The 54,942-nt window shown below is 56.8% G+C and carries 64 protein-coding genes (1 of these 64 running past the window's edge); 38 read left to right on the top strand and 26 right to left on the bottom strand.

Annotation, left to right across the window (positions count from 1 at the left end; genetic code table 11):
* Positions 1-59: 59 nt before the first annotated feature.
* Complete coding sequence (locus Q0802_RS06395; RefSeq protein ID WP_298915210.1) at positions 60-455, top strand: DUF6524 family protein; 396 nt, start codon at positions 60-62, stop codon at positions 453-455.
* 75 nt (positions 456-530) lie between these two features.
* The gene (locus Q0802_RS06390; protein ID WP_298915208.1) at positions 531-749 is read left to right on the top strand and encodes a hypothetical protein; all 219 of its coding nucleotides are present in this window, start codon (positions 531-533) and stop codon (positions 747-749) included.
* Here Q0802_RS06390 and Q0802_RS06385 read toward each other — a convergent pair.
* The 3 genes from Q0802_RS06385 to nthA are packed head-to-tail and all read right to left on the bottom strand — an operon-like array spanning position 746 to position 2,336.
* Positions 746-1,060 carry a nitrile hydratase accessory protein gene (locus tag Q0802_RS06385; RefSeq protein WP_298915293.1) on the bottom strand — a complete coding sequence of 105 codons (315 nt, stop codon included), beginning with the start codon at positions 1,058-1,060 and terminating at the stop codon, positions 746-748. The genes Q0802_RS06390 and Q0802_RS06385 overlap by 4 nt on opposite strands.
* The gene (nthB, locus tag Q0802_RS06380) at positions 1,057-1,728 is read right to left on the bottom strand and encodes a nitrile hydratase subunit beta (protein WP_298915205.1); all 672 of its coding nucleotides are present in this window, start codon (positions 1,726-1,728) and stop codon (positions 1,057-1,059) included. Before nthB ends, Q0802_RS06385 begins: the two co-directional genes overlap by 4 nt.
* On the bottom strand, positions 1,725-2,336 hold the full coding sequence (gene nthA / locus Q0802_RS06375; RefSeq protein WP_298915202.1) for a nitrile hydratase subunit alpha: 612 nt from the start codon (positions 2,334-2,336) through the stop codon (positions 1,725-1,727). The genes nthB and nthA overlap by 4 nt, the downstream gene beginning before the upstream one ends.
* Before the next feature lie 321 nt (positions 2,337-2,657).
* Between nthA and secG the strand changes: the two genes are divergently transcribed.
* The 16 genes from secG to Q0802_RS06295 all read left to right on the top strand — a co-directional run bounded on the left by secG (position 2,658) and on the right by Q0802_RS06295 (position 17,596).
* Positions 2,658-3,023 carry a preprotein translocase subunit SecG gene (gene secG / locus Q0802_RS06370; RefSeq protein ID WP_298915199.1) on the top strand — a complete coding sequence of 122 codons (366 nt, stop codon included), beginning with the start codon at positions 2,658-2,660 and terminating at the stop codon, positions 3,021-3,023.
* 174 nt (positions 3,024-3,197) lie between these two features.
* Positions 3,198-4,844, top strand: coding sequence for a CTP synthase (locus Q0802_RS06365; protein WP_298915196.1), 1,647 nt, complete (start codon positions 3,198-3,200; stop codon positions 4,842-4,844).
* A 110-nt stretch (positions 4,845-4,954) separates the two neighbouring features.
* Positions 4,955-5,737: a 23S rRNA (adenine(2030)-N(6))-methyltransferase RlmJ gene (gene rlmJ / locus Q0802_RS06360; RefSeq protein WP_298915193.1), complete on the top strand. Its 783-nt coding sequence runs from the start codon at positions 4,955-4,957 to the stop codon at positions 5,735-5,737.
* A 72-nt stretch (positions 5,738-5,809) separates the two neighbouring features.
* Positions 5,810-6,448: a hypothetical protein gene (locus Q0802_RS06355; protein ID WP_298915190.1), complete on the top strand. Its 639-nt coding sequence runs from the start codon at positions 5,810-5,812 to the stop codon at positions 6,446-6,448.
* A gap of 6 nt (positions 6,449-6,454) precedes the next feature.
* The gene (locus Q0802_RS06350) at positions 6,455-6,892 is read left to right on the top strand and encodes a TerB family tellurite resistance protein (protein ID WP_298915188.1); all 438 of its coding nucleotides are present in this window, start codon (positions 6,455-6,457) and stop codon (positions 6,890-6,892) included.
* Between the two features lie 37 nt (positions 6,893-6,929).
* Positions 6,930-7,370: a TerB family tellurite resistance protein gene (locus Q0802_RS06345; RefSeq protein WP_298915186.1), complete on the top strand. Its 441-nt coding sequence runs from the start codon at positions 6,930-6,932 to the stop codon at positions 7,368-7,370.
* Positions 7,367-8,107 carry a PhnD/SsuA/transferrin family substrate-binding protein gene (locus Q0802_RS06340; protein ID WP_298915183.1) on the top strand — a complete coding sequence of 247 codons (741 nt, stop codon included), beginning with the start codon at positions 7,367-7,369 and terminating at the stop codon, positions 8,105-8,107. The genes Q0802_RS06345 and Q0802_RS06340 overlap by 4 nt, the downstream gene beginning before the upstream one ends.
* 127 nt (positions 8,108-8,234) lie before the next feature.
* On the top strand, positions 8,235-9,011 hold the full coding sequence (locus Q0802_RS06335; protein WP_298915181.1) for an amino acid ABC transporter ATP-binding protein: 777 nt from the start codon (positions 8,235-8,237) through the stop codon (positions 9,009-9,011).
* A 35-nt stretch (positions 9,012-9,046) separates the two neighbouring features.
* Positions 9,047-9,775, top strand: coding sequence for a transporter substrate-binding domain-containing protein (locus Q0802_RS06330; protein WP_298915178.1), 729 nt, complete (start codon positions 9,047-9,049; stop codon positions 9,773-9,775).
* Between the two features lie 52 nt (positions 9,776-9,827).
* Positions 9,828-10,712 carry an ABC transporter permease subunit gene (locus Q0802_RS06325; RefSeq protein WP_298915291.1) on the top strand — a complete coding sequence of 295 codons (885 nt, stop codon included), beginning with the start codon at positions 9,828-9,830 and terminating at the stop codon, positions 10,710-10,712.
* On the top strand, positions 10,709-11,515 hold the full coding sequence (locus tag Q0802_RS06320; RefSeq protein ID WP_298915175.1) for an ABC transporter permease subunit: 807 nt from the start codon (positions 10,709-10,711) through the stop codon (positions 11,513-11,515). The genes Q0802_RS06325 and Q0802_RS06320 overlap by 4 nt, the downstream gene beginning before the upstream one ends.
* A gap of 86 nt (positions 11,516-11,601) precedes the next feature.
* Positions 11,602-12,936: a glutamine synthetase family protein gene (locus Q0802_RS06315; RefSeq protein WP_298915171.1), complete on the top strand. Its 1,335-nt coding sequence runs from the start codon at positions 11,602-11,604 to the stop codon at positions 12,934-12,936.
* A gap of 2 nt (positions 12,937-12,938) precedes the next feature.
* A complete protein-coding gene (locus Q0802_RS06310; protein WP_298915168.1) occupies positions 12,939-13,616 on the top strand; it encodes a type 1 glutamine amidotransferase in 678 nt (225 codons plus the stop codon).
* The gene (locus Q0802_RS06305) at positions 13,616-14,974 is read left to right on the top strand and encodes a glutamine synthetase family protein (RefSeq protein WP_298915165.1); all 1,359 of its coding nucleotides are present in this window, start codon (positions 13,616-13,618) and stop codon (positions 14,972-14,974) included. The genes Q0802_RS06310 and Q0802_RS06305 overlap by 1 nt, the downstream gene beginning before the upstream one ends.
* Before the next feature lie 42 nt (positions 14,975-15,016).
* Positions 15,017-16,321, top strand: a complete 1,305-nt coding sequence (locus Q0802_RS06300; RefSeq protein ID WP_298915288.1) for an FAD-binding oxidoreductase — start codon at positions 15,017-15,019, stop codon at positions 16,319-16,321.
* Positions 16,322-16,405: 84 nt separating this feature from the next.
* The gene (locus tag Q0802_RS06295) at positions 16,406-17,596 is read left to right on the top strand and encodes an aminotransferase class I/II-fold pyridoxal phosphate-dependent enzyme (RefSeq protein ID WP_298915163.1); all 1,191 of its coding nucleotides are present in this window, start codon (positions 16,406-16,408) and stop codon (positions 17,594-17,596) included.
* Positions 17,597-17,599: 3 nt separating this feature from the next.
* On the opposite strand, the gene phaR is transcribed toward Q0802_RS06295, so the two are convergent.
* From phaR to phaC, 3 genes are all read right to left on the bottom strand, one after another.
* Complete coding sequence (gene phaR, locus Q0802_RS06290; RefSeq protein WP_298915161.1) at positions 17,600-18,163, bottom strand: polyhydroxyalkanoate synthesis repressor PhaR; 564 nt, start codon at positions 18,161-18,163, stop codon at positions 17,600-17,602.
* A gap of 134 nt (positions 18,164-18,297) precedes the next feature.
* Positions 18,298-18,744, bottom strand: coding sequence for a phasin family protein (locus Q0802_RS06285; protein WP_219506643.1), 447 nt, complete (start codon positions 18,742-18,744; stop codon positions 18,298-18,300).
* 139 nt (positions 18,745-18,883) lie between these two features.
* Positions 18,884-20,689, bottom strand: coding sequence for a class I poly(R)-hydroxyalkanoic acid synthase (gene phaC, locus Q0802_RS06280; RefSeq protein ID WP_298915151.1), 1,806 nt, complete (start codon positions 20,687-20,689; stop codon positions 18,884-18,886).
* Positions 20,690-20,796: 107 nt separating this feature from the next.
* Between phaC and phaZ the strand changes: the two genes are divergently transcribed.
* On the top strand, positions 20,797-22,077 hold the full coding sequence (gene phaZ, locus Q0802_RS06275) for a polyhydroxyalkanoate depolymerase (protein ID WP_298915148.1): 1,281 nt from the start codon (positions 20,797-20,799) through the stop codon (positions 22,075-22,077).
* Between the two features lie 5 nt (positions 22,078-22,082).
* On the opposite strand, the gene Q0802_RS06270 is transcribed toward phaZ, so the two are convergent.
* The 7 genes from Q0802_RS06270 to Q0802_RS06240 all read right to left on the bottom strand — a co-directional run bounded on the left by Q0802_RS06270 (position 22,083) and on the right by Q0802_RS06240 (position 26,776).
* Positions 22,083-22,793: an alpha/beta fold hydrolase gene (locus Q0802_RS06270; RefSeq protein ID WP_298915145.1), complete on the bottom strand. Its 711-nt coding sequence runs from the start codon at positions 22,791-22,793 to the stop codon at positions 22,083-22,085.
* Positions 22,794-22,918: 125 nt separating this feature from the next.
* Positions 22,919-23,728: a transporter substrate-binding domain-containing protein gene (locus tag Q0802_RS06265; RefSeq protein WP_298915143.1), complete on the bottom strand. Its 810-nt coding sequence runs from the start codon at positions 23,726-23,728 to the stop codon at positions 22,919-22,921.
* A gap of 2 nt (positions 23,729-23,730) precedes the next feature.
* The gene (locus Q0802_RS06260; protein ID WP_298915285.1) at positions 23,731-24,198 is read right to left on the bottom strand and encodes a transporter substrate-binding domain-containing protein; all 468 of its coding nucleotides are present in this window, start codon (positions 24,196-24,198) and stop codon (positions 23,731-23,733) included.
* A gap of 185 nt (positions 24,199-24,383) precedes the next feature.
* Positions 24,384-24,821 (bottom strand): hypothetical protein, encoded by a 438-nt coding sequence (locus Q0802_RS06255; RefSeq protein ID WP_298915140.1) that lies wholly within the window; start codon positions 24,819-24,821, stop codon positions 24,384-24,386.
* A 120-nt stretch (positions 24,822-24,941) separates the two neighbouring features.
* Positions 24,942-25,580: a hypothetical protein gene (locus Q0802_RS06250; protein ID WP_298915138.1), complete on the bottom strand. Its 639-nt coding sequence runs from the start codon at positions 25,578-25,580 to the stop codon at positions 24,942-24,944.
* Positions 25,580-26,014, bottom strand: a complete 435-nt coding sequence (locus tag Q0802_RS06245; protein WP_298915134.1) for a VOC family protein — start codon at positions 26,012-26,014, stop codon at positions 25,580-25,582. The genes Q0802_RS06250 and Q0802_RS06245 overlap by 1 nt, the downstream gene beginning before the upstream one ends.
* 9 nt (positions 26,015-26,023) lie before the next feature.
* The gene (locus tag Q0802_RS06240; protein ID WP_298915133.1) at positions 26,024-26,776 is read right to left on the bottom strand and encodes an alpha/beta hydrolase; all 753 of its coding nucleotides are present in this window, start codon (positions 26,774-26,776) and stop codon (positions 26,024-26,026) included.
* A 120-nt stretch (positions 26,777-26,896) separates the two neighbouring features.
* Between Q0802_RS06240 and Q0802_RS06235 the strand changes: the two genes are divergently transcribed.
* Positions 26,897-27,655, top strand: a complete 759-nt coding sequence (locus Q0802_RS06235; protein ID WP_298915131.1) for a helix-turn-helix domain-containing protein — start codon at positions 26,897-26,899, stop codon at positions 27,653-27,655.
* Between the two features lie 77 nt (positions 27,656-27,732).
* On the opposite strand, the gene Q0802_RS06230 is transcribed toward Q0802_RS06235, so the two are convergent.
* Entirely contained in the window at positions 27,733-27,978 is a 246-nt protein-coding gene (locus tag Q0802_RS06230; RefSeq protein WP_298915128.1) for a hypothetical protein, read from the bottom strand.
* A 190-nt stretch (positions 27,979-28,168) separates the two neighbouring features.
* On the opposite strand from Q0802_RS06230, the gene thrS reads away from it, so the two are divergent.
* From thrS to Q0802_RS06205, 5 genes are all read left to right on the top strand, one after another.
* Positions 28,169-30,127: a threonine--tRNA ligase gene (gene thrS / locus Q0802_RS06225; protein WP_298915126.1), complete on the top strand. Its 1,959-nt coding sequence runs from the start codon at positions 28,169-28,171 to the stop codon at positions 30,125-30,127.
* Between the two features lie 205 nt (positions 30,128-30,332).
* Entirely contained in the window at positions 30,333-30,635 is a 303-nt protein-coding gene (locus Q0802_RS06220; RefSeq protein ID WP_298915124.1) for a DUF2282 domain-containing protein, read from the top strand.
* Between the two features lie 87 nt (positions 30,636-30,722).
* Entirely contained in the window at positions 30,723-31,577 is an 855-nt protein-coding gene (locus Q0802_RS06215) for a DUF692 domain-containing protein (protein WP_298915122.1), read from the top strand.
* The gene (locus tag Q0802_RS06210; RefSeq protein WP_298915120.1) at positions 31,574-32,329 is read left to right on the top strand and encodes a DNA-binding domain-containing protein; all 756 of its coding nucleotides are present in this window, start codon (positions 31,574-31,576) and stop codon (positions 32,327-32,329) included. The genes Q0802_RS06215 and Q0802_RS06210 overlap by 4 nt, the downstream gene beginning before the upstream one ends.
* Complete coding sequence (locus tag Q0802_RS06205) at positions 32,330-32,893, top strand: DoxX family protein (protein ID WP_298915118.1); 564 nt, start codon at positions 32,330-32,332, stop codon at positions 32,891-32,893.
* Here Q0802_RS06205 and Q0802_RS06200 read toward each other — a convergent pair.
* A complete protein-coding gene (locus Q0802_RS06200) occupies positions 32,879-33,196 on the bottom strand; it encodes an ArsC/Spx/MgsR family protein (RefSeq protein ID WP_298915116.1) in 318 nt (105 codons plus the stop codon). The genes Q0802_RS06205 and Q0802_RS06200 overlap by 15 nt on opposite strands.
* Before the next feature lie 187 nt (positions 33,197-33,383).
* On the opposite strand from Q0802_RS06200, the gene Q0802_RS06195 reads away from it, so the two are divergent.
* Positions 33,384-33,590, top strand: a complete 207-nt coding sequence (locus tag Q0802_RS06195) for a cold-shock protein (RefSeq protein ID WP_195820234.1) — start codon at positions 33,384-33,386, stop codon at positions 33,588-33,590.
* A gap of 300 nt (positions 33,591-33,890) precedes the next feature.
* On the opposite strand, the gene Q0802_RS06190 is transcribed toward Q0802_RS06195, so the two are convergent.
* The 4 genes from Q0802_RS06190 to thyX all read right to left on the bottom strand — a co-directional run bounded on the left by Q0802_RS06190 (position 33,891) and on the right by thyX (position 37,521).
* Positions 33,891-35,075, bottom strand: a complete 1,185-nt coding sequence (locus Q0802_RS06190) for a cytochrome P450 (RefSeq protein ID WP_298915113.1) — start codon at positions 35,073-35,075, stop codon at positions 33,891-33,893.
* 234 nt (positions 35,076-35,309) lie between these two features.
* Entirely contained in the window at positions 35,310-35,636 is a 327-nt protein-coding gene (locus Q0802_RS06185; protein WP_298915111.1) for a TraR/DksA C4-type zinc finger protein, read from the bottom strand.
* Positions 35,637-36,151: 515 nt separating this feature from the next.
* The gene (locus Q0802_RS06180) at positions 36,152-36,484 is read right to left on the bottom strand and encodes a hypothetical protein (protein ID WP_298915109.1); all 333 of its coding nucleotides are present in this window, start codon (positions 36,482-36,484) and stop codon (positions 36,152-36,154) included.
* Positions 36,485-36,606: 122 nt separating this feature from the next.
* Entirely contained in the window at positions 36,607-37,521 is a 915-nt protein-coding gene (gene thyX, locus Q0802_RS06175; RefSeq protein WP_298915107.1) for an FAD-dependent thymidylate synthase, read from the bottom strand.
* A gap of 185 nt (positions 37,522-37,706) precedes the next feature.
* Between thyX and Q0802_RS06170 the strand changes: the two genes are divergently transcribed.
* The 3 genes from Q0802_RS06170 to Q0802_RS06160 are packed head-to-tail and all read left to right on the top strand — an operon-like array spanning position 37,707 to position 39,563.
* The gene (locus tag Q0802_RS06170) at positions 37,707-38,135 is read left to right on the top strand and encodes a VOC family protein (RefSeq protein WP_298915105.1); all 429 of its coding nucleotides are present in this window, start codon (positions 37,707-37,709) and stop codon (positions 38,133-38,135) included.
* Positions 38,132-38,845 (top strand): DUF1194 domain-containing protein, encoded by a 714-nt coding sequence (locus Q0802_RS06165; protein ID WP_298915103.1) that lies wholly within the window; start codon positions 38,132-38,134, stop codon positions 38,843-38,845. The genes Q0802_RS06170 and Q0802_RS06165 overlap by 4 nt, the downstream gene beginning before the upstream one ends.
* A 4-nt stretch (positions 38,846-38,849) precedes the next feature.
* Positions 38,850-39,563 carry a DUF1194 domain-containing protein gene (locus Q0802_RS06160; RefSeq protein WP_298915101.1) on the top strand — a complete coding sequence of 238 codons (714 nt, stop codon included), beginning with the start codon at positions 38,850-38,852 and terminating at the stop codon, positions 39,561-39,563.
* Here the strand turns inward: Q0802_RS06160 and Q0802_RS06155 are convergent.
* The 3 genes from Q0802_RS06155 to Q0802_RS06145 all read right to left on the bottom strand — a co-directional run bounded on the left by Q0802_RS06155 (position 39,557) and on the right by Q0802_RS06145 (position 40,821).
* Positions 39,557-40,069, bottom strand: a complete 513-nt coding sequence (locus tag Q0802_RS06155) for a winged helix DNA-binding protein (RefSeq protein ID WP_298915099.1) — start codon at positions 40,067-40,069, stop codon at positions 39,557-39,559. The genes Q0802_RS06160 and Q0802_RS06155 overlap by 7 nt on opposite strands.
* A 94-nt stretch (positions 40,070-40,163) precedes the next feature.
* Positions 40,164-40,430, bottom strand: coding sequence for a succinate dehydrogenase assembly factor 2 (locus Q0802_RS06150; RefSeq protein WP_298915097.1), 267 nt, complete (start codon positions 40,428-40,430; stop codon positions 40,164-40,166).
* Positions 40,414-40,821: a helix-turn-helix domain-containing protein gene (locus Q0802_RS06145; protein WP_298915095.1), complete on the bottom strand. Its 408-nt coding sequence runs from the start codon at positions 40,819-40,821 to the stop codon at positions 40,414-40,416. The genes Q0802_RS06150 and Q0802_RS06145 overlap by 17 nt, the downstream gene beginning before the upstream one ends.
* 88 nt (positions 40,822-40,909) lie before the next feature.
* Between Q0802_RS06145 and Q0802_RS06140 the strand changes: the two genes are divergently transcribed.
* From Q0802_RS06140 to Q0802_RS06125, 4 genes are all read left to right on the top strand, one after another.
* Positions 40,910-42,112: a pyridoxal phosphate-dependent aminotransferase gene (locus Q0802_RS06140; protein WP_298915093.1), complete on the top strand. Its 1,203-nt coding sequence runs from the start codon at positions 40,910-40,912 to the stop codon at positions 42,110-42,112.
* A 24-nt stretch (positions 42,113-42,136) separates the two neighbouring features.
* On the top strand, positions 42,137-42,544 hold the full coding sequence (locus Q0802_RS06135) for a hypothetical protein (RefSeq protein WP_298915091.1): 408 nt from the start codon (positions 42,137-42,139) through the stop codon (positions 42,542-42,544).
* A 306-nt stretch (positions 42,545-42,850) separates the two neighbouring features.
* A complete protein-coding gene (locus Q0802_RS06130) occupies positions 42,851-44,005 on the top strand; it encodes an ABC transporter substrate-binding protein (protein ID WP_366523303.1) in 1,155 nt (384 codons plus the stop codon).
* A gap of 72 nt (positions 44,006-44,077) precedes the next feature.
* Positions 44,078-46,870, top strand: a complete 2,793-nt coding sequence (locus Q0802_RS06125; protein ID WP_298915089.1) for a HAMP domain-containing methyl-accepting chemotaxis protein — start codon at positions 44,078-44,080, stop codon at positions 46,868-46,870.
* Between the two features lie 591 nt (positions 46,871-47,461).
* Here the strand turns inward: Q0802_RS06125 and ychF are convergent.
* The gene (gene ychF / locus Q0802_RS06120; RefSeq protein WP_298915087.1) at positions 47,462-48,559 is read right to left on the bottom strand and encodes a redox-regulated ATPase YchF; all 1,098 of its coding nucleotides are present in this window, start codon (positions 48,557-48,559) and stop codon (positions 47,462-47,464) included.
* A gap of 46 nt (positions 48,560-48,605) precedes the next feature.
* Positions 48,606-48,809: a hypothetical protein gene (locus Q0802_RS06115; protein ID WP_298915085.1), complete on the bottom strand. Its 204-nt coding sequence runs from the start codon at positions 48,807-48,809 to the stop codon at positions 48,606-48,608.
* A 163-nt stretch (positions 48,810-48,972) separates the two neighbouring features.
* Between Q0802_RS06115 and trpA the strand changes: the two genes are divergently transcribed.
* Positions 48,973-49,764 carry a tryptophan synthase subunit alpha gene (gene trpA, locus Q0802_RS06110; RefSeq protein WP_298915083.1) on the top strand — a complete coding sequence of 264 codons (792 nt, stop codon included), beginning with the start codon at positions 48,973-48,975 and terminating at the stop codon, positions 49,762-49,764.
* Here trpA and Q0802_RS06105 read toward each other — a convergent pair.
* Together Q0802_RS06105 and Q0802_RS06100 are read right to left on the bottom strand one after the other, a co-directional pair.
* On the bottom strand, positions 49,752-50,228 hold the full coding sequence (locus tag Q0802_RS06105) for a MarR family transcriptional regulator (protein ID WP_298915081.1): 477 nt from the start codon (positions 50,226-50,228) through the stop codon (positions 49,752-49,754). The two genes, trpA and Q0802_RS06105, sit on opposite strands and share 13 nt — an antisense overlap.
* Entirely contained in the window at positions 50,221-51,366 is a 1,146-nt protein-coding gene (locus Q0802_RS06100; RefSeq protein ID WP_298915079.1) for a twin-arginine translocation pathway signal protein, read from the bottom strand. Before Q0802_RS06100 ends, Q0802_RS06105 begins: the two co-directional genes overlap by 8 nt.
* Positions 51,367-51,501: 135 nt before the next feature.
* On the opposite strand from Q0802_RS06100, the gene Q0802_RS06095 reads away from it, so the two are divergent.
* From Q0802_RS06095 to pth, 4 genes are all read left to right on the top strand, one after another.
* Positions 51,502-52,668, top strand: a complete 1,167-nt coding sequence (locus tag Q0802_RS06095) for an alpha-hydroxy acid oxidase (protein WP_298915077.1) — start codon at positions 51,502-51,504, stop codon at positions 52,666-52,668.
* A gap of 22 nt (positions 52,669-52,690) precedes the next feature.
* Positions 52,691-53,320 (top strand): hypothetical protein, encoded by a 630-nt coding sequence (locus Q0802_RS06090; RefSeq protein ID WP_298915075.1) that lies wholly within the window; start codon positions 52,691-52,693, stop codon positions 53,318-53,320.
* 179 nt (positions 53,321-53,499) lie between these two features.
* Positions 53,500-54,156 (top strand): 50S ribosomal protein L25/general stress protein Ctc, encoded by a 657-nt coding sequence (locus tag Q0802_RS06085; protein ID WP_298915073.1) that lies wholly within the window; start codon positions 53,500-53,502, stop codon positions 54,154-54,156.
* 104 nt (positions 54,157-54,260) lie between these two features.
* Positions 54,261-54,942, top strand: partial view of an aminoacyl-tRNA hydrolase gene (gene pth, locus Q0802_RS06080; RefSeq protein ID WP_298915071.1) — the 5' portion only. It continues 5 nt past the right edge of the window; 682 of the gene's 687 nt are visible here — the first part of the coding sequence; the start codon lies at positions 54,261-54,263; its stop codon lies beyond the right edge, outside the window.

Below are 54,942 nucleotides of genomic sequence, written 5' to 3'. Positions count from 1 at the left end.
TTCCTTCGCAACTCCGGATATTTTCCTGCGTTGCAGGTGAAAGAGCGGAGAGCGTAGCGATGGGATTTCTGACGAGGTGGTTTTTCGCCTTCACGTTACTGGCTTTGACCTTTAACCCAACCCAGTACAACTACGTAAACTGGGTCCGGGATTACGGGTCGATGAACCTGTCAATCGCCGTGTTGCTCGCGCTGATCCTCTGCGTCGGGTACATCATCTACCTTCGTGCTACTTTGCGCTCCATCGGGGCGGGCGGCATGGTCTTGGTTCTGGCGATTGTTGGCGCGCTGATCTGGGTGCTCTACGATCTTGGCGTATTGCGTCTGGACAACAAAAGCCTGAATGTTTGGCTTGGTCTTATCACCCTCTCTTTTGTGTTGGGTATCGGATTGAGCTGGAGCCACGTGCGGCGCGCAGTTTCCGGTCAATCCGATGTGGATGATATCGACGACTAGTGGCGGCCACCATCCAGCGCCATGTTCTGGTTGACGTCCGCGCATTGTGCTAAACCCTTGGAAATTGGATGTGTTATGTCGCGAAAACCAAAACGCCCGGAAGACTTTCAGAAGTTCTACTATGCCAAGGTGGGTCTTGGCGAAGGTTGCGGTTGCGCTGAGCGCGTCATCGACATGCACGAATTTGACCGGCTGGCCGGAAAACCAAAACGATGGGCCCCGCGTTTGCCACGCAAAGGCGTCTGGCGGCGGTTTATGAACAAAGCCGGCCTGACATCGCGGCCCAAGGTTTAGTCCGGCAGCTGAACGGGCGCGCCATGGGGCGTAGACAGATAAGCCTCTTCCCAGGCGCGCTTTGTCATCAAAACATCTTGGGTCTCGGCCATGCCCATGCTGGCGAGGAAATGTTCGAGGGTTTCCAGCCAGGCCGCGAAGTAATCATCACCGCCATCGAGCTCCCTGGCCAGGCCATGCTGTTTCAGCGTGGCTCCGAACCGGGTTGCCCAGTCGGGCCAGTCGAAATGTCCTGCCTCGTTCAAATGCACCGTTAGGGCGAAAACCTGTGCATGCCAGGGTTCTGAGAATTTGGGCTGCGGCTGCATCATGCCGGAGCCAGATAGCTTTGCCACAAATCCAAAACCACCTCATCGGCAGGATTTTCAGGATGTGCCCAAAGCTCCGATGCCGGAAAAGCCACCGCATAAAGCGGCTCCGGTGCTTCACCCAAACCATGCGCGGAACTATCCGGCAGAATATGAGTGCCATGGTAGCGTAGAATTCGACCGGTCGCACCGGCGGCATATGCAGGCAATCGTGTGTGCCCGCCGTCGACCAGAATATTTGCGGCCAAACGGCGGGTTTTCACCGCATCCCCCGCGTAGAATTTCGGAGCGATGTCACTGGGGCGATCAGCCGGTCCGCCTTTTGCCAGCACCGCCGGGACATTCTCGACCTTCAGCGTCGTGCCCGCCTTTGGACTTGGCACCGGGTCGCTTCCCGCCAGTTCCTCTACGCTGACCAATGCCTTGGCGACCAGCAGATCTGCCAATCCCGCCATCCATTTTTCGTAATAGGAAAAGCGTGCGTAATCTGTCGGCGCAAGCCTCTCGCGGGCGTGGCGGGACACATCGATATTCCAAGCACCATGAGCCCCGGCTGCAAGCGTCACGGCCAGCGCGCGCTTGTGCCATTCCTCGTGAAAGATGTCGCTTTCGGGCTCCGGGACAACTGGCCCGTCGCCATAACGCCCCCCCATGTCATGTGGGCGGCTCATGGGCTCACCGCCAGTCCCGTGCCGATCATACTGTCGCGCGTGATCAAGGCCATGAGGCCGCTTTCATCAAGCCCCTCGCTGCCTGCCGGGCGTTGCGGGATCACAAGATAACGAACTTCGGCGGTCGAGTCCCAGACACGAACGGCTGTGTTTTCAGGCAATGTGACCCCAAAATCCGACAAAACAGCGCGCGGTTCCCGCACGACCCGTGCCCGATAGGCGTCCGATTTGTACCAAGTTGGGGGAATGCCGAGCAGCGGCCAGGGATAGCAACTGCACAAAGTGCAAACGACCAGGTTATGAACCGCATCGGTATTCTCGACAGCAACCATATGTTCGCCTTGCCGACCATAATATCCGAGCTCAGCGACAACGGGCGTCGCATCCTTGAGTAACGCCGCTTTGAAATCCGCGTCCAGCCAGGCCCGCGCCACAACATGCGCCCCATTTCGCGGGCCAATCTTGTTTTCATAGGTATCTATAATCGCGTCGAGCGCTGCGGGGTCAATCAACCCTTTGCGCGACAGTATAGTCTCCAGTGCTTTGACGCGAAGCGCCGGATCAGGGGGGAGCAAACTATGCGGGTGGTCAGAATGGTCATGAGGCATGGGATAGTTTTGGTATGCAGGTTCCCGGTTGTCCAGCAGTTCTCAGCCTGAGTTATCCACAGCCCGGTTTTTTACCGCGATTTTTCCCGCAAAACGTGTTATGAGTCGGAACATGAAGTGAGTCTTCAGCGCCTCAATTCCAGGATAACCCTCTTAGTCTGCGCGCGAGAGAGAGTAGCTTCGACAGACCGTCGCCCGGATGATACGCAGGCGGCGGTCTTGACCTGTGCAAAGCGAGCGAATTCGAGGTAATCCTCCCTTGCGAGCCGGAGCAAACTTGCCTAGATACCCCCAGAGCCAATTCAAACCCGTAGGTCCTTAATGGAAAACGTCATCCTGATCGTCCATCTCATTCTGGCGCTGAGCCTGATCGCTGTCGTCTTGATGCAGCGCTCCGAAGGCGGCGGTCTTGGAATGGGCGGTGGTGGCGGTGGCGCCATGTCCGGGCGCGCAGCCGCAACTGCTCTGGGCAAACTCACATGGCTTCTGGCGATCGCGTTTATTGGCACCTCGATCACTTTGACCATTTTTGCGGCGGAAAATGCCTCCGGGTCTTCAGTTGTTGACCGGCTCGGCGTGACCCCGCCTGCGCTGAATGAGACCGCTACGCCAGCAGCACCTGACGGCGACACGCTCTTGCCGCCTTCCCCTGACAGCGACGTCCCTCTGGTACCACTCGCAGATTAAATCCTGACTACAACCCCTTGCGGATGTAAGAATTTTCGCAACATCATGTTGCGGTAAGCCTTGCCTTTGCACCCCGAATCCTGTTAGCCTTAAGTCCCGTGGACCTGCGTTTTTCGCAGTGATTTTGGACGGCTTTTCCACACTCCGCCTAGATGCACGGGAGCACATCAGACCATGGCACGTTATATCTTCATCACCGGCGGTGTTGTGTCGTCATTGGGGAAGGGCCTGTCCTCTGCGGCTTTGGGCGCCTTGCTGCAAGCCCGTGGCTTTTCCGTCCGCCTGCGCAAGCTCGATCCCTATCTGAACGTCGATCCAGGCACCATGTCGCCTTTCGAGCATGGCGAGGTTTTTGTGACGGACGACGGGGCAGAAACCGATCTTGATCTTGGTCACTATGAACGCTTCACCGGCGTGGCGGCCCGCAATAGCGATTCCGTCTCCTCAGGCCGTGTGTACTCAACTGTCCTCGAAAAAGAACGTCGCGGCGACTACCTGGGCAAAACCATTCAGGTCATCCCGCATGTGACAAATGAGATCAAAGCGTTTCTGGACGTTGGTGGAGATGAGGTGGATTTCATGCTTTGCGAGATCGGAGGCACCGTCGGCGATATCGAAGGCCTACCGTTCTTTGAAGCCATCCGCCAATTTGCGCATGACAAGCCCCGCGGGCAGTGCATCTTCATGCATTTGACACTGCTGCCCTATCTGGCCGCCTCCGGCGAATTGAAAACGAAACCCACGCAGCACTCCGTCAAGGAACTGCAAAGCATCGGGATAGCGCCAGATATTCTGGTGTGTCGGTCCGAACACCCGATCCCGGAGAAGGAACGCGAGAAGATAGCGCTCTTTTGCAACGTGCGCAAAGAGGCGGTTGTCGCGGCCTATGATCTCAAGACCATCTACGATGCGCCACTGGCTTATCATGAACAGGGCCTTGATCAGGCCGTTCTGGACGCTTTCAATATCTCTCCGGCACCAAAACCGGACCTGACCGTGTGGCGCGATGTGTCCGACCGCGTTCACAATCCCGAAGGTGAGGTGAAAATCGCCATCGTCGGCAAATACACGCAACTGGAAGACGCCTATAAATCCATTGCCGAAGCGCTGACACATGGTGGGATGGCCAACCGGGTCAAGGTGCGGGTCGAATGGGTCGATGCGGAGGTTTTCGATCAGGCCGATGACGTGGCGCCGCACCTGGAAGGGTTCCACGCGATCCTTGTACCCGGCGGGTTTGGCGAACGCGGAACCGAAGGCAAGATCAAGGCTGCCGAATTCGCCCGAACGCGTAAGGTACCCTATCTTGGCATTTGTCTGGGCATGCAGATGGCGGTGATCGAGGCGGCACGAAATGTGGCTGATATCAAGACCGCGGGGTCGGAAGAGTTTGACCATGAGGCCGGGAAAAAGCGCTTTGAACCAGTTGTTTACCACCTCAAGGAATGGGTTCAAGGCAATGCAAAAGTGTCACGCAAAGTGGGTGACGACAAAGGCGGCACCATGCGCCTGGGCGCTTACGACGCCGTTTTGAAAGAAGGCACGCGCGTGGCTGAAGTTTACGGGTCGCTGGCCATCGATGAACGCCATCGCCATCGCTACGAGGTCGATATCAAGTACCGGGATCAGCTGGAAAAGGCAGGGCTTTGTTTTTCAGGCATGTCCCCTGACGGCAAGCTGCCCGAAATTGTCGAATGGCCGGATCATCCTTGGTTTATTGGTGTGCAATTCCACCCTGAACTCAAATCAAAACCGTTTGATCCCCATCCGCTGTTCAAGGATTTCGTTCGGGCAGCTAAAGACATAAGCCGGCTGGTCTGAGTTTTTGCCGTCATCGCGAGATACCTCTCAATTTTCAGGATCATTCAGACGGGTCACGCAAAAATACAATATCCGTTGCACCTTTTTGACGTTCCGGTAGACACGGGCGCATGCTGAGCTATCAACACATCTACCACGCCGGAAACCTCGCAGACGTGCACAAACACGGCTTGCTGGCATGGATGCTTAAGTATCTGACACGCAAGGACAAACCACTCACATACATTGAGACACATGCCGGTCGCGCCCTTTACGATCTGGATGACCCGGCGGCGTTGAAAACCGGCGAAGCGCAGCAGGGCATCGCACAGACCGCAGACTGGTTTGCATCGGATCATCCCTTGAGGGAGGTGCTTTTGCGGACACGGCAGGTTCACGGGCCGCAAAGCTACCCCGGGTCTCCGCTGATCGCCGCCCAGTTGCTGCGCCCGGAAGACAAGATACATCTGGCAGAGCTGCATCCTGCTGAAAATGCCGCACTCGACTTCGCTCTCTCCGCCTATTCTGCAAAATGCTATCGCATGGACGGTTTTGAACTGGCGCATTCGCTGTGTCCACCGATGCCGCGGCGGGGGCTTTTGCTGATAGATCCGAGCTATGAAATAAAAGGGGACTACACGGACATCCCGGGCCATATCAAACGTATCACACGCGCCTGGAACGTCGGCGTCATCTGTCTGTGGTACCCCCTCCTGACCTCCGATGCCCACCGAGGAATGATCGACGACCTACAGAAGTCGTATCCAAAAGCCCTTCGACATGAAGTTACATTCGCGCCTGCGCGACCCGGTCACCGAATGATCGGTTCCGGCATGTTCATCATCAACCCTCCCTATGGCATGGAGGCTGAGGCTCGACGCCTGTCGGCTCGCTTTCAATCACTTCCGCAATAGCAAGGATCGAAGGCGCACTCGCGACTAGGCAGAAATCAATTTGCGTGCCAACATGTGCTTATGCGAATTGCCTTGGCGTTTATCCTACTGACCTTTGGCCGCGCCGCATTTGCCTGCGGCGCCGCAGTTTGTCTGGTCGATCCCGAAGAGCTGCAACTGACGCGTATCATCACTTTCGATGACACCCATTCGAGCCGGGGCCCCGGACATCTCGTTTCAGATCTGCTGGTGCTGGAAGGCGCTATTTTTGGCGAACGTTTTGCCGGGCAAAAAATTGAACCCGACGGCGATCACGATCAGATCGAAGGAAGAGCGTTGCCCCCTCTGACCGTGATGCCAGGTGCCGCTGGTCAGAACCTTTCCGTGGTCTTTTTGCAGGGGAACAATGTTTTGAACGGCTATGGCGTCGCTGGTTACCCCAAACGGCATGCACAAGGCGAAGGCGCGATTTCTTTTTTGTTTGATGACGATCAATCCGCGCTCTCGTTCCAGCTACGCGGTGGCGAAGCAGGTCAGGCCCGGGCCGTTTTCCTGCGGCGCGACGGGACAGTGATCATGACCATGGATCTGCCACCTGCCGGGGAACATGCCTTTGGCTTCATCCGGTCCACCGGAGAGGCCGATATCGCCGGTGTCGTGATTACCAATACCGATCCACAGGGGCTTGCCCTCGATAACCTCCGCTTCGGAAAAAACCGGGAACTTAGTTAAGCCCACATGTTTGAACGTCTCTTCCCCCGCAGAAAACCCGATCCAAAACCCCTGCCGCAACCGAATGCGCAACTGGCTCTTGGTGCGCTGCTTGTGCGCGTTGCCCTTGCAGACAAGAACTATCAGGCCTCAGAGGTCGGTCAAATCGACAAGATACTGGCCGCGACTTTTGACCTGAAACCACTGGAAGCCGCCAAGTTGCGCGCGACCTGCGAGGCCCTTGAACGTCATGCGCCGGGTACGCCGGAGTTCGCCCAAATTCTGCGCGATGAGGTCGCCTACAGCGACCGTAGGGCGCTCGCGGATGCCATGTGGTCCGTCGCCTTAGCCGATGGTGAACGCGACGAAGGCGAAGAACTGCAATTGCTGGCCATTGAAACAGCATTGGGGTTGACCGATGCCGACATCGTTGCTGCCCGCCAAAACGCACTAGAGCGAAAGTGATATTGGCAGCGGCACCAAATCCAACTATATCGCCGTCATGTTTGCAGATTTTCTAAGACGCTTGACCCAGCCGGACCCTACCGAGCTTCCCGATGAGGATGCCCGCCTTGCCCTCACTGCATTGTTGGTGCGCATTGCGCGCTCCGATAACGATTACAGCCTGCGTGAAAAGGAGCGTATCGACCTGATCAACGCACATCGCTATGGTCTCGGGCCAGGAGCGACCAGCGCTTTGCGCGCAGAGGCCGAAGCCCTGGAAGCGGAAGCCCCTGACACGGTGCGCTTCACCCGCGCGATCAAGGAAGCGGTGCCCTATGAAGACCGTCGTGCGGTTGTGCAGGCGCTTTGGCAGGTTGTTTTGGCCGATGGCACGCGTGCGCAGGAAGAAGACGCACTGGTGCGTATGGTGACCAACTTTCTTGGCGTCAGTGATCGCGATTCCGCCCTCGCAAGGCAGGCCATCGACGGCACTTCATGACGGCCAGCCTGCCGATGTACGACACGCCCACAACTCGGGCGGCAAACGACAGGTTCTGGGCGTTGATCAGAGAAACGCTTGGTGAAGGCCCCGAGGCACTCGACCGCGTCTCAGATCCGCATGACACTTGGGAAAACCCAAATCTCATCCTGTCACAAACTTGCGGCCTCCCCTTCCGAAGCGTCTTGCATGACAAGGTGTCGCTGGTCGGCACGCCCGACTACGGTGTTCGCGGGTGCCCGCCTGGATATTACAAATCATATGTCGTGATCCGCGCGAACGACCCGCGCCGCACCCTGCAAGATTTCGCTGGCACCACCCTGGCACGCAACGACGTACGCTCCCAGTCAGGATGGGCCGCCATCGAAGGGCATCTTGCAGAACAGGGCATCGGTTTCAGCTTTGCCGATAATGTGCTGGATACCGGCGGCCATTTTCTTTCTGCCCAAGCGGTCGCTGATGGGCGCGCCGATATTGCCGCACTGGATGCTGTAACCTGGTCGCTGATCAAACGCGAACATCCTTTGCCCCGGCGGTTGCGTGTCCTTCTGTCCACCCGCCCGACGCCGGGCCTCCCGTATATCACGTCGCTGCGAAGGGACGCAGATCACCTCTTCCCGATCATCAAAGCAGCGATTGACGCTCTTTCAGCGCGGGACAGAGCCAGGTTGCTTCTCAAAGGGATCGTCCGGATTCCTGCCTCTGAATACCTCGCGGAACCGTTGCCGCCTGCATAAATTCAACCCGAGGGCGTCAGATTCCGCGCTCTTTCCGAAAGGAATTGGTCTTTTGCAGCATTCCGCGTTGCAAAACGTACAAAATTGACCCCTTATACCGCCTTGAATCAACAAAGAGATACGCGCCTTGAGCACTCAACCACCGGTTATCGAGATCAAAAACCTGCACAAGGCTTACGGCCAGTTGGAAGTGCTAAAGGGTGTCAGCGTTACCGCGCCAAAAGGCCACGTGATTTCGCTTATCGGATCTTCAGGCTCCGGTAAATCCACATTGCTGCGGTGTTGCAATCTCCTTGAGGATAGCCAACAGGGCGAAATCCTTTTCAAAGGGGAACCGGTTGCTTGGCACGGCGACGGTCATAACCGGCGGCCAGCCGACGCGGAGCAGGTCCTGCGCATCAGGACCAACCTCTCGATGGTCTTTCAGCAATTCAATCTTTGGGCGCATATGTCCATTCTGCAAAACGTGATGGAAGCCCCCCTCACCGTTCTGAAACGTGACCGCGCGGATGTCGAGAAAGCTGCGCGTGGCTATCTGGATAAAGTTGGTATCGGCGACAAATGTGACGTTTACCCCGCCCAATTGTCCGGCGGACAACAACAACGTGCCGCCATCGCCCGCGGTCTGTGCATGGAACCCGAGGCGCTTTTGTTCGACGAGCCCACCTCGGCGCTGGACCCGGAACTGGAGCAGGAAGTTATCAAGGTCATCAAAGACCTGGCGAGTGAGGGTCGCACCATGATCATCGTGACGCACGATATGAAGCTGGCCGCTGATGTGTCCGACCACGTGGTCTTTCTGCATCAAGGCCTGATCGAAGAACAGGGCTCACCCGAGACGCTTTTCGGCGCGCCCAAATCAGAACGATTGCGGGGGTTCCTCTCGGCAACCCATGCAGCGTAAACCCAAAAATCAAAAACCAAATGGGAGTATCAAAAATGAAATCCATTATCCTGACCACAGCGGCCTTTGCGCTGACGGCTGGTATGGCGATGGCCGACGGTCACGCCAAAACGATCCGCATGGGCACGGAGGGCGCCTACCCTCCCTATAACTTCATCAACGATGCCGGCGAGGTTGACGGCTTTGAGCGTGAATTGGGCGACGAGCTGTGCAAACGCGCGGAACTGACCTGCGAGTGGGTCACCAACGAGTGGGACAGCATCATCCCCAATCTCGTCTCCGGCAACTACGACGTGATCATCGCGGGCATGTCCGTGACCGATGAGCGCGACGAAGTCATTGATTTCTCAGAGCAATACACTCTGCCGGATCCTTCCGGATATTTGGCGACCTCTGCTGACGCCGATGTAGACAACGGTGTCATCGCGGCGCAGGCCAATACAATTCAGGCCAGCCATATTGCAGCGTCTTCGGCAACGCTTGTGGAATTCGCGACACCCGAAGAAACGGTCGCAGCGGTCAAGAACGGCGAAGCGGACGCGGTGCTTGCCGATAAATCCTTCCTTCTGGAAATCGCAAACGCGGACGCCGATCTGATGATGCTTGAGAAAGACGTCATGATTGGCGGCGGCATCGGCTTGGGTATTCGTGAAAGCGACACGGAGCTGAAAGAGAAATTCAACGCCGCAATCATTTCCATGAAAGAAGATGGATCGCTAAACGAATTGATCGGCAAATGGTTGCCGGAACTCGCACAGTTCTGATGTGATCGTAGGGGCGGCGCATTGCCGCCCCCGTTAGCCCAACGAGGCCATTATCTTTAGTTTTTGTACAGACCCAAGCGTCCTGACAGATTGGCGGTGGACAGCGTGTTACCTGACCACGGGCAAGCACATGGCGATCTATACGTCCGTCTTCACAGTGCTGCTGTTGCTTGCCATTACCGCGCCCGTCGCCCTGCTTTTTGGATTTGGTGGTGCCTCCGCTGCCCGATCTCACGTGGCACCGCTGCGCTGGTTTGGCAAAACTTACATTGCCATTGTGCGCGGTGTCCCTGACATCGCCTTCTTTTTGTTTTTTGTCATCGCGCTGGATCAGGCCATTGAATATCTGCGGCACAAAGCGCTTTGCCCGGACTGGTCCGAACCGATCCGGCAGGGCAATGATTTCGTCGTTTGTCAGGCAGCCAAGATGCCGCTGGGCAATGCCCCGCAATGGGTGCATGAGACCTACGGATTTTCGCTGGCCGTCCTGACCTTTGCCATCGTTTTTGGCGCTTTTGCGGCCAACGTGCTGTTCGGGGCGATGCGGGCCGTCCCGCGCGCGCAACTGGAGACGGCGGAAGCCTATGGGATGACACAGCGCCAGGCTTTCTGGCGTGTACTGGTGCCCCAGATGTGGGTCTATGCCCAGCCCGGGCTGTCCAATCTCTGGATGGTTTTGATCAAAGCCACACCTTTGCTATTTCTTTTGGGTGTCGAAGACATCGTCTACTGGGCGCGTGAGCTTGGCGGCACCAAAACACCCCGCTTCACCGACTATCCGCATGGCGACTGGCGCATGTGGTATTTTCTGGCGCTCCTCGTCTTTTATCTGATCTTCACCCGCATCTCGGAAGTGGCTCTGGAAAAACTGATGGCACGGCTCACGCGAGGACAAGCGACCGCCGGTGGTGAAGCCCAGCGAAAGGCCGCTGCATGAGTTGCTGGCAAACCATTCAGGATTATGGACTGCGCTCCATCGGATATGGTGAGCGCCTACTCCCGCGCGAAGATTTCACCCTGTGTCAGCAATTCACCCTGATCGGATCAGGGATGATCTGGAACATCTACTTCGGTGTTCTGGCGCTGTGTCTGGGCTTTTTCTTCGCAACCGCACTTGCGATGGGCAAGGCATCAAAACGCGCACTTTTCCGAAAACCCGCGCAATGGTTCATCTTTATCTTCCGCGGCTCGCCGCTCTTTATCCAGTTTTTCTTTGGTTACTTCCTGTTTTTGAACCTGAAATCGGTCTATCCGATTTTTGACCCTTTCACCGCCGCCTGGCTGGGCGCGCTGATCGTTCTGTTTTTGAACACCGCAGCCTATTCCGCTGAAATCTTCTACGGTGCGCTCTTGTCGATCCCCAAAGGTGACACCGAAGCCGCAGATGCTTACGGCATGTCCGGCTGGTCGCGTTTCAAACGGGTGATCTGGCCAACCATGCTGCGGCTCGCCTGGCCTGCCTACACCAACGAGGCCATTTTCCTGTTTCACGCCACGGCACTGGTCTTTTTCTCCGGGTTTCCCGCCTGGCAACAACGCGGTGACGCGCTCTATTACGCGAATTATTTTGCCGACAAGACGTTCAACCCCTTCGTGCCCTATCCGATCCTTGCGGGCTATTTCATCTTGCTGACCCTCGTGGTGGTGGGCCTCTTCGGCCTGATCAACACACGGCTCAACCGCCATCTGCCGCAAAACATGCGGCGCAAATTGAGGTTGCGCCCGAACCTGATCCGGTAGTATCCATAATTTGATCAAATTATCCGTGGCGCTGGCCATGGGTCAGGCACACGCGCCTTTTTGCCAGCCCACCTGCTTGGTGAACTATGAAGAACTGGCTCCGCAAGAACCCTCAGGTCCGCACCATTCGTGTGGCCGCATCCGATCTGAATGGACAGGCACGCGGCAAGCGTATCCCGTCGCGATTTGCGGATAAGGCCGTCGAAGACGGGACGCGCTTTCCCATGTCGGTGCTCAATCTGGACATCTGGGGCGAAGACATCGACGACAGCCCACTGGTGTTTGAAAGCGGCGACAGGGACGGCGTGCTCAAACCCACGGAACGCGGCTTTATGCCGATGCCCTGGCTTGATGCACCCACAGCGTTGTTGCCGATCTGGATGTTTCACGAAGACGGTCGCCCCTATGAGGGTGATCCGCGCCATGCCCTGCGCGCTGTATTGGAGCGGTACAAGGCGCGCGGGCTGACCCCTGTTTGTGCGTTCGAGCTTGAGTTTTTCCTGATCGACGATTCCGGGCGCAATCTGCAGGTCCCCCCCTCGCCCCGTTCCGGAAAACGCCGCGTCGCCGGTGAAATTCTGTCGCTGCGCGCGTTGGATCAATTCGACACGTTTTTCACCGATCTCTATGACGCCTGCGAAGAAATGGACATTCCAGCGGACACGGCGATCTCCGAAGCGGGCCTTGGTCAGTTCGAGATCAACCTGATGCATTGCGATGATGCGCTGCGCGCCGCTGATGACGCCTGGCTCTTCAAAATGCTGGTCAAGGGCATGGCCCGCAAACATGGGTTTGCTGCGAGTTTCATGGCCAAACCCTATGAGGATTATTCCGGCTCCGGTCTGCACATGCATTTTTCGGTGATCGACGCGGAAGGCAACAACGTGTTCGATAACGGCGGCGCGGAAGGCACGGATATGCTGCGCCATGCGGTGGCAGGGTGTCTGAAGGCCATGCCCGGTTCCGCGCTGATTTTTGCCCCGCATGCCAACAGTTTTGACCGGATGGTGCCCGGCAGCCATGCACCCACCGGCGTAAGCTGGGCCTATGAAAATCGCACATCCGCGATCCGCATCCCGTCGGGAAGCCCCGCCGCGCGCCGGATCGAACACCGTGTGGCCGGGGGCGACGTGAACCCTTATCTGATGCTGGCGGCAGTTCTGGGGGCGGCCATCAACGGGATCGAGGATGCGCAGGAGCCGCCGGAACCGATCACCGGTAACGCCTATGCGGCGGATTTGCCGCAGATACCCGGTGACTGGACATCCGCCATCGACGCGTTTGAAGCCAGCCCCGAAATTGCACGGATTTTTCCGCGTGATCTGATCCGCAATCTTGTGCTGACCAAGCGGCAGGAGGTGCACTACATGCAGGAGCTCAGCCCGAGCGAACAGGTCATCATTTATCTGGACACGGTGTAGCCATGAAAATCGGCATTCTTATAACAGGCCATCCGCCCGATGAACTGATGCAGGGCGGTACCTATGACCAGTATTTTGAACGTCTGCTGCAAGGCCACGGTTTCACCTTTCAGGGCTGGCCCGTTGTGGACGGCATCTTCCCGGACAGTGTGACGGATGCGGATGGCTGGCTGATTACCGGCTCAAAACACGGCGCTTATGAAGATCACGACTGGATACCGCCGCTGGAGGATTTCATTCGCGAAGCCTACGACGCCAATCGCCCGATGATCGGCGTGTGTTTCGGCCATCAGATCATTGCGCAGGCCATGGGCGGGCGGGTTGAAAAGTTCTCGGGTGGATGGTCCGTGGGGCGCACGGAATACGAGATGGATGGCAAATCCGTCGCCATCAACGCCTGGCATCAGGATCAGGTTGTCGAAAAACCCGCAACCGCCCAGACGATTGCGCGCAGCGATTTTTGTCAACATGCAGGCCTGCTCTACGGGGATCGCATCTGGACGATCCAGCCGCATCCGGAATACGGCGCGGATTTTATCGACGGGCTGATCCGGACGCGCGGAAAAGGTCTGGTGCCGGACGCCCTTCTGGCCAGTGCCACGGACCTCTTGGCGCACCCAACGGATAGCGATCTGGTCGCCCGAAAGATGGCGGCATTTTTCAAGAAAGAGAGGGCCTGATGGCCGATTGGACGCAAAACCTGCCCGCTGCAGCACAGCTTTATCTTGAGGGGCGGCGGCTGGACGAAGTAGAATGCATCATCTCTGATCTGCCCGGCATCGCGCGTGGCAAGGCGGTGCCTGCCTCCAAATTCGCGCGGCAAGACTATTTCCATCTGCCAGACAGTATTTTCTACCAGACCATCACCGGAGATTGGGGCGAGGCCGCAGGCGAGGATGGCTTCATCGAAAAGGACATGATCCTCAAGCCGGATATGAGCACGGCCACGGCTGCGCCCTGGACCGGCGACTGGACATTGCAGGTCATCCATGACGCGTACGACCGCGCCGATGTGCCTGTGCCCTTCAGCCCGCGCAATGTGTTGAAGCGTGTGTGCCAGCTCTATCGCGACAAGGGGTGGGAACCTGTGGTGGCCCCGGAAATGGAGTTCTTTTTGGTCGCGCGTAACCTCGACCCGGCGCATGACATCAAACCCATGATGGGCCGGTCCGGACGCCCTGCCGCGGCGCGTCAGGCCTATTCGATGACGGCGGTGGATGAATTTGGTCCCGTGATCGACGACATCTATGATTTTGCCGAAGCCCAGGGGTTCGAGATTGACGGCATCACCCAGGAAGGCGGCGCTGGCCAGTTGGAGATCAACCTACGCCATGGCGATCCGGTCAGGCTTGCAGACGAGGTTTTTTATTTCAAACGGCTGATCCGCGAAGCCGCCCTGCGCCACGACTGTTTTGCCACTTTCATGGCCAAGCCCATTGCTGACGAGCCCGGCAGTGCCATGCACATTCACCATTCGGTGCTCGATACCGAGACCGGCGCGAACATCTTTTCCGACGAGGATGCCGGTGAAACGGACGCATTTCAGCATTTCATTGCCGGGCTGCAAAACCACATGCCCGCCGCCCTTGCCGTCATTGCGCCTTACGTGAACAGCTATCGTCGCTACGTCAAAGATCATGCGGCGCCCATCAACCTCGAATGGGGGCGTGACAATCGCACCACCGGCATTCGCATCCCACTTTCCGGCCCATCGGCCCGACGCGTCGAAAACCGGCTGGCGGGCATGGATTGCAACCCCTACCTCGGCATCGCGGCCAGTCTGGCCTGCGGCTATCTGGGGCTGACAAAAGGTGAAAACCCCGCCGCCGAATTTAAGGGCGACGCTTATGACGGTGACGGGGATATCCCGCGTGTTCTGGGCTCGGCTCTGGATCTTTTCGAGCAGGCAACCGATTTGCACGCGGTGCTCGGGCCCGAATTCGCCCGCGTCTATTCCATTGTGAAACGCGCGGAATATGATGAATTCCTGCAAGTCATATCGCCCTGGGAGCGTGAGCATCTGTTGCTGAATGTGTGATCCCGGACGCCGCAATAAGTGACCCCAAAAGGCCTCTTTGCAATGAACCTGCTCTTTGCCAATGACAAATCCGGGCACTATCCGCCCAGTTGGTATGCCGCCAGCACGCCGTCATTGCCGCCCTTTGACAGCCTGAAAGGCGAGATCACGGCAGATGTCTGCGTTGTCGGCGCGGGCTATACCGGGCTTTCGGCGGCTTTGCATCTGGCGCAGGCGGGTCGGCGTGTTGTGGTGTTGGAGGCGCACCGTGTCGGCTTCGGCGCCTCGGGGCGCAACGGCGGGCAGTTGGGCAGCGGGCAACGTGTCGATCAGCAAGGGCTTGAAACCATGGTCGGAAACGAACCTGCGCGCGCCCTGTGGGATCTCGGCGAAGATGCCAAAGCGCTTGTGAAATCGCTGATCGCGGAGCATGCAATCGACTGTCACCTGAAACCCGGCGTGGCCTGGACCGGTTCGACCAAGGCGGATGTGGCGCATCTGCACGACTATGCAGCCCATTTGCAGGATCACTACGGGTACGACCAGATAGAGACATTGACCGCCGATGCGTGCCACGCGCTGTGCCCCTCCCCCGATTACAAAGGCGGCCTGCTCGATATGGGTGCAGCACATCTGCATCCTTTGGCCTATGCCTTGGGCCTTGCGCGCGCGGCAAAATCCGCGGGCGTCCAGATATTTGAACGCTCCTGCGTACATCATCTGGATCACGGAACACCCGCCACATTGCGCACGGACGCAGGCCGGGTAGTGGCCGATCATGTGATCCTTGCCTGCAACGGCTATTTGTCTTCGCTGGCACCTTCCGTCTCCGCGCGCGTGATGCCCATCAACAATTTCATCGTGGCAACGGAGCCCTTGGGCACGCGCACCAGCGAGGTTCTGACGCGTGATGTTGCCGTGGCCGACAGCCGATTTGTCGTCAATTACTTCAGGCTCTCGCATGACAAACGTTTGCTCTTTGGCGGCGGTGAAAGTTATGGCTATCGTTTCCCGTCGGACATCGCATCGGTGGTCCGCAAGCCGATGGGGATCGTTTTCCCGCACCTGAAGGACGTCAAAATCGACTATGCTTGGGGTGGCACCCTCGGCATCACGATGAAACGCTTTCCCTATCTGGCGCGGATTGGCCCCAACGTTCTGTCCGCGTCAGGCTATTCAGGCCACGGCGTCGGCACCGCCACCCATGCCGGTCAGTTGATGGCCAGCGCCGTGATCGGCGAGACAGATGGCTTTGACACCATGGCCGCTATTCCCACACCCGCATTCCCCGGCGGTGGTGCTTTGCGCACGCCTCTGCTGGTGCTGGCCATGAGTTGGTACGCTCTCCGGGATCGGCTTGGTCTGTGAATTCTCGCTGTTACGAAAGATTCACTTGGATAGGCGCAGCCATTGATTTAGAATTTCCAAAACTCCCATTAAGGAAATTCAAATATGAACCTTCCGGACATGCACACTGCGGAACCCATTCCTGAATCCGCGCGCACAGAAATCGACCGCTTGCTGCAAACCGGTGATCTTTTTCGCTATACCGCCGCCTCAGATGCCCCGGTCTCGCTGCTCGAAGCGGAGTTCGCGCAAAGGATGGGCAGCAAATATGCTCTGGCGGTTTCGTCATGTTCCGCAGCTCTGTTTTTGTCGCTCAAAGCGCTTGATCTGCCAAGCGCGGCACGTGTCCTGATCCCGGGGTTCACTTTCGCTGCGGTGCCCTCCTCTGTTGTGCACGCAGATTGCGTGCCGGTTCTATGCGAAGTGAAGGACAACTACCGTATCGATCTGGACGATTTTTCGCAGAAACTGAAATCGGGGATTTCTGCTGTGATCATCAGCCATATGCGCGGGCACACGTCAGATATGGATGCGATCATGACCCTGTGCAATGCCGCCGATGTCCCCGTGATCGAAGACGCGGCCCATTCCCTCGGCACAATCTGGCGGGGCCGTATTATCGGCACGCTTGGAAAAATCGGGTGCTTTTCCTTTCAGTCCTACAAGATGATCAACGCAGGCGAAGGCGGCATTCTGATCACCGATGATGCGGATTTGGTCGCGCGTGCAATCATCATGTCGGGCGCCTATGAGCATAACTGGAAAAAGCACCCGGTCCTGTTAGAGGCTTTCGCGCGCCACCAAAACAAACTGCCTCTCTATAATCTGCGTCTGAATAACCTGTCCGCAGCACTTATTCGTCCGCAACTCGATGAGCTGCCGCGGCGTGTCCGGGATGGCAGGCGCAACCATGACTACGTGGCAGCCCGATTGAATCAGTCAAACTACATCGAGGTTCCAGACCCATTGGAGGGTGAAGAGCGCGCGCCGGACAGCATCCAGTTCAATCTTGTGGATATTGACGATACTGCGATTGCCAAATTCGTGGAAGCGGCGGACGCCGCTGGCGTTAAAGTTCAAGTCTTTGGGCAAAGCACCGATAATGCGCGGGCGTTCTGGAACTGGCAATTCATCGAAGATTTGCCGGAATTGCCGCAAACGCGTGCGATGCTGATGCGGGCCTGTGACGTGCGATTGCCCGTGCGCTTGAAATGGCACGAGCTTGATGCTGTCACCGATGTGCTTTTGTCGTCGATCGATCGTGCGGCAAAAATCCCGAAATCAGAAGTCGCGTAGACGCTATTTCAGCTTCGATAATTTGTCCTGCAGCTCGGCCAGCTGCTTTTTGATCGCATCAAGGTCTTCACCACTCTCGCCATCAGCCGCCGCACTCTCCTCTTCAGGTGCGCTCCAGCCAGCCGCATTGCCCAATCCACCGGTCATCGCTTTCATGAAGGCCTGCTGCTGCGCCTGCATCAGCTCGAACCCCGGCATCTTTGCCATGGGATTCATCGCATTCATCTTGTCCATCATCTGGGACTGGCCATCGCGCAGCATCTCAAAAGAAGCTTGCAGGAACTGTGGCACCACGCTGGCGCCCGGTGTCATGTAGCTGCGCACCAGGTCATTCAATACGTCCACCGGCAGAACATTTTCGCCACGGCTTTCGTGTTCCGCAATGATTTGAAGTAAGTACTGCCGTGTCAGATCATCACCGGATTTCAGATCGACAATCTGTACCTCCCGACCCTCGCGGATCAGGCTGGCGATGTCTTCCAGTGTCACGTAGTCGCTGGTTTCCGTGTTGTAGAGACGCCTGCTCGCATATCGCTTGATGAGCAATGGTTTGTCTTTGGTAGCCACACGAATTCTCCCTCATCCCGCGCTGCAGTGCAGCTTAGGACACAGTTTTCCAAAAAGAAAGGGCGGGCTTGAGGAAGCCCGCCCTTCTGGTTTGCGCTCATCAGGGAGGAATTGAGCGCGAAACTCAAATCGCCTTACTTGGCTGTTGCAGCTTTTTTGACAGCAGCAGTCGCTTCGGTTGTCGCTTTTTTGACAGCAGCAGTTGCGTCTTCGCTCATGTCTTTGCCAGCAGCCATCATCAGCTCAACTGTGTCCATTTGCGCTTTTTTCGCAACTTCTGCGAAAGCTGCCATGTGCTCAGCGGCTGTTTCGGAATATGCGGAAGCGAAATCGGTCATCGCTTTTGCATAGTCAACCGGCTCTTTTTTCGCTTTGGACATCTCGGCCAGTTTGGCCAGAGTTTCTTGTGTCCATTTGCTGGAGATCGCTGTGGATTTCTCAGCAGCTGTCAGCGCAACGCCGGACAGTTTTTCGTTCAGTGTCGCAGATGTTTTGAAAGCATCTTCAAAAGCAGCTGTGTCAACTGGGAATGCGCCCATGACGTCTTTGAATACGGCGGTCAGGTCAGGTGTCTTTGTCATCTCGAAAATCCTTTTGTCGCTTGCGGGAACATCCCGTCTTTCTGCGTCTGCAAAAGGATATAGATGCTGCAGCGCGGCATTTCAAGTGTTTTTTCTGCACTGCAGCATTATTTTTCTAGCGACTTAAAGCTGTTATTTTTCAAAGTGTTGCCTTCTTCGCAACATAGGTACCCGGTGCATCACAAAGCACTGGATGGCTCGAATCTCCCGGAATACGTGCGGGAATCATCTTGCCGGACCGCTTTTTCAACCATGTTTCCCACCGGGGCCACCAAGACCCTTCGGTGAAATCCGCATCCTCCAGCCAATCCGCATGATCCAGGCTCAGATCAGGATTGGTATAGTGTCCGTATTTGTTGCGCGTCGGTGGATTCACGATACCCGCGATATGTCCCGATTGCGTGACAATAAATGTCTTGTCCTTGGAGCCCATCTGCTGGACACCGCGATAGCTGTCTTTCCAAGCAGCTATGTGATCGGTCTCGCAGGCGATCGCACAAAGGGGAATTTCAATATCTGATAGCTTGAGCTTATGGCCCAGCAGTTCGAATCCCCCTCGCGCAAGCTCATCGCGCTGACAAAGACCGCGCAAATATTGCTTCGACATCTTGCCCGGAAGGTTGGCGCCGTCGCCATTCCAATAGAGCAGATCGAAAGCGGGTGGCGTCTCCCCCATCATGTAGCTTTTGATCGCGGGCCCATAGATCAGATCGTTTGACCGCAGGAACGAAAACGTCCGCGCCATGATCACCGAGGGCAGAACCCCCTTGTCATCAATTTCCGCTTCGATCCCGTCGATGAAATCGTTGGTCAGGAAGGGTGCGAATTCCCCCTGATCCGAAAAATCTGTCAGCGCCGTGAAAAGCGTCGCCGATTTCACAGATTTGTCGCCGCGCTGTTTCATGAGCGAAAGGGTAAGCGACAATGTCGTGCCGGCGATGCAATAACCAACCGCATTGACCTGCTTTTCGCCCGTGATCTGTTTGATCTCGTCGATGGCTCTCAAATAGCCGTCTTCGATGTAGTCCTCCATCCCAATATCCCGGTATGTCGGGTCCGGGTTCACCCAGGAGACCATGAAGACGGTGTACCCTTGATCTGCGAGCCATTTCACCAGACTGTTCTGCGCCTTGAGATCGAGAATGTAGTATTTGTTGATCCAGGGCGGAAAGATCACCAGGGGCGTCTTATGAACTTCTTCGGTGCTGGGCGCGTACTGGATAAGCTCCATCATGCGGTTGCGGAAAATCACCTTGCCGGGCGTCGTCGCGATGTTGCGACCTAACTCAAAGGCGGATTCGTCGGCCAGTTTCACGACCAACTCGCCCTTGTTGGCCTCCAGATCATTGATCAGGTTCTCCAACCCCTGAACAAGGCTTTGGCCTTCGGTCTCAATCGCTTTTTCCAATGCATCCGGGTTGGTCGCCAGGAAATTCGTCGGCGACATCATGTCAACGATCTGACGGGAGAAATAGGTCAGGCGGTTTTTTTCAGCCGGATCAAGTTCCGTCACATCATCGACGGCAGTCTGCAGCGCTTCCGCATTAATAAGATATTGCTTCTTGATATAGTTGAAATAGGGGTGCGTGTCCCAAAGAGGGTTGGCAAAGCGGCGATCCTTCGGGCCCGGGTCTTCAGGCGCGCTCAAATTACCCTTGGACAATTCCTGCTGCGCTTGCACAAACTGCTTCATCGTATCGGACCAATAGGACATCTGGTGCTCAAAAACCTTGGCCGGATTATTCACCACCTCCGTCCAATAGGCTTGCGCCGCGCGTCCGAACAACTCCTGATTCGGTCCATCCAGGGCCGCGTTATGTGTTTGACGATGGGTCAAAACCCGCTGCAAACGTGCCGACAGTTCCTCAACTTTTTTGAGATTTTCCGTCATTCTTTCCAGCGTCTCGCCGGAAGGGATCACGTCACCGTCAGAATGTGTTGTCATGTTAACCTTTCCCTCGTATGTTCGCAGTTGCAGCATAATGTCGTTAGCTTCAGGGGGCCGAGCGACTGCATGTACCGGTGCGCCCGGATTGTAACAAGGAGACCCCTATGCGCTATATGGCTACATACGACCTGATGGAGACTGTTCGCAACACGAACCAATGGCTCGGCGCGACAGCGCTCGCAATGGGAGCATATCCGGCTTTCTCCATGATTCCAAATCCCGGATTTGCGTGGATGCGCGCCTGGGGTGAAGTCACCGAGCGAACCTTTCAGCGCATGATTGTAAAGCCGGACTGGAATATTCCGGCTGTACCATCAAGCGACGGGCAAGATCACGTTGTCAGCACCGAAATCGTGATTGAACGGGATTTTGGTGATTTGCTGCATTTTGTCGTGCCGGGGCGAGAGGTGCCAAATCGGAAGGTCTTGCTGGTGGCGCCAATGTCCGGGCACTATGCGACCCTGCTGCGGTCGACCGTGATCAGCCTTTTGCCGGATGCTGACATCTATATCACGGATTGGCACAATGCCCGCGACATTCCAGTCAGCGCGGGTAAGTTCGATATCGAAGACTACACGCTTTACCTGGTTGATTTCATGCGCGAGCTGGGACCCGACACTCATGTGATCGCCGTGTGTCAGCCCGCGCCACTGACATTGGCCGCAACCGCTTATCTGGCTGAAGAAGATCCCAAAGCCCAGCCGCGCAGCCTGACACTGATCGGCGGTCCGATTGACCCCAACGCCACGCCAACCGATGTGACGGATTTTGGTCACCGGGTTACGATGGGTCAGCTGGAAGAACTGATGATCCAACGCGTGGGGTTCAAGTATCCAGGCGTCGGGCGTATGGTCTACCCGGGTCTGTTGCAACTATCCTCCTTCATTTCAATGAATGCGGAAACGCATGCCAAGGCCTTTACCGATCAAATCGGTCGCGTGGCACGTGGTGAGGCTGGCGATCACGACAAGCACAACAAGTTCTATGACGAATATCTTGCGGTGATGGATATGACCGCGGAATTTTATCTCAGCACAGTCGAGCGCATTTTCAAAAATGGCGAGATTGCCAAGAACGCGTTCTCGGTTGGCGGCAAGATGGTCGATATCGGCAAGATCACAACCGTCGCGGTCAAAACCGTCGAAGGCTCGAAAGACGATATTTCTGCCCCCGGTCAGTGCATTGCGGCTTTGGATCTCTGCACGGGGCTGCCAGACAACAAAAAAGCCAGCCACGTTGAAGTCGGGGCCGGGCACTACGGCATATTTGCTGGTAAGAGCTGGCGGCGCAATATCCGCCCTCTGGTGCTGGATTTCATCGACGCCAACAGCGGCAAGCCTTCTCGCAAGCCCAGAAAACCTGCAAATAAGAACGCAGCGGCGTAAGCCGGTTACCGCAAGACCAGCGGTAGCGCCATCCAGTCACGGATCGCCTTCGTGGTCTCCTGCGGTTGCTCAAGTGTCGGCAAATGCCCTGAATCCGCCAGAATACGCAATGTCGCGTATGGAATCAGTTCCGCCATGAATTCATGGCGTTTGACCGGGCAGAGAGCATCATGCGCGCCACAGAGGATAAGTGTCGGGATTTTACACTTGCGCAGCGTGCTTTGCTGATCCCGCCGTCTCTGCAACGCCCGCGATTGTCGAACGAAGACTTCCGGACCTAAAGTCTCTGCCATGTCCATAACCAGATCGAGAACGGCGGTCTGATGCGGCCCGGGTGCCAAGTAGTTCGGCTTCATCTCCTCACGCATGACATCTAACATGCGCCCGGTTCTGGCGGCCACGATCTGCGGTTCGCGAGCGGCCGCGATCTGCGGTGTTTCGGCAAGGGGGTTCGTATCCAGCAGGGCAATTCGCGATACACGGTCAGGCGCGCGCCGTAATATCTCCATGGCAACGATACCGCCCATGCTAAGCCCCGCAAGCGCAAAACGGGCGGGCAATTGGTCCAGCAGCCCCGACGCAATTTCCTCGATCCGCTCTCCTTGGGTGATCGGGGCAGTCATCACCGCCACGTCGGACGATAGTTCCGCAATCTGAGGGCCAAAAAGCCGGGCGTCACACATCATCCCGGGCAACAACACCAAAGGTTCAGGCATGGTTGCACCCAATTGTTCGTTGGCGGAGACCCATGCCTTGCTCGTTCCCAAATCGCGAATTTATCCGGAACATTACCCGCTATACGCGCAATCACAAGGTCTGTCGCACGCGCGTTCTGCACAGGTCAGCCTTTGAGGCGATCCCAATAGATCGTCAGGTGCCGCGAGATTATCTCCGCATAGGCGTCAGTTTGTTTGAGCTTGGCCAACCCGGCGTTGAACCGATAGAGCAACGTGGTTGCCCGCGAATGGGTTTTTGAAACGACGACGTGCCAAGATTGGGTGGAAAGCGGTCTCGGCAATGGCAGAACCATCTCAGTCAATTGGGCATCAAACAATTGCTGCACCCCCAGAAATTCGTTGACCGACACCAGATCAACTTCTCCCGCCACCAACATCTTGAAACAATCCATAGGCATTTCCGGCTGCACCAGCGTCACCACACCGCGGGTAAGCCATTCACGACCGGGACGGTCCAGATCATCGATGTAGAAACCCTTTGGGCGACACAAAGACCTGCCTTCTAAATCCGCGTCCGAGTTAAACTCGAAATCGTTATCCGCCCGCACAAAAACTAAATTTACCAGTTCCATGACAGGGTCGGAAAAGTGGAACGCGACGCACGGACCTCCTTTGTCACGAGATAGCTCACACAGCGGGCGCGGGACAGGATAACCCAGATCATGGGTCTTCTCCGTAACGGATCGAAATCCACTTGTCGGATCGCCCTGCCAATCGATATGGAACGGTTCAGGATCCGGGCCAACGGTCATCGCGGCGGTGACCAATTCGGTGAACATGCCCTTTTGAGGCCAGTCCGTATCCGCGAATGGAGGGCGACCCGACATCGTCAGGATTGTCACATCCGCCTCTACTGTCTTTACCGATCCAGCGACCAAAAGACCAATCGCGGCGGCTCTGAGGAGGCCTTTCATGGTCATAGCCCTGCCCAGACCTGCGCCAGATGGCGATCAACGATCTCCTGGTACTCCCCTGAACGGCGCAGGTGCTGCAACCCTTTGTTGAGAAAGCGAATAGTTTGCTTGGCTTGCGGGTTTTCATTTGACGCTACCGCATGCAGTGTCACGATGCCCAACGGTGCATTGGCGACAGCCGCAATCTCGTCTTTGAAGCTCCTGCGGCGCAGCACTTCGCGCCCCGTAAACTCATTCGCAACCACGAAATCCACCTCTGCCTTCATCAAAAGATCAAAGCAACCTGCAACCGAAGGTGCCTGTACCAATTCGATTTCTTTGTCACGCAACCAGTTTCTGCCACCCTGATCCAACATAAAGGTCATGCGCCCAGCCGGTCGACACACAAGCGCTTTGCGCGAGCTCGATAAATTGACGAGCGACACCGGGTCCGAGCGTCGCACAAACACTTGCATCAGAAGCTCAAACATCGGCTCTGAATACACCAGACCTTCGCAGTACTGGCCTCCTGATGAACCACGACAATCGGGCTTGGGCCAGGGAAACGACACATCCATCAGTTGCTTGCTAAGCAAGGGGTCCAGGTGAGATCCCCAGTCATTTATCCTGAATATTTCATAAGGCCACTCATCGAAGCCTGCGGAGATCGCCGCTGTCATGACCTCTGCGAGCATCCCCCGCCTGAGAGGGATTGATCAGAAAAAGGCTCCTGCCCGTCCCCGGTTACAACTCTCAGCGGCGATATCCCTCGGCGCGCTGGCCCTAGACCTGCTGGGCCAACCCGCGGCTGCTTTGCTTCGGGATCGGCACGCTCATGAAGGGCTGAGATTGCGGATGCTGGCGCAGGCCCGGCTTTGGGCAGACCATTGACGCACCGCAATCTCAATTCTGTTCCGATCAATATTCGGTCAGGGTCTTCGCCGATGACATCCAGATTGGCAGTGTGGATCAAGGTCCATTTGCCAGCGTCCTTGTAGGTCCGCAAAGCGATCGAAGACAAATTATCGCCGGGCGCGACAGGATAGCTGCCGCCGCAGGTTTCCGCAAAAACGCCGATCGGCCAAGCAAAGCAGCTGGCAAGCAAAAAAGACATCAGACCGCGCATCACTCATCCCCCAACGATGGTGCCGGAGGTCACCTTGCCGAAACCCAATCCGCGGTCAACGAATAATCAACATATTGCGGAAATCTATATAGAGGACCACAATATAATCTAGTATTGCGGGAAATTTACACCTCTGAATTGTGGAAAATCAGCGTAGCGTGCGCGGCGTTTTTCTTGCGATTCTCCAGGTGTCTCGCCCTTTCGCAGCAACATTCCTTTTGGTGCGATGTAGCTCGAAATCGTGCGTTGTGGCACCGGTCGCCAAACCAGATTGAAAGCGGCGAGTTTCGGGAAAAACCACATTTCGGAGTAAGGTAGATGATCGTGTACCCACCACGCGAGGTCGCGCCAGTCCCGTCCCTGTTCGTATTGATCCGTAAACCAGGGAACAGCAAGCGACGTTCCTGCAATCGCCTCCTCGCCATCGCCGCGGTCCCAGATATGGCATTCGATTGGGTTGTCATTCGCCGCGCAATTGAGCTTGTTAGCATTCCCGTATCCGTTCAGCTGGGGAGACCTGTATCCTGAGCGGATTGCCAGCCTGCCAAATGTCTCCTCCAACGGATCAAGTAACTGAACGCAGAGCTTTCGGCCGTTTTCAATGGCCAAATCAGGGTTGGGTGGCACGTTCGGGACGCCATGCATATTGCTGATTTCGGAATAGAGAAAATCACGCATGTAAAAATAGCGAGAAAGGCGTACCCGGCCCAGCGTCTCCATACTCCACATGGATCTGGGGCTGCGCATCAGGTCTCCTCGTAGCCAAGCCAACGAAATCCGCCATCCGCGCGGAGAGGCGAAAAAGGATTGTGGGCGATTTCCCAGATATGACCTTCGGGATCTGCGAAATACCCATGATGCCCACCCCAAAACACGTCCTGTGCGGGCTTCAGGATTCGCGCGCCGGCAGCCTCCGCCCTTGCCAGCAGCGGTGCGACCTCTTCCTTGAATCGCAGGTTCTGCGCAAAGCTGCAGGCCCCATATCCAAGGTCCGACAAAGGCAATCCGATTTCTTCGGCCAGTTTATCCAACGGGTAGAGCCCGAGGGTCTGGCCAATAAGATCATAGGCAATCACGCCATCCGGCGAGGGCGTTCGCTGCCAGCCCAGCGCATCGTAGAATTGAGACAACGCATCCATGTCTTTTGCGCCTAACGTAATGAGGCTGATCCGTTGTTCCATGCAGCACTCCTATGCCTTGATTGCCAATAAATCCCCAACAGCCTCTTCGATCAGAGCTAAACAGGGGCCGTCCGAAAACCGATGATCTGCATCCTTCACCAACATCAGACGCATGTCCGGGCAAGTTGCATGCTGCAACAGGCGCAGGGCAGTTTCCGTGCTGACTGCGGTATCCGCCGTGCCTTGCAGGCATCTGACGGGAAACGGCAAATCCAGATCTGACCGCAATACAAGCTGTTCCCGACCGTCTTCGATCATCCGGCTGGTGATGATATAGGGTTCCATGTAATCCGAGGGGATTTCCACCCGCCCTTCCCTGGTGAGTTGCTGCTTTTGCGCCTCCGAAAATGACGCCCAATAGCCGTCTTCTGTAAAATCGGGTGCGGCAGCGATGGTGACCATACCAGCGATCCGGTCAGGCATTCGTTTTGCGAGCAGCAATGCCTGCCATCCACCCATGGAGGAGCCCACGGGGAGTATAGGTCCTTCGGTCAGCGCGTCGATGATTGCAGCGGTGTCCTCCGCCCAATCGCCGATCGAGCCCTCCTCGAAGCGGTGAGACGACTGCCCGTGACCGGAATAGTCAAACCGTAAGAAAGCAAGGCCTTTGGCGCGCGCCCAAGCCTCCAGATGCAACGCCTTGGTGCCCTCCATGTCGGATTTGAGACCACCCAGAAAGATGATCCAGGGGGCCTTTCCCTCCGTCAGGTGATAGGCCAGCCGACGCCCGTCAGCAGTGTCGAGATATCGTGGTTCGGTCATTCGGCGTTTCCCTTTTGACAGATCATGCGCCCAAGAAGATGCCCCCCGCAATCCCTCGTATTGGGAAATTATCACGTTACCATATTGTCACGTGACAATATAATCACGTATAGATCGCTCATGGATTCGATTTTCAAAGCTCTTGCCGACCCGACCCGGCGCACGCTGCTCGACCGCCTGCGCGCGAAACCCGGGCAAAGCCTGCTTGATTTGCAGGGTCAGCTCGACATGACGCGTTTTGGGGTGATGAAACATCTGGGCGTTTTGGAAGACGCGAAGCTGATCGTGACCCACAAAAAAGGCCGGTTCAAATACCACTATCTCAACGCGCTTCCGCTACAGGAAGCCATAGATCGCTGGGTGGAGCCATTGCTCCAGCAACCAGCGGCGCGAGCGGTGCTTAATCTCAAATCTCAACTTGAAGGAACACCGAAGATGACCAAACCCGATTTCATGATGCAAACCTTTATTCACTGTACTCAGGATGCACTGTGGCATGCGCTGACGGACCCTGACGCCAATGCTGCCTACAATTTCGTCTCAGGCACATGTACGCGTGAAGGCAATGCGCTGATTTTCAGAATGCCCGACGAAAGCCTGATGTTGATCTGCACGGAAACCAAGCTGACACCCAAAACGCGGATAGAAAGCACGTTCGAGCCACATTGGGCAGGGCCGGATGTGCCCCTTGAAGCCTCGCGTTTTGTCTACATCATTGAACCACAAGGGGAAAACTGCCTGCTGACACTGGAGCACTATGATATTCCCGCAGGTCAGGAAGGCGTCGCGGACGGGTGGCATCGCACTCTGGCAGGTCTTAAAACCTGGCTGGAAACCGGACAGGCTGTCAAATTCTCACCGCAGCCAGAGGAAGCTTAGGCGCTGCCGGGCGGGTGTGTTGCTGTGCGGCGGCCTAAGAGGCCATCGCCGCAGGCGCTTTCACGTCAGTCAAAGCATCACCCGCCAACGTAGGGCGCGGCCCCCGGACGGTAGAAAATCTTTTGATTGTGCAGACGGCCCAACAATTCTTCGTTTTCGCGCTGATCCGCCTCGATCACATTGATGGATTGCAAATCTGCTGGGTTTTCATCGGAAAGAGCCCGGCGCATTTTGCACAATTCGCGACCACGGGCACGCAGCGCTTCCTCGATCAGGTCGACGTCATGGATACTTAGCTCGAAGGTCCGGTTATAGCTCGGCATTCTCTTCCCCCAATGGTTGTTGGCGACATGGCACATGTCGGATTTAACACATAAAATGTCGCGGTCAACGTATTCTTCGGTATACCGGCAGCAATGCCGGCTTGACTGCATTGGCCGCACCCGTCATTAGATCGCCAACAACCCGCAACCGGGCGTCTCGTAGGCGCCAAACCGACGAGGAGCGCCCAAGATGGCCCCAAAAGATAGTGTAATCTCTCTCACCTTTCCTGACGGCAACGCCCGCGAATTTAACGCTGGGGTAACCGCTGGCGATGTCGCAGCAAGCATCTCTACGTCCCTGCGCAAAAAGGCAATCAGCGCGACCGTCAATGGCGCACATTACGATCTGGCATGGCCGATCGACGCAGACGCCAGCATTGCCATTCATACCATGGCCGACGAAGAACAGGCCAACGAATTGGTCCGCCACGATCTGGCACACATCATGGCACGCGCGGTTCAGGAAATCTGGCCCGACACCAAGGTCACCATCGGTCCGGTGATCAAGGACGGCTGGTACTATGATTTTGACCGTGCAGAGCCTTTCACACCGGAAGACCTCGGCCTCATCGAGAAAAAGATGAAGGAAATCATCAACAAACGTGATTCCGTCCGTACCGAGGTCTGGGACCGGGACCGCGCGATCAAGCATTACGAGAACAACGGCGAGCCCTATAAGGTCGAGCTGATCGAGGCCATTCCAGGCGACGAACCCTTGCGCATGTACTGGCACGGGGAATGGCAGGATCTCTGCCGGGGTCCCCATTTGCAGCACACCGGGCAAGTCCCCGGGGATGCGTTCAAACTGATGTCCATTGCGGGCGCCTATTGGCGCGGGGACAGCGACCGCGCGATGCTGCAACGCATCTACGGCGTGGCCTTCACCGGCAAGGAAAAACTGCGCGCGCATCTCAACATGCTTGAAGAGGCCGCCAAGCGCGACCACCGCAAATTGGGCCGCGAGATGAACCTCTTTCACATGCAGGAAGAAGCACCCGGTCAAGTTTTCTGGCATGCAAATGGCTGGTCGATCTACACCACCTTGCAAGACTATATGCGCCGCAAGCAACGTGCCGCGGGTTATCAAGAGGTGAACACCCCGCAGGTCGTGGACCGTAAGCTTTGGGAGGCCTCCGGTCACTGGGACAAATATCAGGAGCATATGTTCATCGTCGAGGTGGATGAGGAACACGCCCGCGAAAAAGCGATCAACGCGCTGAAACCGATGAATTGCCCCTGCCATGTGCAGATTTTCAACCAGGGCCTGAAATCCTATCGCGACCTGCCCCTGCGCATGGCCGAGTTTGGCTCGTGCAACCGCTATGAACCCTCTGGCGCGCTGCACGGCATCATGCGGGTGCGCGGCTTTACCCAAGACGATGGTCATATCTTCTGCCGGGAAGACCAGATTGAGGCCGAGTGCGCGGCGTTCATCAATTATCTATCCTCGGTCTACAAAGACCTCGGGTTCGAGAGTTTCGAGATCATGTTCGCCACGCGCCCCGAAAAGCGTGTGGGCTCCGAGGAAAGCTGGGATCACGTCGAAGCGGCGCTGGAAAACGCCATCAAGGCGACCGGCCACCCCTACACGCTGGACGCCGGAGAAGGCGCGTTTTACGGACCCAAGCTCGATTTCAAGCTGACCGACGCCATCGGCCGAGAGTGGCAATGTGGTACCTTTCAGGTGGATCCAAACCTGCCCGAACGGCTGGGTGCCACCTTTATCGGTGAGGATGGCGCGAAACATCGCCCCTATATGCTGCACCGTGCCTGCCTGGGATCGTTTGAGCGCTTCATCGGTATCCTGATCGAGAATTCGGCGGGCAAACTGCCCTTCTGGCTGGCCCCGCGTCAGGTTGTTGTGGCCTCGATCATCTCGGATGCCGATGACTACGTGCATGAAGTGGTCGATGCTCTCCGCGCTGGCGGCGTTCGCGCCGAAGCCGACATCCGCAACGAAAAGATCAACTACAAGGTCCGCGAACACTCGGTAGGCAAGGTGCCGGTCATCCTCGCTGTGGGTGCGCGCGAAGTCGAAGAACGCTCAGTGACCGTTCGCCGACTTGGTGAGAAACAAACCAGCGTTCAGCCGTTGGATGCCATCACGAACACCCTCTCTATCGAGGCAACACCGCCTGACATGCTGTAACAATTCGCAAGGAGCCATGTGGCCAGGCATCGCCGAGGCATTGTTTTTGTTACAATTCCGAGGAAATATGGGCGATATCATTGCTGACGTGCATGCGTTCTTAACAGCTGTGTGACACACAGCCTCGTGAGTGGCATGTCAGATGTGCAAACCCTATTTTTGCTCTATATCTGACCGTAATGGTCTGTAACAAGGGAATGAAATCATGTCGAACACGATGAAAACCGTCGCGATCGCAGGAGCTGTCGCAGCCGCAATGGTATCGCAGGTGACAACCGCACAGGGCGCCGCCAAGGAAAAATGCTACGGAATCTCTTTGGCCGGTGCCAATGATTGCGCTGCCGGACCGGGAACGACCTGCGCAGGTACATCCGTCGTTGATTACCAAGGCAACGCCTGGACCTTGGTTGACGCGGGCACCTGCGCAGATATCGAACTGCCCAATATGGCGGACGGCACACCTCGTGAGGGGTCGTTGGAGGAACTCAGCCGCGACCTGCCAGCCTAAGACAACAAGCTGTCGGAAGCGGTAGCGATTGCACTGATTCCAGAAAACGCGCCGGCACTGGGAAATGACAGCGATTGGAGGGCCAGAATGCTAGACAGTTCCCCGCGCATGGATGGTCTGCCAGCCGCCCCCGGCGTCGGTTATAAGCCTCAGCATTTTTACGATCTGCGCGCGGAGCCCGGCCCCGTCGAGTGGATCGAAATTCATGCTGAAAACTATATGGGGGACGGCGGTCGGCCCCTTGCGCAAATTCGTGCACTCTCGGAACAATTCTCCCTGTCTGTGCACGGCGTGGGTCTCAGCATTGGCGGGCAAACGCCTCTTGATCCCGATCATCTGGCGCGGTTGAAGCACCTCATCCATTGGTCCAAACCAGCAAGTTTTTCCGAACATCTGGCGTGGTCCACCCATGGCGCGGAGTTTCTTAACGATCTGCTGCCGCTCCCATATACCAATGAAACGCTCTGCCGGGTTGCCGATCATATTGATCAGGTACAGGCCGTTATCGGCCACCAGATGTTGCTTGAGAACCCATCGAGTTACCTGGCCTTTGAAGAGAGCACCTGGCCTGAAACCGACTTCCTCTGCGAGCTTGTGAAACGGACCGGATGTGGCTTGCTGCTGGACGTGAACAATGTGTTTGTTTCGGCGACCAATCTCGGCCTGTCCACGCAAAACTACATCGAGAGTTTCCCGCTTCATGCAGTTGGTGAAATCCATGTCGGCGGGCACGACGAGGACTTCGACGATCAGGGGGCGCCTCTGCTCATAGACAGTCATGGTAAACCTGTGCGAGATACGGTTTGGCACCTGCTGGATCAGGTTTTGCTGAAGACCGGGAAAAAACCGGTGCTGGTGGAGTGGGACAATGACGTGCCCGATTGGCCAACGCTCCGCGAGGAAGCAAGCCGCGCAGCACAAGCACTCGCGATGACCGCATGACCTTTTCTCAGGCTGAGTTCACCGTCGCGCTACTGGATCCAGAGAGGGATATCCCGTCTAATCTCACCGATGGGGCCGGAACGCCCGCTGGGAGTCGCTTTTCCGTTTACAGAAACAACGTGACTGTCTCCCTGATCCGGGCGCTGCAAGAAGCGTTCCCGTTGGTGCTAAAGTTGCTTGGGTCAAACACCTTCGAAAGAACTGCGCGGCTCTACGTGGCTGAGCATCCTCCTACATCCCCGCTCATGATGTTTTACGGCGAAGATTTCCCGGCTTTTCTGCGTGATTTCAAACCTTTGGCACATGTGGGATATCTGCCTGATTGTGCAAAACTCGATCTTGCGATGCGGCGCTCGTATCACGCTGCCGACAGCTTAGCTGTGGACCCTGCCGTCTTCCAGGATGCGCCCGATCAGGTATTGACTCGGCGGTTCTCGCTCAGCCCGTCGAGCATATTGCTACGCTCATCATGGCCATTATTCGATATATGGCGCATGAATATGGGGCAGGATGGTTCAAAGCCGCGCGCAATCGCACAGGATGTCATGATCGTGCGCCCGGACTTCGACCCGCAACCGCATGTTTTGCCGAGCGGCGCTGCTGACTGGTTTGAGCGGATCGCGGCTGGCAAGACCTTTGGTGAGGCCCATGAGCAAACCTTGAAACGCGCCCCCGATTTTGACCTTGCGCGGACACTGACTTTTGCGCTGCAATCGGGCATTCTGGCAGATTACGAGAAAAAGGACAGCTGAATGATCTCTTTCTATCATTGGGTAACGGATCGTCTGTCCCGTCTAGACTGGTTGATCCCGACGATGGCGCGCGTTGTATTCGCAGGGACGCTGCTGATGTATTTCTGGGTGTCTGGGTTGACGAAACTGGGCGAAGGGTTTGCGGGCCTTTTCCAACCCTCGGTGGGCGCCTACGCCCAGATTTTCCCCAAAGCAATGGAAGCCGTCACCTACGACACATCCCAACTTTCCTTGTGCCACTGGGCCGTCACTGTTCTCGGAACTTGGGCCGAATTCATCCTCCCTGCCCTGATCGTCATCGGATTGTTCACACGCGTTTCGGCCCTATGCATGATCGCATTTGTAGGTATTCAGTCGGCAACCGATCTATACGGACATGGTGGTTTGGAACACAAAGAAACCTATGGCGCATGGTTCGACCGCTTTGCAGACAGCGCCATAATGGATCAACGAAGCTTCTGGGTATTTCTCCTGCTGGTCTTGGTCATCAAAGGGGCAGGCCCGCTTTCGCTTGACACGGCTCTGCGTCGCTCAAGACCCGCCATGCCGTCACATCACGCCTAGTTCAGCCTGCACTGACGGCGCCCATCCCAGGTAAATATTTTCACCATCCACGATGAGCGGTCGCTTCATCAAAGCCGGGTGAGACTTCAGCAGGTCCACCGGATCCCGCGCCCGCTCTGTCTCATCCAGGCCGCGCCAGGTGGTCGAACGCGTGTTGATCAAGGCATCTCCAAACTTTACCAAGGCACGCTTGGTCAATTCTGCGGAGATACCATCTGCCCTGACATCCACCAAAACTGCCTGCGGCAGCGCCTTCATCGCTTTACGACATGTGTCACAGTTCTTCAGACCATATATTTGCATGATTTGCCCATTTTTATGCTTATCAACGCCAATTTGAGCGCGATTTGTTCTGTTTTGCTTGATTTTTACATCGATTGATCAATCTCTTAAAGGGCGGCAGGGCATCAGAAGGATTATTTCTGTCGCGTGAACAAGCTGTCTCGGAAGCGCTGAGGCGGTAAGTAATACAAAAGGAGGCACGGGACGAATGCCAAACGGCACCGTGAAATGGTTTAATACCACAAAAGGCTATGGCTTCATCGCCCCCGAGGGCGGCGGCTCGGATGTGTTTGTGCACATCTCGGCGGTTGAAAGGTCTGGTCTGACTGGATTGGCGGATGATCAAAAGGTCAGCTTTGAATTATCCGAGGGACGCGACGGTCGCCAAATGGCGAGCGATCTGAAGTTGCTCTGACACCATCCAAATGACGTAGATTGAGTTGCGGGCGGTCGCGGATCGGCCGTATAGTGCGTTGCGGAGAGTTTGCGACCAAAGTATTTCGCCCCGCTTCAATGCAAGATTCAATGGCCGAACGCTGGTCTAGGTTGGCCTTTGTTGGTACCGATAGCCCCCCTCGCATTGCCTCCAACAAAGATGGTAAGAAGCATGAAACGTTGGTAGCCGCTCGTGATCAATGCGCCGCCCCTGGCGCCTCTGAGCTTGCCGGCATCCAAGGAGTTTCGAGGCAGTCACCCCCCATAGCCATGTTTCATTTCACCGCGGGATGCGCGCCGTGAGTGAAGCATAGCCCCTGAATCTGATACGGCGGCCCAGCTTTCTGCCCATAATTTCATAGCCCGGATAGCGCCCCAGAAACCGCTCCAATGCGATGCGTCCTTCCATGCGCGCGAGGGTCAATCCAACGCAGACATGCGGTCCTCCGGCAAAGGCAAGATGCTTGTTGGGGTACCGACTAATTTTGAACTCCGCTGGAGTTTCAAAGACGGATTCGTCCCGGTTCGCCGCCCCTATGCAAAGATGCAGGTTGCTTCCTTTGGGAATGGCATGACCGCCAATGCCAACATCCACGCAGGTCTCACGGTTTCCAAACTGGTTGGGTGACCGAAACCGCAAAATCTCTTCAACGGCATTGTCGATAAGTGCCTTATCGCAAAGGAGTTTCCCGCATTCATCAGGATGATCGTGAAGCAGAGCCAACCCGCTGCCGATCAGATTGGTGGTCGTCTCATGCCCCGCATTCAGGATGAAAATGCAGTTCTGCATAAGCTCGATCTCTGACAGTTGCCCCGTCTCATCCCCCCGGATCAGACGGGTCAGAACATCCGTTTCAGGATCACCCGGTCGGGCCCGCCTACGCGCAATCAGATCCTGCAAATAGGTCTTGAATTCTGTGACGGCCTGATGCCCGCGCGCCAGTTGTCCCGCATCCAGGGTGGGCTCCAATGCGCCCAGAATGGCAAGTGACCAATCCCGCAGCGGAGCACGTTCGCCCTGGGGGATATCAAGCAGGTTGCCAATGACCTGGATGGGGATGGCGGCCGCGAAATCCTCAATAAGATCAGCCTCTTCCGGCATGGCATCCAGCAACGCATCAACGGTCTCGATCAGGCCCGGCTCCATCCGCTTCAAGGCCCTAGGGGTCAGCGCTGAGGTCATGATCCGGCGCACCCGCGTATGCAAGGGCGGGTCGTTGAAAACGAGGCTTGTGGTATGGTGTTCAAAGAGCGGCGTCCCTTCGCCGAACTTCGGCGCAAAGGTCGCTTTTTTATCTGATTTAAAACGGCTTACGTCTCGGTAGATCGCACTTAAATCCGCATGGCGTGACAGCAGGTAGGACCCGTCCGGCTGCGGGCAAACCGGGGCTTCGCGCAACAAGGCATCATAGTAGGGAAAGGGGTTGTCGACGAAATCAGCCGGTGGATTTGAGAGATCAAACATGGGCGCAGTGTGCAACCGGGTTTGTAACTGTCAAATCCTTTACGCAGCGCCCGCGCAACGGTTCGGTGCAGAAATTCTCGAGCCGCTCCAGGACGGATCAAAAACGCCGGAAAACAAGGGCGAATGTCCCTGTGATTTCGGTACACAGGGCGTGCACAGCCTGTGCACCGAAGGCGCACGAAAGCGTGAATTAACCTGCCGCGCGGTCGGATTTATGACCAAACCCTTGGCGCATCACCCGCCGCGCGTGCACTCAAGACAACGGGCGATGGCGGGGTCTGCAGCGAGACGCGCCGGTGCAATCTCCTCGCCGCAATCGGTGCAATAGCCGTATTCACCCTCTGTGATGCGCGTGAGGGCGGCGGCGATCTTCTGACGCTCTGCTTGCCGACGCCGTGCCTGAGCCTGCGCCATCGCCTGATTTTGCAACGCGTCCATACGCGACAATCGCCCGACCGCCTGCTGATCCAGTTCGACGGTTTTTTGACCGTCCAGTCCGGCGGCATCCTCGGCGTCGAGGGCTTTCAGCCGGTCATTCAGAGCAATGCGTCGATCTATCATTCCGGTAGCCTAGTCGGAATACTCGCAAGCTCAAGGGCCCCGCGTCACAAGACGGGGCTGAGTGACGGTCCGTTTCGGTGATCCGATTGGGATTGATTGGAGAGGTGCAGCGGGCTCGCCGAAGGCGCTCAGGAAAAGTCGTGGGCCGGGCGCCAGCCCGGCCTGCCTTTGGATTATTTTGATTGGATTCGGTGGCCGCGAAGTGCCCACCCGAATGGGGGTGAGGCATGGTCCAGTGGAGCTGGATCAAATCCTTCGGGGAAACTATCGGTGCCTTATCCAAAGTTTGCCGCGCCCGCCCCAAGGGGGCGGTTCGGGCGCTGCCCGCCTCTAGCGGGCAAGAGTACCTACAGAAATTGACTTTTTCTGACCAACAGCCTCCATAGACTGCTTCAGAGTCGCTGCCTTACGGGCAAGCCAATCAAGATAATCGATTGATTTTCCCCGATCATGCTCGGTTCGGAGTTGCGAATTGACGATTTGGGCGTTGCCGTTACTAAAAAACCGAACAAACTCTAAATAAGAACGCACATCTTCCGCTGAGAGCATAGAATGGAAGTGGCCAGAGTTGACCAGTGGATCAATGCAGAATAGTCAAAAGCCTGCATCGAAATAAACAAATCGTTTTGTTCGATTTGCCCGGCACCCACCCGATCTTTTAGATAAACAATACGGTCGAGAAAAATGTCGACTTCAGCACAATTCATTTCAGTTTCAGTTTTCAGAACTTTGAAAGCCATCTCTCTTTGTTTAACCGCGGTTTTTTGCATCAATCGATATTGAATCCCGGCACCGGCAACTACGCCGATAAAAACCCAAAATCCATTCCAAAAAGCGATCTGTATCATTTGAAATTCCAAATCCGGTATGTGCCTCCGAAATGCCTACAACTATTTCTTACTTCTTTGGCCACGCCTGCCAGCGCGCCCGTTTTTCACTTAAATGCTCCCCCGGGGCATTTCAGCCCCGCTTACGCAGGGTCGTTCAAAACTCCCTGAAACTCCCGCCATTCGCCCTTGGACATGCCGGATGTCTCCTGCGTGACCTCCTCGCCTTTCAGCATGCGGCGCACGCAGTCCAGCGCTTTGCCAGACATGGTGGCCCCGCCCAGACGGTAGTCCTCAAAGGCGCGGTAGGCGGCGGGCACCCAGTCGGCGACCATGGCGCAGATGGCATCGGCGTAGACGCGGATTTCATATTGCGCGTGCGCGTCAGCCCGCAGGCGCAGGAAGTGGAAAAGGTTGTGCAGGTCCACCTTCCAGTACCATTGGGTGTAGACGTTGGCCGGCAGGTTCATGCGGGCAAGCTCGCGGGCGAGGCCGTCCTGGCCGTCCTGCGAGATCATCTGTTCGTAGTTGTCATAACAGCGATGGCTGTCCGCTTTGAGGATTTCGAGAACACGGGCGGCCTCGTCCCCTTCCAGCACGCCGCCCCGGCCCTGATTGTTGACCACCGATTGCGCGTTGATGTGTTCGGGCGCGGGGATATAGAATTCGCGATCCAGAATGGAGTAGCGGGCGGAGTATTCGTTGACGTTGGCGGTGCGGTGACGAATCCACTGGCGCGCGACGAAAACGGGGAGTTTCACATGCAGCTTGATCTCGCACATCTCAAAGGGCGTGGAGTGCCAGTGACGCATGAGATAGCGGATGAGGCCTTCGTCGTTCTGCACGGATTTGGTGCCGCGACCGTAAGAGACGCGGGCGGCCTGACAGATGGCGGCATCATCGCCCATATAGTCGATGACGCGCACAAAACCGTGGTCGAGCACCGGCTGCGCCTTGTAGAGATGTTGTTCCATGCCCGGGGAGACGGCGCGCAGGGTCTGGCCGGGCTGGCTGCGTTGTTCGTCGATTTCGGCTTGCTGTTCGGCACTCAGCGGCATGGGCGTGGTCCTTTTCGGGTGTGAGTCGCCCACAACTATATCTGGGCGAGACCCATGGCGGAACTGCTATATGCTGTATTTTGCAAATGATCTTTTGCGGCATCACAAGTGCCTGATCGCGCTGGCATCTGGGGCGGGGCGTGCTAGGTTTGCCGCAAATGGTTTTGCAAAACGGGAGGGGCGAGATGAGCCTGAAATACCTGCATACGATGGTGAGGGTGAAAGACCTCGATGCGTCCATCGCATTTTACAAGCTGCTGGGTCTGGAAGAGACGCGGCGGCACGAGAGCGAAGGCGGGCGGTTCACGCTGGTGTTCATGGCTCCGCCCGGGCAAGAGGAATGCCCGGTGGAACTGACCTATAACTGGGATGGTGACGACGGTTTGCCCAGCGACAGCCGTCATTTTGGGCATCTGGCGTACCGGGTCGGGAATATCTACGATCTTTGCCAGCATCTGATGGACAATGGCGTGACGATCAACCGCCCGCCCCGTGACGGGCATATGGCCTTTGTCCGCTCGCCCGATAACGTCTCGATCGAGTTGTTGCAGGAAGGGGATGCGTTGGCCCCGGCGGAACCCTGGTCGAGCATGGAAAACACAGGCCACTGGTGATCCGCGCAGGGCTCGTCGGGCTGTCGCTTTTTGCGAGTGCGGCGCAGGCGGCGGACTGTCGTCTGGCGCTTTTGCTGGCGCTTGATGTGTCGAGCTCGGTTGATGCTGCCGAAGACAGGTTGCAGCGGGGCGGACTTGTCGCCGCCCTGACAGCACCCGAGGTCAGGGCCGCGTTCTTTGCGGTTGAACAACCGGTGGCCCTTGCCGTCTACGAGTGGTCCGGCCGCTACAATCAGGAGGTTCTACTGGACTGGACCCTGATCAAAACTCCCGAACATCTGCTGTTTGCGGCCGAGACGATTGCCGCAAGCCGTCGCAGCCACAATGATTTTCCCACAGCCATGGGCTATGCTCTGGGTTATGGTGCCGGGATGCTGCAAAAAGGGCCGCACTGCCTCTACAAGACGCTGGATATGGCCGGAGACGGGCAAAACAATGAAGGGTTCGGACCCCGCTCTGCCTATGCAGAATTCCCCTTTGAGGGCGTGACCGTGAATGGCCTGGTCATCAATGGGGCCGATTATGAGGCGGAAACCGGCCTCATCGCGTTCTACAAAAGCCAGGTGCTGCATGGGCCCGGGGCCTTCATCGAAATCGCACAAGGGTTTGAAGATTACGAGCGTGCCATGCGGCGCAAGCTTGAGCGGGAACTCACCCCACCTGTTATCGGGCTCGGGGCCGAAAACCCCCGCACGCCGCCAAAAGGATAATCCCATGCGCAACCTGATGATCCTGGGGATGGTATCGGCAGTCTCTGCACAGCCCTCGCATGCCAATTGCCGGCAAGCGCTGGCGCTGGCGCTGGATGTCTCCGGTTCCGTCGATCTCAGGGAGTACCGGCTACAGCTTGACGGGGTTGTGACCGCGCTCAACCATCCCGATGTTGTTGCTGCCCTGCTCGCGGTCCCAACTGCGCCGGTCTCGTTGATGATATATGAATGGAGTGGTCCTGAAGATCAGGCCGTCCTGATCCCCTGGACCCCGGTGACCGGTGCGGAAACACTGGCCAGCATCAGCGCAACCCTGGCGGAGACCGAACGGCGCGATGCGACACCGGGTACCGCTCTCGGCGTTGCCATGCGACTGGGTGCTAAGTTTCTGGAAGCGCAACCGAATTGCTGGAAACATACGCTGGATATATCGGGCGACGGCCAATCAAATCTTGGGCCCCGTCCGCGTGATGTCAAAGCGGGCATCGCGGCAAAAGGCATTACGATCAATGGGTTGGTAATTGGTGCAGATGCACCTGGGATAGGCGACCGCAGGCAATCGGAAATCGGCGAGCTGTCGTCCTATTTCCGGGCCGAAGTGATCACCGGGCCGGACGCTTTTGTGCAAACCGCCATCGGCTTTGAGGCCTATGCGGAAGCAATGACCGCCAAGCTCAAACGAGAGCTCGACGGTCTGGCAATTTCTGCGCTTCAGTAGATGTACCGGATCTGGTCGGACCAATACCGCTCCATCCGCTTGAGCGACCGCGTGATGTCGTCAATGCCCTCCGGCCCCAGAACCCCTTTGTCTTCCAGACCGTCAGCATGGCGCGAAAACAGCTCCGACACGACGGCACGGATTTTCTGACCTTTTTCTGTCAGTTTCACCCGCACCGACCGCCGGTCAATCTCGCAGCGCTGGTGGTGCATGTACCCCATATCCACCAGTTTCTTGAGATTGTAGCTGACATTGCTGCCCTGATAGTACCCGCGGCTTTTCAGTTCACCGGCAGTCACCTCGTTGTCGCCGATGTTGAAAAGCAGCAGCGCCTGTACTGCATTGATCTCCAAAACCCCGACCCGCTCGAATTCATCCTTGATGACGTCCAGCAAAAGCCGGTGCAAACGCTCCACCAGCGACAACGCCTCAAGGTAATTGGTCATGAAGGCCTGTGTCCGGCTGGCCTTTGGCAGGTCCGCTGGGATTTGATCTTGTATGCTCATTTACGCGCTCCGACTCTCTTCAATTTGGTCAGAATTTGCGCGGGAAACGCCAATAATTCGTTAAAAGTGCTAAAACAATGCGCACGATGCCCGATCAGGCGGGGACATCCGGCAATTGTTCGATGATCCGGGAGATCAGTCCAACGTAGGCTTCGGGCACATCATTCTGCCCACTAACCCATTGATATAAATCGTGATCATTCTCGCTCAACATCGCATCATAGAGGTCGAGACCGGCCTCATCCATGGTGTCGAGATTGTCCTGCGCAAAGCGGTGCAGGATCAGGTCCATTTCCTTGATCCCGCGCCGCATTGACCGCATTTTCAGCCGCTTGATGCGATGCTCACGCGGCTCGTTCATGGCTCTCTTCTTTTAAAGCCGAGCGCAATTTCTTCTCCAGACGCCCCAGCTGTTCGACGCGCGCAATCATGTCAGTGCGCAGGTCGCGCAGCTCGTTGAGAATGTCATGCGCGGAGGCTGGCAGGCTGGCCTCTTCCAGGGGCGCCTCGAGGCCCTCGCCCTGTCCGTTCATCAGCCACATCATCGAGACATTCAGCAACCCGGCCATCATCGACAGGCGGTTGGCACGCGGTTCGCTCAAATCGTCTTCCCAGGCGCGCAGGGTCGCGACGCGCACGCCCAGACGGCGCGCCAGTTCGGCCTGTGTCATATCCGCCATCTCGCGCGCCGCAGCCACGCGGTCACCGAATGTTGCAGTCTCAGGGCCGTACCAATCGTTGATGTCGTGCATGCTATGATCTCCTTTGCGATGATCGCGCTTGAATGGTGGCGAAGCGCCCCCTATGAGTCGGCCTTAGTCCTATCAAACAGAGGCCGAAATGGAATTCCTGTCTACGACACTTGCCCGCGTCAAACCGTCTCCCACGATTGCCGTCACAACCAAGGCCGCCGAACTCAAAGCAGCAGGCCGCGACGTGATTGGTCTGGGCGCAGGCGAGCCGGATTTCGACACGCCGCAGAACATCAAGGATGCGGCGGTCGCGGCCATTGCCTCTGGAAAAACCAAATATACCGCCGTCGACGGAATTCCAGAGCTTAAACAGGCAATCTGCGACAAGCTCAAGCGCGATAATGATCTGACCTACACACCCTCGCAGGTCAGTGTGGGCACAGGTGGTAAACAAATCCTTTACAACGCCCTGATGGCCACCCTGAACGAGGGCGATGAAGTGGTGATCCCGGCGCCCTATTGGGTCAGCTACCCGGACATGGTGCTGCTGGCCGGTGGTACGCCGGTGATTGCGGAGGCCTCTTTGCAAACCGGGTTCAAGCTGACGGCCGATCAGCTGGAAGCGGCGATCACCGACAAGACCAAATGGCTGATCTTCAATTCGCCGTCCAATCCAACGGGCGCGGGATACACATGGGATGAGTTGAAACAGCTCACCGATGTGCTGATGCGACACCCGCATGTCTGGGTGATGACCGACGATATGTACGAGCATCTGGTTTATGATGATTTCAAGTTCTGCACGCCTGCCCAGGTCGAGCCGGGGCTTTACGACCGCACACTGACGGTCAACGGTGTCTCGAAAGCCTATGCCATGACAGGCTGGCGCATTGGCTATGCGGCGGGTCCGGAAAAGCTGATCGGCGCCATGCGCAAGGTGCAGTCGCAAAGTACCTCGAACCCCTGCAGCGTCAGCCAGTGGGCCGCGGTCGAGGCGCTGACCGGCACGCAGGATTTCATCGCGCCCAACAACGCGCTTTTCAGCCGCCGCCGCGATCTGGTGGTGTCTATGCTGAACGAGGCGGAGGGCATCCGCTGCCCGGTTCCCGATGGTGCGTTCTATGTCTACCCCTCCATCGCCGGCTGCATCGGCAAGACCTCTGCGGGCGGCACTGTGATCGAGGATGACGAAACCTTTGCCACCGCCCTTCTGGAAGAAACCGGGGTGGCCGTGGTTTTCGGGGCCGCTTTCGGCCTTTCACCCAACTTCCGCGTCAGCTACGCTACCGCAGATGAGGCCTTGAAAGAGGCTTGCACCCGTATTCAGACATTCTGTGCGGGCCTGACCTGACAGGGATCATACGGGGGGAGATGGATGGCAGCAAATCTGCCTGAATACTATTTCCGGGTGCGGGAGAACGGTGCCGCTGTGTTCCGCGTGGACACCGAAAACCGCCATCGCCGGATCGAAATGGATCAGATCGCCGTTGTGAACATTCGCAATGGCGACATCAAACCCCAGGGCGACCGACAGCTTTCGGACGAAGATCTGTCGGTGATTGGTGACTGGATGACGGAACGCAAGGCGCTTCTGGAGATGCGCGATATGGACGATATCCACCGCGCGATGGACCATATGAATCTCACCACACAATGGGCGCAATCGCGGGCCACGGACGCCCAGCTAGAAGACATAACGGACGATCTGCTGCTTGCGATGCATGATCTGCGATCCGTGCTGGTGCGCAAGAAAGCGGACCGGTTGATCAAGAACGGCCAGTGAACCACGCGGCAATAGCCCGACGTCCTGAGACAAAGAACGCGTTCAACTTGTGCAAATCCTCTGAGCAGGAACCTGCCGCGCGCTGAGGGCATTTGCCGGGCTGGCCACGCAGCCTAAAAGCGCGGATATTTCAAGGGCCTGACGGGTTAACGGCGGCCACATTTCCTGACGATCGCGCGTCTTTGATCCTAATTTGAACTGTATTTAAGAGCTTCTGCGCCGCAAAGATCGCGGCATCGTTAAGCGTTTGTTGAAACCTGCGCGCCTAATTGTCGCACAGTGTCAACAGACTTCAGGATTCACATCATGATTCAATTTACCCGCATTGCAGCCCTCGCCGCGATGGCCCTGACTGCTGCCCCGGCGGTTGCCGAACAGGGCGTCACCAGCGACAGTATCCAATTTGCACAAGTGGCCGCCCTCGAAGGCCCGGCCGCGGCTCTGGGCACCGGTATGCGACAGGGGCTGATGGCCGCCTTTGAAGAAGCAAACCGTGCCGGTGGGATCAACGGGCGCACGATCGGGCTGACCAGCATGGATGACGGCTATGAGCCGGACCGGTCCGTCAGCGAAGTACGCGCTGCCATCGACAGCAATGATTATCTGGCGCTTGTGGGCCCCGTGGGCACCCCCACGACGAAGGCAACTCAGCCGATCGCCACAGAGGCGGGGATGCCGATGATTGCCCCCTTCACCGGTGCTGGGTTCCTGCGCGATCCGGCCCTGAAGAACGTTGTAAACCTGCGCGCCACCTATGATGCGGAAACGCAGGCCTGGATCGATTACCTCGTTGACGATCTGGGGCTCACGGATATCGCCATTCTCTTCCAGGACGACGGATTTGGCCGTGTGGGCCTGTCCGGCGTGGAAAAGGCGCTGGAAGCACGCGGCATGTCGCTGGTTGCCCTGGGTAGCTATACGCGGAACACGGTTGCCGTGAAGTCCGCGTTGTTGGACATTCGCAAAGCCAAACCGCAGGCCATTGTCATGGTTGGTGCCTATAAGCCACTGGCGGAATTCGTGAAACTGTCGCGCAAAATGAAAATGGACCCGACATTCGTGACAATCTCTTTCGTTGGTTCCAAGGCACTGGCGACAGAATTGGGTGCAGATGGCGAAGGGGTCATCATCAGCCAGGTTGTGCCGCAGCCATGGGATACCAGCATGCCGATCGTTGCAGAATATCAGGCTGCGCTGACGGCACTTGATGCAGGTGCCGAGCCGGGTTTCGTTTCTCTGGAAGGCTATATCGCCGGACGTCTGACAATCGAAGGCCTGCGCAAGGCCGGGGCCAATCTCACACGTGAAACCTTCATGACGGCCATGAACAATCTTGGCACCATCGATATGGGCGGCATGATTTTGAGCTTCGGGCCCGGCGACAATCAGGGATCAGACGATGTTTTCCTGACCCGCATCGGGTCGAACGGAACCTTCGAAGCCATGAACCCTGGCAGCTAAACTGACCAATGTACCCGGCCTCAGGGCCGGGTCCTCCAAAAGATGAAGATTTCGCGGTCAAGGCCGCGCAGAATGAACAGGAAGGTCACCGGTATGGGCTCCGTTGTCTCTAATCTCTTTGGTTCCGTATTGATGCGGCTTGCGCTGATCTTTGGCGCCTTGGCAGCGATGACGGCAACGGCGATTGTGATTGGCTGGATGGTTTTCCAAACGATTGCGGCCAACATGGTGGTTCTCTCCGAGGAACGTCTGCCGGAGTTGCGCAACAGCGCGCGCGTGGTCGCAGCATCTGACCGCATTCGCAGCGTTCTTGCCAATGTACTGATCGCAGATGACGCAGAAGACCTGGGGTCTCTGGCCGGAAAAACACGCCTGACCATTGCCGATCTGACCGAGGCCGTCGCAGCCCTTGGTGAAAGCAAAGGCGAACGACTTCTCCCTCTTATCACAAAAGTCGAAACCGCCCTCAACGCGCTGACAACGGCGCGCATGGGGGATTTTACGAGCGCCGATCAGGTCGCCCGGGACGTGGAGGGCGCTTTGGCGCTGGCCACCCAAGCCAGTGCGATTCTGGATCAGGCCGGTGATGACGCATATTTCGACCTTGTTCTTGGAGGCGACAGCACTGTTGAAAGCATTGACGAAACGCTCACGCAGCTCATCGAAAGTGATTTCGCCCTCTACCAGGCGACACTGGAGCTTCGCGCGGAAGTTAACCTGATTTCTGGTCTGGCGCTGAGCGTTCTGCAGACGCGCGATCCTGCGATGCTGTCCATTCTGAATGACCTTGCGGATGCCGGTCAGGATCGCCTTGATGCTATTTTGCCAGTGATTTCGGAAGCCGATGCAACGGCTGAACTTGCAGGGATCGTGACCGCAGCCCAGCCCGCCTATCGCGAGATTTTTGCCCAGAATGGTGCCCGGATGCGGCCTGAAAAGATACTTTCTATAAGGCAGGAAATCGACGCGGCCCTATCGTCGGCACTAGACGATATCTATTTCCAACTGGTGATCAACAGCGATGATGCAAAAACAACCAATGAACAATCCATTCGTGGGTTGATGGACGAGCAGGTGTCACGCATTCGCACGCAGGCAGCGCTTGATTCTGCCACAAAATCCTTCTTTGCCTCAGCCATGCAGACGGCGCTTGCCAGGAACGCCGATGAATTGGCAATGCTGCAGGACAAACTGCGGGTTGATGGCGCAAAGCTCAGCGATGCGATGCGTTCAGCGACGGAGGAAGTGGCGTCGAAACTAGAAGAAATTCTGACGATTGCCGATCCGGAAACCGGGATAGCCGCAACACGGGCCGCCTCGTTCGCCGCGCAAGAGGCGGCTGTCAACGCAGCCCAAAGCGCCACGCAGGCCGTGCAGGAAATTGGGTCGGAGATCGCGAGTTTCGCCGCCTCTGCACAAAATGAAATCGACGCAACGGCAGAGACCCTGAATTCAGAAGTCGCACAGGCCAGAGTTCGAATGGAACAGGTTGGCTGGGCCAGTATCGCACTGGTTATTCTGGCGCCTATTTTGATATGGAGCATGGTTACACGCCCGCTGAACCGCGTCACGGCGGTGACAGAAAGACTTGCCCAAGGAGATTTGGCAGAGATAACCGGTATTGCTGGCCACAAGGGAGAAATCGGGCGGATGGCCCGCGCATTGACCGTCTTCCGCGAAGGCGCGCTGGAGCGTATACAATTGCAAGAGGACGATAAAGCCCGTCAGGCAGAGATGCTTGAAAAGGAGCGCACCTCTGAGAGAGAAAAACGCGAGGCCGAAAAGCGTGAACGCGAAGCCGAAGAGCTTCGGGTGCGCAAGGAGAGAGAGCGGGAAGCAGAAGAACAGGCCCGTAATGACGAGATTCGCGCCGCAGCCGACGCCGAACGCAAAGCCCACGCCGACGAGCAGGCCACTGTAGTTGAAGAATTGGCGCAGAACCTGCGACGCTTGTCTGCTGGTGATTTAAGTCACAGGATCGAAAGGGAATTTCCGGGCGCCTATGAAGCACTGCGTCAGGACTACAATGCCGCGATAGACAATCTTGCAGAGTTAATCCAAAAAATTGGAGGCAGCTCCGGGATGATTGATAGCAGCAGTTCTGAGATTGCAGCCTCTTCCCTTGATTTGTCGCGCCGAACGGAAAACGCGGCCGCAACGCTGGAAGAAACGGCCGCGGCTCTCAGCGAGTTGACAAGCAGCGTGACCTCTGCGGCACGCGGTGCAAATGAAGCGTCTGAAACGGTAAAGACCGTCAAGCAAGATACCGAATCCAGCCGTGATGTTATGCAAGAGGCCGTTTCGGCCATGAGTGAAATCGAAGACTCCTCTGCCAAGATTGCCAAGATCGTGGAAGTAATTGATTCCATCGCATTTCAAACCAACCTTCTTGCTTTGAATGCTGGCGTTGAGGCCGCCCGAGCCGGAGACGCAGGTCGCGGGTTTGCCGTTGTTGCGTCAGAAGTTCGCATATTGGCACATCGTTGTTCGGAGGCGGCCACGCAAATCAACACTCTGATCTCGGAATCCACGGGTTACGTCGGAAATGGCGTCGCTTTGATCGATCAAACAAGCAAGGCATTGGAGACGATTCTCACCGGCATCACAAATGTCTCCCAAAATGTGTCGGAAATCGCCGTGTCCGCCAGTGAGCAATCCAGTGGTATCGCTGAAATAAATGTCGCTGTGGAACAGCTGGATCGCTCCACTCAGCAAAATGCTGCGATGTTTGAAGAAACAACGGCAGCCAGCCAGTCCTTAACCAATGAAGCCACCACGCTGGCACAACTTGTCGCGGGGTTCATCATTGACAAAAATGCCTCCACACCGGAGTGCGACCAGGAAATCTCAGAAAGAACTGCTTAAGTCACAGCCAGCCAAGGGGACTTTTTTGCGAGCTAGCCAGATGCGGCTTAGGCATCCTAAAAGACTGCCATTAAAAAATTATCCGCTTTGTGCTTCGGGGCGTATCGGGAAACCCTCGGATGAAAGACCGAAAAATCACTTTCTGAGTTGCTTCAGCTCCACATTTGGACGATCACCTTTGGGCACCCCCGAGATCCATCAAATGGATTTTTCCACTTCGACCTGGCAGGTCAAGAAGTCTACAAACCAATGCGGCCAACTTGCGGCAAGATGACACCGGACTCAAAAATCCTGCGCGATGATGAATCCGCAGAGGACTGATGGCCACATGGCCTCGGCTAGCGCTATATCAACGTCTTCTCACTTACTTTGTTGGATCGCACACGGCACCATCAAAAAACGTGGCATCAGGTATTTCTAATTCATCCAGACGCGCACACGGAGCTACAAAGCATTTGCGACTTGGCCGCCGTCATCCACCCAACCCTTCGTTCGCGTAAATCGTAATAGCCATCTATCAGCGGACCCCTGCGAAGGGTCGTTCAGCGTTTGGTCCTTTCCGATCATTGGTTCCATTCATTTATCATCTTTTCAGGTGTTAAACAGGAAATGGAGAACATCCCCGTCTTTGACGACATAAGACTTCCCTTCCGCACGCATCTTACCTGCTTCTTTGGCCGGAAGCTCCCCGCCCAAGACAACGAAATCGTCATATGAGATGGTTTCGGCGCGAATGAAGCCTTTTTCAAAATCACCATGGATCACCCCCGCCGCTTTGGGCGCAGTTGTTCCAGTGCGAATGGTCCATGCCCGGGCTTCCTTGGGGCCTACGGTAAAATAGGTCTCCAGATGCAGCAGCGTGTACCCGGCCTTGATAAGCCGATCCAGACCCGGTTCAGACAATCCCATTTCATCAAGAAACAGCGAAGCTTCCTCGGGTTCCAACTGGCTGATCTCTTCCTCGATCTGCGCGGAGATGATCACATGCGAATTGCCCTCCGCCTCTGCCATTTCCGCAACCTTTTGAGCATGTTCATTGCCCGTCGCTGCCTCTGCCTCACCAACGTTACACACGTAAAGAACCGGTTTGGTCGTCAGCAATTGCATGAGTTTCCAGGCTCTTGCGTCTTCGGCATCGACCTCAACAACACGCGCAGGCTTGCCTTGTTCCAAAGCTTCCAGAGCCGCGCGCATCAGCCGTTCCTGCTGCACGGCTTCCTTGTCGCCGCCGCGTACCTTTCGCACGATATTCTGCAAGCGCTTCTCGATGCTCTCGATATCCGCCAGCATCAATTCGGTTTCGATCGTCTCGGCATCGGCAACCGGATCAACGCGCCCTTCCACATGGGTTACATCACCATCTTCAAAACACCGCAGCACGTGCGCGATGGCATCCACTTCCCGGATATTTGCCAAAAACTGGTTTCCCAAGCCCTCCCCTTTGGAGGCGCCTTTGACCAACCCCGCGATATCCACAAATGTCATGCGGGTCGGGATAATCTGTTTGGATCCTGCAATGGCCGCCAATTTATCCAGACGATTGTCCGGAACAGCAACCTCTCCAACATTGGGCTCGATTGTGCAAAACGGAAAATTTGCGGCCTGCGCAGCGGCGGTTCGGGTCAACGCATTGAAAAGAGTGGATTTGCCCACATTCGGCAGACCCACGATACCCATTTTGAAACCCATGTCAGCGTCCTTGTTTTACTGGCGCTGTCCTAGGGGGTCTCGGCCATCAAGACAAGTCCCTGCGCTCGCGACGATCTTCGCGGGCATGAAAGATCAAAAACCATGCCAGCAGAATGAACATAGGATGTGTCAGACCACCCGAAAAAATCAGGGCGGGAATCCAGATCAGGAAAACAAGAACGGCGATGACGGGCCGACCGGTAAGCAGGATCGACAGAGGCGGCAAAAGAATGGCAAGCAAATAATTCATGATCTCAATCTAAGAGCTTTTGGGTCCTTAAAAAGGGGAAATTCCGCAATCTTCGCGCCTTTTTTGCGCAGCGGCATTCTTTGGCGGGGCTCACAGCCATGATGCATTGATTTCCACTAAACTTTTGGGCATTGCGGGGCGAGCATAAGAAAGGCACGCCGAAATGACCCGTATCGACGCAAAGTTTGCAGAGCTTTCCAAGGCCGGAAAGAAAGCGTTTGTTTCCTACATCATGGCGGGTGACCCGGATTTCGACACGTCGCTCGAAATCGTTCGGGGGTTGCCGGGTGCGGGTGTCGACATCATCGAGTTGGGTCTGCCTTTTACCGATCCGATGGCCGACGGGCCGACCATTCAACTCGCTGGCCAGCGCGCGCTGGAGGGGGGCATGACGCTGCAACGCACGCTGGCCCTCGCCCGCGCGTTTCGGGAAACCGACAACACCACGCCCATCGTTCTGATGGGGTACTACAACCCGATCTACAGCCGCGGGGTCGATGCGTTTCTGGCCGAAGCCAAAAAGGCCGGGATCGACGGTCTGATTGTTGTCGATTTGCCGCCCGAAGAGGACAGTGAGCTCTGCATCCCGGCACAGGCGGCGGGCCTGAATTTCATTCGACTGGCAACCCCGACGACCGATAACAAACGTCTGCCACGCGTGCTGCAGAACACCTCCGGATTTGTCTATTACGTGTCAATCACCGGGATCACGGGTGCTGCCGAAGCGCAAGCCTGCGACGTGGCCCCCGAAGTCGCGCGCATACAATCGGCCAGCGGCCTGCCGGTCATCGTGGGGTTCGGGGTCAATACACCCGAAAAATCACGCGCCATCGCCGAGGTCGCGGACGGCGTGGTCGTGGGCTCTGCCATTGTCAGCAAGATCGCGGCGGGAGAAAGCGTCGCAGACACATTGGCATTCGTGAAATCGCTCTCAGATGGCGCTCATTCCGTCTGAGAGAGCGCCGCGGTCCGGCCATTGCGGTCTTCGTCCAGAAAAGCCCGCAGATCCTGCAAGACGGGCAAAACGTCTTTCAGTCTGTCCACCTTGAACCCAGCCGCCAACCTCTCGAAATCCGGCCTGAGATCGTCGATCGCCTTTGATCTCAGAGCCTTACCGGCATTTGTCAGCCAGACCAGTTTTGATCTGCCGTCCTCGGGGTTGCGGCGCACATCTACCAGGCCGTGAACCTCCAGCCTCTTTACCGTGTGCGTCATCGTCGTTTTCGGCACCTGAAAAGCGCGCGCGATATCGATCAGAGCGCGCCCGTCCCCAAGGCGTATCAAGTGGTTCAACACGGCAAAATGCGGCGCGATCAGCCCATTGGGTAATCGCGCCTCCAGCAGGGTCCTGCTAAGCTGTTCAATAATCCCAATTTCATTGAAGACTTCGAAATAGATCGCGTTTTTCTTGTCAGGCATTCGTCAGCTTTGTTTCCAATGGCCAGCGTGGGCTGGCGGGCACCTCGGGTCCATAGCCCAGGCGGCACCACATTTGCACGGTTCCCCCCTCCGGCGCCAGAACCTCGTGCAGGGTGGCATAGATTTCCGACATTTCTGGAAATTCCTGGAGACCCTGCGACAGCGGCTGCAATCCGATGCCTTCTGCCGTGGCCGCCAGATTGATCCGCACCCAATCCCGGCCCGCGCGAATCTGATCTTCCCGGGTGTTGGTAGCGGTGACCTGCCACAGATGCGCCATGCCCGACATGACGTTGGCAACCACCATCTCCTCGGCAGAGGTATAGCTGAAGTCATCGGGGTCCATCGCCCTTTCGCGCGAAAAAAGCCCGGTCAACCGCAGCATCTCGAACATCGGACCAGAGAAATCGATGCCATCGGGGTTGGCATTGACTTCCCGGTGGCCGATGCGGAAGAGGTCCACGCTTTCCTTCAGAGTGCGCCGGGTGCGAAACTCGATACGAAATGCCTCGGCGGAAAGATTCCGCAAAGCGGCGACCTGTGCTGCGTCATTTGTCACACCGACATGCGTGCCGTGGCTTGCGCCCTGAGCAATTCGGCCGAGCGCCGACCGCGAGACCGGACGGCTGGTATCGTAGAGCTCCTTCAACGTCCGACGATGGAGAACCTGCGCAAAAAGCGGGTCAGGCGCCGCATCCGTCGTGGAAAAACGGCAAGTCGCAACAGGGCGCGTATCCAGTGCCATCGCGTCGGCACCCTCCGGGAAGAGGTCGGTTTCAACAAGCAGCCCTTCTTCGAGCGCGGCCAAACGCATCACCTCCAGAAAGCAGCCCAATCCAATGGTGATCTGGCGATTGAACGGATCCGTATGCGGAAGCAGCCGAGATGTATCGACATAAAGTACCACGGTGTCGGGTTGCGAAAGATCCACCTGCCAAGGCTGCTGATTATGCGGGTTGGGCGCAAGAATGGCATAGCTGAGCGCGCGCATTCTGGGGTCGTCATATGACCCTGCCTGCGCCCATGGCGCCAGAGCCACATGAGGTTTTCGCGTGATCTCAAACCCGAGCCCGCTCCCGGCGGCGAGAATAATACCGCCGCCGATCAAAGCGATGGATTTACGTCTGGATAGTGTCATAGCAATTCGTTTCGTGCGATATCGCACTATTATAGTACAACATCGTACTACAAAAGGAATTTCGGCATCTGTTTTCCGAGATTGATCTTTCCGAGGCAAATTGGTAACTAAAACTAACCAATATGCGAGCCAGAGATGCCCCCTATCACAACAATTCAGGATCTAAAGCGACTGCACGAACGTCGGGTGCCGCGCATGTTCTACGATTACGCCGAATCGGGCAGCTGGACAGAGCAGACATTCCGCGAAAACACGACCGATTTTGAAAAAATCCGGCTACGTCAGCGCGTGGCAGTTGACATGACCGGGCGCAGCACCTCTGGCCAGATGATCGGTGAAGATGTCTCGATGCCTGTCGCCCTCGCCCCGGTGGGCATCACCGGCATGCAACACGCAGATGGTGAAATGAAAGCCGCGCGCGCGGCAGAGAAATTCGGAGTGCCTTTCACGCTCAGCACAATGTCGATCAATTCAATCGAAGATGTGGCGGAAGCGACCAACAAGCCGTTCTGGTTCCAGCTCTATGTGATGCGCGACACCGATTACATCAGCCGGCTGATCCAACGTGCGAAGGACGCAAAATGCTCTGCCTTGGTGATCACGCTCGACCTTCAGATTCTGGGGCAGCGGCACAAGGACATCAAGAACGGTCTGTCCACCCCGCCCAAACCCACGCTGAAAACCCTGGCCAATCTGGCGACGAAATGGGCCTGGGGCCTCGAAATGCTGCGCGCCAAGCGGCGGGAATTCGGCAACATCGTTGGCCATGTCCAGGGAATTTCCGATCCCACGTCGCTGAGCACCTGGGCGGCTGAATCCTTTGACCCCAGCCTCGATTGGAACAAAATCGCCAAGCTGAAAGAGGAATGGGGCGGCAAGGTGATCCTCAAGGGCATTCTGGACGCCGAAGACGCGAAAATGGCCCTGAAGGTCGGGGCTGACGCCATTATCGTCTCCAATCACGGCGGCCGGCAGCTCGATGGCGCGCTGTCGTCGATCAGGGTGCTGCCGTCGATCCTGGACGCGGTGGGCGATCAGATCGAAGTGCATATGGATGGCGGCATTAGGTCCGGTCAGGACGTATTGAAAGCGCTGGCTCTGGGCGCTCGGGGCACCTACATCGGCCGCGCCTTCATACACGGATTGGGTGCCATGGGTGAAAAGGGCGTCACAACGGCTTTGGAGGTCATCCACAAGGAGCTGGACACAACCATGGCGCTTTGCGGGGAGACCAAAGTCGGCGATCTGGGCCGACACAATCTTCTGGTACCTGACGACTTCGAAGGGCGTTGGCAGCCTTAAATCACCGCGCTAGGTTGGCGTCATGTTGATCTTTCTGGAAAAACGACTGACTTTTCTGGCAACCCCGAAAACGGGGACGACGGCTGTGGAACTGGCGCTGAAACCGCGGGCGGAGATTGCTTTTTCCAAGGGGCGCAAACACATCAATGCCATGCGCTACTGGACAAAGATCGCGCCGTTTCTGGCGGATACTTTTGACGCCCGACCTCGAACCGTCGCCGTGATGCGTGAGCCGGTCGAGCAGCTGCGCAGCTGGTATCGCTACCGCAGCAGGCACGAAGAGGCAGCGCATCCGAAATCGACTAAAAACATCTCCTTTGACACATTCGTGCTCGAAGTCATTGCCAAGGCCCCGCGTGAATTTGCCCTGGTTGGCAGCCAGTTTGCTTTCCTGAGCGACCCCTCCGGGCGTCTTCTGGTCCAGCACCTTTTTGCCTACGAGCGTCAGGCCGCGTTTCGGAAATTTCTGTCCACGCAACTGGACATGCCCATCGAGTTGAAGCAGAAAAACGTCTCGCCGCCCGTCGATGCCCCGTTGTCTGAGGCGGTCTACCAGCGATTGCAACAGGCACGGGCCGCCGAATTCGCGCTTTACAATCGGTTGCTGGCCGCTGACGGGTATCTGGAATCCGATCCGCCGACAGGCTTCTGATCCGGGGCGGCGAACACAGGTGCTCCGAGCCCAGGCGCGGCATTTCTGACCCTCGGTGCCCGCAGATCTCATCCGCGTAAAAAGCGCTTTCCCTAAAGACGAATCCGGTCTATACGCGCGGCTTCACGCGGGTCTACAGCCTTGGAGGAGGCCTGCCCTTAACATATTGGAGATTAAAGATGGCTGGAGCAATTCCGGATCTTGAAGCTCAGGAACGGACGGGGACAGGCAAGGGCGCCGCTCGTCAGGCACGCCGCGATGGCATGGTTCCTGGGATCGTATTTGGTGGCGACGTTGACCCGCTGCCGATCAACATTCCGTTCAACGTGCTGATCAAGAAACTGCGTGCAGGACGGTTTAAATCGACCCTGTTCAACATGAAGGTAGAAGGCCACGACGACGTGCGCGTGATCTGCCGCGATGTCCAGCGTCACGTGGTCAAGGACCTGCCGACGCACATCGATTTCATGCGCCTGCGCCGCACCACCAAGATCAACCTCTTCATCGCGGTTGAAGTGGAAGGTGAAGACGTGGCACCCGGTCTGAAAAAGGGTGGTGTTCTGACGCTGATCCGCCCGGAGGTCGAACTGATCGTGACGGCGGGCGATATCCCTGATCACATCACCATCGACATCTCCGAAATGGAGATTGGTGACAACATCACGATCTCTTCGGTGAACCTGCCCGAAGGCGCAAAACCGACCATCGACCGTGATTTCGTGATTGCCCAGCTCTCCGCACCGGCGGGTCTGGCATCGTCTGATGACGAAGATGAAGGTGACGCAGCCGAGGGCGAAGACGCACCAGAGGCAGAAGCAGAAGCCACTGAAGAGTAAGACATATCCTATCGAGGATGTTGAATGCGGGGCCCTTTGCGGCCCCGTATTTTGTTTCGTGCATCGCCCTGCTATGCTGCACCGCATCATGAAGGAGCGGCGCCATGAAACTGATTGTAGGACTTGGCAATCCGGGCGCGAAATATGCGCGCCACAGGCACAACATTGGCTTTATGGCGCTGGACCGCATGGCGGCGGATCACCGGTTTGGTCCCTGGAAAAGCAAGCATCAGGGCGCGCTGAGCGAAGGTCGTTTCGGGTCTGATCGTGCGATCCTGCTGAAGCCTGAAACCTTCATGAACAATTCCGGGCAATCGGTACAAGCGGCCCTGCGGTTTTATAAGCTCGACCCGGAAGATGTGATCGTGCTGCATGATGAGATCGATCTGGCGCCGGGCAAGGTAAAACACAAAGTAGGTGGCGGTCATGCCGGTCATAACGGGTTGCGGTCGCTGCATGCGCATATCGGTCCGGACTATGCCCGCGTGCGGCTTGGCGTCGGTCATCCCGGTCGCAAGGAACTGGTACCCGCCTATGTGCTGCATGATTTCCCGAAAGCCGATGACAGCTGGCTGGAGGATGTTTTGCGCGGGGTCAGCGAGGGCGCGGAATGGCTGGTGCGCGGCGATGCGGCCAAATTCATGAATGCCGTTGCTCTGCGCACAACGCCTCCGCGTTCCGGGACGGGTACCAAGGCCCCCAAACCGGTCGCCGCCGCATCTGCTGAACCGCCTGAAGCGGAAAACGACACCCGATCACCGTTGCAAAAGCTGATGGAACGGTTTC

The organism is uncultured Roseobacter sp., assembly GCF_947495275.1.
Taxonomy (GTDB): Bacteria; Pseudomonadota; Alphaproteobacteria; order Rhodobacterales; family Rhodobacteraceae; genus Roseobacter.
Note: the sequence above shows the minus strand (reverse complement) of the source record. Positions and strands in the feature narration are given on the sequence as shown.

Coding starts and splice junctions, on each gene's coding strand:
- Q0802_RS06230 (WP_298915128.1), bottom strand. CDS start 27,978: ATGCCGAGCTATAACCGGACCTTCGAGCTAAGTATCCATGACGTCGAC.
- Q0802_RS06205 (WP_298915118.1), top strand. CDS start 32,330: ATGATCTCTTTCTATCATTGGGTAACGGATCGTCTGTCCCGTCTAGAC.
- Q0802_RS06240 (WP_298915133.1), bottom strand. CDS start 26,776: ATGACCGAACCACGATATCTCGACACTGCTGACGGGCGTCGGCTGGCC.
- ychF (WP_298915087.1), bottom strand. CDS start 48,559: ATGGGTTTCAAAATGGGTATCGTGGGTCTGCCGAATGTGGGCAAATCC.
- Q0802_RS06365 (WP_298915196.1), top strand. CDS start 3,198: ATGGCACGTTATATCTTCATCACCGGCGGTGTTGTGTCGTCATTGGGG.
- Q0802_RS06200 (WP_298915116.1), bottom strand. CDS start 33,196: ATGCAAATATATGGTCTGAAGAACTGTGACACATGTCGTAAAGCGATG.
- Q0802_RS06270 (WP_298915145.1), bottom strand. CDS start 22,793: ATGCCTGAACCTTTGGTGTTGTTGCCCGGGATGATGTGTGACGCCCGG.
- trpA (WP_298915083.1), top strand. CDS start 48,973: ATGACCCGTATCGACGCAAAGTTTGCAGAGCTTTCCAAGGCCGGAAAG.
- Q0802_RS06115 (WP_298915085.1), bottom strand. CDS start 48,809: ATGAATTATTTGCTTGCCATTCTTTTGCCGCCTCTGTCGATCCTGCTT.
- Q0802_RS06260 (WP_298915285.1), bottom strand. CDS start 24,198: ATGTTTGAGCTTCTGATGCAAGTGTTTGTGCGACGCTCGGACCCGGTG.
- thrS (WP_298915126.1), top strand. CDS start 28,169: ATGGCCCCAAAAGATAGTGTAATCTCTCTCACCTTTCCTGACGGCAAC.
- Q0802_RS06310 (WP_298915168.1), top strand. CDS start 12,939: ATGAAAATCGGCATTCTTATAACAGGCCATCCGCCCGATGAACTGATG.
- Q0802_RS06395 (WP_298915210.1), top strand. CDS start 60: ATGGGATTTCTGACGAGGTGGTTTTTCGCCTTCACGTTACTGGCTTTG.
- Q0802_RS06090 (WP_298915075.1), top strand. CDS start 52,691: ATGTTGATCTTTCTGGAAAAACGACTGACTTTTCTGGCAACCCCGAAA.
- Q0802_RS06235 (WP_298915131.1), top strand. CDS start 26,897: ATGGATTCGATTTTCAAAGCTCTTGCCGACCCGACCCGGCGCACGCTG.
- Q0802_RS06220 (WP_298915124.1), top strand. CDS start 30,333: ATGTCGAACACGATGAAAACCGTCGCGATCGCAGGAGCTGTCGCAGCC.
- Q0802_RS06180 (WP_298915109.1), bottom strand. CDS start 36,484: ATGATACAGATCGCTTTTTGGAATGGATTTTGGGTTTTTATCGGCGTA.
- Q0802_RS06160 (WP_298915101.1), top strand. CDS start 38,850: ATGCGCAACCTGATGATCCTGGGGATGGTATCGGCAGTCTCTGCACAG.
- Q0802_RS06385 (WP_298915293.1), bottom strand. CDS start 1,060: ATGATGCAGCCGCAGCCCAAATTCTCAGAACCCTGGCATGCACAGGTT.
- thyX (WP_298915107.1), bottom strand. CDS start 37,521: ATGCCGCTGAGTGCCGAACAGCAAGCCGAAATCGACGAACAACGCAGC.
- Q0802_RS06095 (WP_298915077.1), top strand. CDS start 51,502: ATGCCCCCTATCACAACAATTCAGGATCTAAAGCGACTGCACGAACGT.
- phaC (WP_298915151.1), bottom strand. CDS start 20,689: ATGACAACACATTCTGACGGTGACGTGATCCCTTCCGGCGAGACGCTG.
- Q0802_RS06350 (WP_298915188.1), top strand. CDS start 6,455: ATGTTTGAACGTCTCTTCCCCCGCAGAAAACCCGATCCAAAACCCCTG.
- Q0802_RS06125 (WP_298915089.1), top strand. CDS start 44,078: ATGAACAGGAAGGTCACCGGTATGGGCTCCGTTGTCTCTAATCTCTTT.
- Q0802_RS06255 (WP_298915140.1), bottom strand. CDS start 24,821: ATGTCTTTTTTGCTTGCCAGCTGCTTTGCTTGGCCGATCGGCGTTTTT.
- Q0802_RS06295 (WP_298915163.1), top strand. CDS start 16,406: ATGAACCTTCCGGACATGCACACTGCGGAACCCATTCCTGAATCCGCG.
- Q0802_RS06130 (WP_366523303.1), top strand. CDS start 42,851: ATGATTCAATTTACCCGCATTGCAGCCCTCGCCGCGATGGCCCTGACT.
- Q0802_RS06145 (WP_298915095.1), bottom strand. CDS start 40,821: ATGCACGACATCAACGATTGGTACGGCCCTGAGACTGCAACATTCGGT.
- Q0802_RS06340 (WP_298915183.1), top strand. CDS start 7,367: ATGACGGCCAGCCTGCCGATGTACGACACGCCCACAACTCGGGCGGCA.
- Q0802_RS06250 (WP_298915138.1), bottom strand. CDS start 25,580: ATGCGCAGCCCCAGATCCATGTGGAGTATGGAGACGCTGGGCCGGGTA.
- Q0802_RS06155 (WP_298915099.1), bottom strand. CDS start 40,069: ATGAGCATACAAGATCAAATCCCAGCGGACCTGCCAAAGGCCAGCCGG.
- Q0802_RS06245 (WP_298915134.1), bottom strand. CDS start 26,014: ATGGAACAACGGATCAGCCTCATTACGTTAGGCGCAAAAGACATGGAT.
- Q0802_RS06195 (WP_195820234.1), top strand. CDS start 33,384: ATGCCAAACGGCACCGTGAAATGGTTTAATACCACAAAAGGCTATGGC.
- Q0802_RS06170 (WP_298915105.1), top strand. CDS start 37,707: ATGAGCCTGAAATACCTGCATACGATGGTGAGGGTGAAAGACCTCGAT.
- Q0802_RS06285 (WP_219506643.1), bottom strand. CDS start 18,744: ATGACAAAGACACCTGACCTGACCGCCGTATTCAAAGACGTCATGGGC.
- Q0802_RS06085 (WP_298915073.1), top strand. CDS start 53,500: ATGGCTGGAGCAATTCCGGATCTTGAAGCTCAGGAACGGACGGGGACA.
- Q0802_RS06330 (WP_298915178.1), top strand. CDS start 9,047: ATGAAATCCATTATCCTGACCACAGCGGCCTTTGCGCTGACGGCTGGT.
- Q0802_RS06105 (WP_298915081.1), bottom strand. CDS start 50,228: ATGCCTGACAAGAAAAACGCGATCTATTTCGAAGTCTTCAATGAAATT.
- phaZ (WP_298915148.1), top strand. CDS start 20,797: ATGCGCTATATGGCTACATACGACCTGATGGAGACTGTTCGCAACACG.
- Q0802_RS06140 (WP_298915093.1), top strand. CDS start 40,910: ATGGAATTCCTGTCTACGACACTTGCCCGCGTCAAACCGTCTCCCACG.
- Q0802_RS06305 (WP_298915165.1), top strand. CDS start 13,616: ATGGCCGATTGGACGCAAAACCTGCCCGCTGCAGCACAGCTTTATCTT.
- Q0802_RS06215 (WP_298915122.1), top strand. CDS start 30,723: ATGCTAGACAGTTCCCCGCGCATGGATGGTCTGCCAGCCGCCCCCGGC.
- Q0802_RS06100 (WP_298915079.1), bottom strand. CDS start 51,366: ATGACACTATCCAGACGTAAATCCATCGCTTTGATCGGCGGCGGTATT.
- secG (WP_298915199.1), top strand. CDS start 2,658: ATGGAAAACGTCATCCTGATCGTCCATCTCATTCTGGCGCTGAGCCTG.
- Q0802_RS06135 (WP_298915091.1), top strand. CDS start 42,137: ATGGCAGCAAATCTGCCTGAATACTATTTCCGGGTGCGGGAGAACGGT.
- Q0802_RS06190 (WP_298915113.1), bottom strand. CDS start 35,075: ATGTTTGATCTCTCAAATCCACCGGCTGATTTCGTCGACAACCCCTTT.
- Q0802_RS06345 (WP_298915186.1), top strand. CDS start 6,930: ATGTTTGCAGATTTTCTAAGACGCTTGACCCAGCCGGACCCTACCGAG.
- Q0802_RS06390 (WP_298915208.1), top strand. CDS start 531: ATGTCGCGAAAACCAAAACGCCCGGAAGACTTTCAGAAGTTCTACTAT.
- Q0802_RS06265 (WP_298915143.1), bottom strand. CDS start 23,728: ATGAAAGGCCTCCTCAGAGCCGCCGCGATTGGTCTTTTGGTCGCTGGA.
- Q0802_RS06210 (WP_298915120.1), top strand. CDS start 31,574: ATGACCTTTTCTCAGGCTGAGTTCACCGTCGCGCTACTGGATCCAGAG.
- Q0802_RS06150 (WP_298915097.1), bottom strand. CDS start 40,430: ATGAACGAGCCGCGTGAGCATCGCATCAAGCGGCTGAAAATGCGGTCA.
- Q0802_RS06315 (WP_298915171.1), top strand. CDS start 11,602: ATGAAGAACTGGCTCCGCAAGAACCCTCAGGTCCGCACCATTCGTGTG.
- Q0802_RS06320 (WP_298915175.1), top strand. CDS start 10,709: ATGAGTTGCTGGCAAACCATTCAGGATTATGGACTGCGCTCCATCGGA.
- rlmJ (WP_298915193.1), top strand. CDS start 4,955: ATGCTGAGCTATCAACACATCTACCACGCCGGAAACCTCGCAGACGTG.
- nthA (WP_298915202.1), bottom strand. CDS start 2,336: ATGCCTCATGACCATTCTGACCACCCGCATAGTTTGCTCCCCCCTGAT.
- Q0802_RS06300 (WP_298915288.1), top strand. CDS start 15,017: ATGAACCTGCTCTTTGCCAATGACAAATCCGGGCACTATCCGCCCAGT.
- Q0802_RS06185 (WP_298915111.1), bottom strand. CDS start 35,636: ATGATAGATCGACGCATTGCTCTGAATGACCGGCTGAAAGCCCTCGAC.
- nthB (WP_298915205.1), bottom strand. CDS start 1,728: ATGAGCCGCCCACATGACATGGGGGGGCGTTATGGCGACGGGCCAGTT.